The sequence below is a fragment of the Streptomyces sp. NPDC050164 genome, from assembly GCF_044459945.1.
GTDB classification, from domain to species: domain Bacteria; phylum Actinomycetota; class Actinomycetes; order Streptomycetales; family Streptomycetaceae; genus Streptomyces; species Streptomyces coeruleorubidus_A.
Map to the genome: position 1 here is coordinate 131,000 of NZ_JBITJK010000014.1, position 51,666 is coordinate 182,665.

At 71.2% G+C, this 51,666-nt stretch carries 40 protein-coding genes and 2 pseudogenes (1 of these 42 running past the window's edge); 21 read left to right on the top strand and 21 right to left on the bottom strand.

Features of this window, described 5'->3' with window-relative positions; all coding sequences use genetic code 11:
- On the bottom strand, positions 1-1,573 hold the 5' portion of the coding sequence (locus tag ACIBNA_RS20610; protein WP_399166599.1) for an MFS transporter. The gene continues 818 nt to the left of window position 1, outside the view; only the first 1,573 of its 2,391 coding nucleotides appear in the window; the start codon lies at positions 1,571-1,573; its stop codon lies off the left edge, out of view.
- A 157-nt stretch (positions 1,574-1,730) separates the two neighbouring features.
- A complete protein-coding gene (locus ACIBNA_RS20615; protein ID WP_388054221.1) occupies positions 1,731-2,174 on the bottom strand; it encodes an SRPBCC family protein in 444 nt (147 codons plus the stop codon).
- Between the two features lie 171 nt (positions 2,175-2,345).
- On the opposite strand from ACIBNA_RS20615, the gene ACIBNA_RS20620 reads away from it, so the two are divergent.
- From ACIBNA_RS20620 to ACIBNA_RS20635, 4 genes are all read left to right on the top strand, one after another.
- Entirely contained in the window at positions 2,346-3,386 is a 1,041-nt protein-coding gene (locus tag ACIBNA_RS20620) for an Rv2578c family radical SAM protein (RefSeq protein ID WP_399166600.1), read from the top strand.
- Between the two features lie 137 nt (positions 3,387-3,523).
- Entirely contained in the window at positions 3,524-5,098 is a 1,575-nt protein-coding gene (locus tag ACIBNA_RS20625; RefSeq protein WP_399166601.1) for an alpha/beta hydrolase, read from the top strand.
- Positions 5,099-5,159: 61 nt separating this feature from the next.
- Positions 5,160-5,558 carry a RidA family protein gene (locus ACIBNA_RS20630; protein ID WP_399166602.1) on the top strand — a complete coding sequence of 133 codons (399 nt, stop codon included), beginning with the start codon at positions 5,160-5,162 and terminating at the stop codon, positions 5,556-5,558.
- Complete coding sequence (locus ACIBNA_RS20635; RefSeq protein WP_399166603.1) at positions 5,555-6,082, top strand: GNAT family N-acetyltransferase; 528 nt, start codon at positions 5,555-5,557, stop codon at positions 6,080-6,082. Before ACIBNA_RS20630 ends, ACIBNA_RS20635 begins: the two co-directional genes overlap by 4 nt.
- Before the next feature lie 2 nt (positions 6,083-6,084).
- Here ACIBNA_RS20635 and ACIBNA_RS20640 read toward each other — a convergent pair whose 3' ends face one another.
- Entirely contained in the window at positions 6,085-6,660 is a 576-nt protein-coding gene (locus ACIBNA_RS20640) for an adenylosuccinate lyase (protein WP_399166604.1), read from the bottom strand.
- Between the two features lie 395 nt (positions 6,661-7,055).
- Here ACIBNA_RS20640 and ACIBNA_RS20645 point away from each other — a divergent pair, with 395 nt between their 5' ends.
- From ACIBNA_RS20645 to pssA, 9 genes are all read left to right on the top strand, one after another.
- A complete protein-coding gene (locus ACIBNA_RS20645) occupies positions 7,056-8,861 on the top strand; it encodes a 3-hydroxyacyl-CoA dehydrogenase family protein (protein ID WP_399166605.1) in 1,806 nt (601 codons plus the stop codon).
- A 136-nt stretch (positions 8,862-8,997) separates the two neighbouring features.
- Complete coding sequence (locus tag ACIBNA_RS20650) at positions 8,998-9,807, top strand: TetR family transcriptional regulator (RefSeq protein WP_399166606.1); 810 nt, start codon at positions 8,998-9,000, stop codon at positions 9,805-9,807.
- A 379-nt stretch (positions 9,808-10,186) separates the two neighbouring features.
- Entirely contained in the window at positions 10,187-11,530 is a 1,344-nt protein-coding gene (gene ccrA / locus ACIBNA_RS20655) for a crotonyl-CoA carboxylase/reductase (protein WP_399166607.1), read from the top strand.
- 10 nt (positions 11,531-11,540) lie between these two features.
- Positions 11,541-13,568, top strand: coding sequence for a protein meaA (locus ACIBNA_RS20660; RefSeq protein WP_399166608.1), 2,028 nt, complete (start codon positions 11,541-11,543; stop codon positions 13,566-13,568).
- Positions 13,565-14,539: a CoA ester lyase gene (locus ACIBNA_RS20665; protein WP_062930088.1), complete on the top strand. Its 975-nt coding sequence runs from the start codon at positions 13,565-13,567 to the stop codon at positions 14,537-14,539. The genes ACIBNA_RS20660 and ACIBNA_RS20665 overlap by 4 nt, the downstream gene beginning before the upstream one ends.
- 5 nt (positions 14,540-14,544) lie before the next feature.
- Positions 14,545-15,057 carry a MaoC family dehydratase gene (locus ACIBNA_RS20670; RefSeq protein ID WP_016431745.1) on the top strand — a complete coding sequence of 171 codons (513 nt, stop codon included), beginning with the start codon at positions 14,545-14,547 and terminating at the stop codon, positions 15,055-15,057.
- A gap of 2 nt (positions 15,058-15,059) precedes the next feature.
- Positions 15,060-16,265, top strand: coding sequence for an acyl-CoA dehydrogenase family protein (locus tag ACIBNA_RS20675; RefSeq protein WP_338784160.1), 1,206 nt, complete (start codon positions 15,060-15,062; stop codon positions 16,263-16,265).
- A gap of 170 nt (positions 16,266-16,435) precedes the next feature.
- Positions 16,436-17,092: a phosphatidylserine decarboxylase gene (locus ACIBNA_RS20680; RefSeq protein WP_010038789.1), complete on the top strand. Its 657-nt coding sequence runs from the start codon at positions 16,436-16,438 to the stop codon at positions 17,090-17,092.
- On the top strand, positions 17,079-17,939 hold the full coding sequence (gene pssA, locus ACIBNA_RS20685) for a CDP-diacylglycerol--serine O-phosphatidyltransferase (RefSeq protein ID WP_274820849.1): 861 nt from the start codon (positions 17,079-17,081) through the stop codon (positions 17,937-17,939). Before ACIBNA_RS20680 ends, pssA begins: the two co-directional genes overlap by 14 nt.
- 194 nt (positions 17,940-18,133) lie before the next feature.
- Here pssA and ACIBNA_RS20690 read toward each other — a convergent pair whose 3' ends face one another.
- Positions 18,134-19,297: a glycerate kinase gene (locus ACIBNA_RS20690; protein WP_399166609.1), complete on the bottom strand. Its 1,164-nt coding sequence runs from the start codon at positions 19,295-19,297 to the stop codon at positions 18,134-18,136.
- A gap of 158 nt (positions 19,298-19,455) precedes the next feature.
- On the opposite strand from ACIBNA_RS20690, the gene ACIBNA_RS20695 reads away from it, so the two are divergent.
- From ACIBNA_RS20695 to ACIBNA_RS20705, 3 genes are all read left to right on the top strand, one after another.
- The gene (locus tag ACIBNA_RS20695) at positions 19,456-20,529 is read left to right on the top strand and encodes an ADP-ribosylglycohydrolase family protein (RefSeq protein ID WP_399166610.1); all 1,074 of its coding nucleotides are present in this window, start codon (positions 19,456-19,458) and stop codon (positions 20,527-20,529) included.
- A 55-nt stretch (positions 20,530-20,584) separates the two neighbouring features.
- Positions 20,585-21,079: an NUDIX domain-containing protein gene (locus ACIBNA_RS20700; RefSeq protein ID WP_399166611.1), complete on the top strand. Its 495-nt coding sequence runs from the start codon at positions 20,585-20,587 to the stop codon at positions 21,077-21,079.
- Between the two features lie 74 nt (positions 21,080-21,153).
- Entirely contained in the window at positions 21,154-21,909 is a 756-nt protein-coding gene (locus ACIBNA_RS20705) for an SIR2 family NAD-dependent protein deacylase (protein ID WP_399166612.1), read from the top strand.
- On the opposite strand, the gene ACIBNA_RS20710 is transcribed toward ACIBNA_RS20705, so the two are convergent.
- Genes ACIBNA_RS20710 through ACIBNA_RS20720 form a run of 3 tightly spaced genes read right to left on the bottom strand, consistent with a single transcriptional unit; the run spans position 21,869 to position 24,591 of the window.
- Complete coding sequence (locus ACIBNA_RS20710; RefSeq protein ID WP_399166613.1) at positions 21,869-22,582, bottom strand: bleomycin resistance protein; 714 nt, start codon at positions 22,580-22,582, stop codon at positions 21,869-21,871. The genes ACIBNA_RS20705 and ACIBNA_RS20710 overlap by 41 nt on opposite strands.
- A gap of 35 nt (positions 22,583-22,617) precedes the next feature.
- The gene (locus tag ACIBNA_RS20715) at positions 22,618-23,100 is read right to left on the bottom strand and encodes a methylated-DNA--[protein]-cysteine S-methyltransferase (RefSeq protein ID WP_399166614.1); all 483 of its coding nucleotides are present in this window, start codon (positions 23,098-23,100) and stop codon (positions 22,618-22,620) included.
- A gap of 9 nt (positions 23,101-23,109) precedes the next feature.
- Positions 23,110-24,591, bottom strand: coding sequence for an AlkA N-terminal domain-containing protein (locus ACIBNA_RS20720; RefSeq protein WP_399166615.1), 1,482 nt, complete (start codon positions 24,589-24,591; stop codon positions 23,110-23,112).
- Between the two features lie 145 nt (positions 24,592-24,736).
- On the opposite strand from ACIBNA_RS20720, the gene ACIBNA_RS20725 reads away from it, so the two are divergent.
- Positions 24,737-25,099, top strand: a complete 363-nt coding sequence (locus tag ACIBNA_RS20725; RefSeq protein WP_399166616.1) for an ArsR/SmtB family transcription factor — start codon at positions 24,737-24,739, stop codon at positions 25,097-25,099.
- Positions 25,100-25,126: 27 nt separating this feature from the next.
- Here the strand turns inward: ACIBNA_RS20725 and ACIBNA_RS20730 are convergent, their stop codons facing one another.
- Together ACIBNA_RS20730 and ACIBNA_RS20735 are read right to left on the bottom strand one after the other, a co-directional pair.
- The gene (locus ACIBNA_RS20730; protein WP_399166617.1) at positions 25,127-29,017 is read right to left on the bottom strand and encodes a glycoside hydrolase family 2 TIM barrel-domain containing protein; all 3,891 of its coding nucleotides are present in this window, start codon (positions 29,015-29,017) and stop codon (positions 25,127-25,129) included.
- A 226-nt stretch (positions 29,018-29,243) separates the two neighbouring features.
- Positions 29,244-30,074, bottom strand: coding sequence for an alpha/beta fold hydrolase (locus ACIBNA_RS20735; protein WP_399166618.1), 831 nt, complete (start codon positions 30,072-30,074; stop codon positions 29,244-29,246).
- A gap of 152 nt (positions 30,075-30,226) precedes the next feature.
- On the opposite strand from ACIBNA_RS20735, the gene ACIBNA_RS20740 reads away from it, so the two are divergent.
- Positions 30,227-32,272 carry a SpoIIE family protein phosphatase gene (locus ACIBNA_RS20740; RefSeq protein ID WP_399166619.1) on the top strand — a complete coding sequence of 682 codons (2,046 nt, stop codon included), beginning with the start codon at positions 30,227-30,229 and terminating at the stop codon, positions 32,270-32,272.
- Positions 32,273-32,504: 232 nt separating this feature from the next.
- Positions 32,505-34,175 carry an ATP-binding cassette domain-containing protein gene (locus ACIBNA_RS20745; protein WP_399166620.1) on the top strand — a complete coding sequence of 557 codons (1,671 nt, stop codon included), beginning with the start codon at positions 32,505-32,507 and terminating at the stop codon, positions 34,173-34,175.
- A gap of 38 nt (positions 34,176-34,213) precedes the next feature.
- Here the strand turns inward: ACIBNA_RS20745 and ACIBNA_RS20750 are convergent.
- The 9 genes and pseudogenes from ACIBNA_RS20750 to ACIBNA_RS20790 form a co-directional block, all read right to left on the bottom strand.
- Positions 34,214-34,419, bottom strand: a pseudogene (locus ACIBNA_RS20750) (macro domain-containing protein); the annotation flags it as partial.
- A gap of 91 nt (positions 34,420-34,510) precedes the next feature.
- The gene (locus ACIBNA_RS20755) at positions 34,511-35,272 is read right to left on the bottom strand and encodes a DeoR/GlpR family DNA-binding transcription regulator (protein WP_399166621.1); all 762 of its coding nucleotides are present in this window, start codon (positions 35,270-35,272) and stop codon (positions 34,511-34,513) included.
- Between the two features lie 55 nt (positions 35,273-35,327).
- Complete coding sequence (locus ACIBNA_RS20760; protein ID WP_399166622.1) at positions 35,328-38,231, bottom strand: SpoIIE family protein phosphatase; 2,904 nt, start codon at positions 38,229-38,231, stop codon at positions 35,328-35,330.
- A gap of 220 nt (positions 38,232-38,451) precedes the next feature.
- Positions 38,452-40,475 (bottom strand): annotated as a pseudogene (locus ACIBNA_RS20765) (fructose-specific PTS transporter subunit EIIC).
- A gap of 4 nt (positions 40,476-40,479) precedes the next feature.
- The gene (locus ACIBNA_RS20770) at positions 40,480-41,430 is read right to left on the bottom strand and encodes a 1-phosphofructokinase family hexose kinase (protein ID WP_399166623.1); all 951 of its coding nucleotides are present in this window, start codon (positions 41,428-41,430) and stop codon (positions 40,480-40,482) included.
- Between the two features lie 349 nt (positions 41,431-41,779).
- Positions 41,780-42,289 (bottom strand): O-acetyl-ADP-ribose deacetylase, encoded by a 510-nt coding sequence (locus tag ACIBNA_RS20775; protein ID WP_399166624.1) that lies wholly within the window; start codon positions 42,287-42,289, stop codon positions 41,780-41,782.
- Positions 42,286-43,695, bottom strand: coding sequence for a phytoene desaturase family protein (locus ACIBNA_RS20780; protein WP_399166625.1), 1,410 nt, complete (start codon positions 43,693-43,695; stop codon positions 42,286-42,288). Before ACIBNA_RS20780 ends, ACIBNA_RS20775 begins: the two co-directional genes overlap by 4 nt.
- Positions 43,696-43,850: 155 nt before the next feature.
- Complete coding sequence (locus ACIBNA_RS20785) at positions 43,851-44,690, bottom strand: inositol monophosphatase family protein (RefSeq protein ID WP_399166626.1); 840 nt, start codon at positions 44,688-44,690, stop codon at positions 43,851-43,853.
- Between the two features lie 115 nt (positions 44,691-44,805).
- Positions 44,806-46,632 carry a gamma-glutamyltransferase family protein gene (locus tag ACIBNA_RS20790; RefSeq protein ID WP_399166627.1) on the bottom strand — a complete coding sequence of 609 codons (1,827 nt, stop codon included), beginning with the start codon at positions 46,630-46,632 and terminating at the stop codon, positions 44,806-44,808.
- 94 nt (positions 46,633-46,726) lie between these two features.
- Between ACIBNA_RS20790 and ACIBNA_RS20795 the strand changes: the two genes are divergently transcribed.
- Positions 46,727-47,428: a lysostaphin resistance A-like protein gene (locus ACIBNA_RS20795; RefSeq protein ID WP_399166628.1), complete on the top strand. Its 702-nt coding sequence runs from the start codon at positions 46,727-46,729 to the stop codon at positions 47,426-47,428.
- A gap of 19 nt (positions 47,429-47,447) precedes the next feature.
- Here the strand turns inward: ACIBNA_RS20795 and ACIBNA_RS20800 are convergent, their stop codons facing one another.
- Complete coding sequence (locus tag ACIBNA_RS20800) at positions 47,448-47,957, bottom strand: DinB family protein (protein WP_399166629.1); 510 nt, start codon at positions 47,955-47,957, stop codon at positions 47,448-47,450.
- Positions 47,958-48,181: 224 nt separating this feature from the next.
- Between ACIBNA_RS20800 and ACIBNA_RS20805 the strand changes: the two genes are divergently transcribed.
- Complete coding sequence (locus tag ACIBNA_RS20805) at positions 48,182-48,850, top strand: hypothetical protein (protein ID WP_399166630.1); 669 nt, start codon at positions 48,182-48,184, stop codon at positions 48,848-48,850.
- Between the two features lie 26 nt (positions 48,851-48,876).
- Here the strand turns inward: ACIBNA_RS20805 and ACIBNA_RS20810 are convergent, their stop codons facing one another.
- Positions 48,877-50,403 carry an NCS1 family nucleobase:cation symporter-1 gene (locus ACIBNA_RS20810; protein WP_399166631.1) on the bottom strand — a complete coding sequence of 509 codons (1,527 nt, stop codon included), beginning with the start codon at positions 50,401-50,403 and terminating at the stop codon, positions 48,877-48,879.
- 134 nt (positions 50,404-50,537) lie between these two features.
- Positions 50,538-51,560, bottom strand: a complete 1,023-nt coding sequence (locus ACIBNA_RS20815) for a TIGR03842 family LLM class F420-dependent oxidoreductase (RefSeq protein WP_399166632.1) — start codon at positions 51,558-51,560, stop codon at positions 50,538-50,540.
- Between the last annotated feature and the right edge of the window lie 106 nt (positions 51,561-51,666).

Here is a 51,666-nt window from a genome sequence, read left to right on the forward strand (position 1 = left end):
TGACGGAAACGTTGTGGGACACCAGGGGTTTCTCCTTGAGGAAGAGGGCGATGACCAGTCCGAGGACGAGCACCGGCACCAGGTAGAGGAAGATCCGCGGCATGGCGTCGGCGTACGCCCCGATGTAGCCGTCGCGCAGCGCCGGGGGCAGGTCGCGCACGAGCTGCGGGGTGATGGACTCGGGGTCGGGGAGCCGGTCGTCCGCGCGCGTGGGCAGGTGGTGGGCCAGGGCGTCGGCGAGCCGGTCGGCCAAGAGGGTGCCGAAGACGGCGGCGCCGACGCTGCCGCCGATCTGCCGGAAGTAGTTGTTGGCGCTGGTGGCGGTGCCGAGGTCGGCGGGGCGCACCGAGTTCTGCACGGCGAGGATCAGCACGGGCATCACCATGCCGATGCCGGCGCCGAGGACGGCCATCCAGATGCTGTAGTGCAGCCGGGGCGTGTCGGCGTCGAGGCGGGACAGCAGCCACATGCCGGCGGCGGAGAGGGCGCCGCCGAGGATCGGGTAGGCCTTGTAGCGGCCGGTGTGGCTGATGAGCTGTCCGGCGATGATCGAGGCGCCGACGATGCCGGCCATCATGGGCAGCATGAGCAGGCCCGACTCGGTGGCGGAGGCTCCGTCGACCATCTGGAGGTAGGTCGGCAGATAGCTGGCGGCGCCGAACAGCCCGGCTCCGATCACCAGGCCGATCAGGCCGGTGACGTTGAAGACGGAGTCCCTGAACAGCCGCAGCGGGATGAGGGGTTCGGCGGCGAAGTGCTCGGCGACGAGGAAGAGGACGGTCGCCACCGCCGCTCCGGCGCCGAGGCCGAGGATCATGCGCGAGTCCCAGGCGTACGTGGTGCCGCCCCAACTGGTCAGCAGGACCAGGCAGATGGAGGCTGCGATCAGCAGCAGCGCGCCGAGGATGTCCAGCCGTGCCTTGCCGGCCGGTTTCGGGAGCTTCAGCGCGACGGCGACGACGGCCAGCGTGACCAGGCCGAAGGGCACGTTGACGTAGAAGCACCAGCGCCAGGAGAGGTGGTCGGTGAAGTAGCCGCCGAGCAGGGGCCCGGCCACGGAGGCGAGTCCGAAGGCGGCGCCGATCAGGCCCATGTAGCGGCCGCGCCGCCGGGCGGGCACGATGTCCGCGATGATCGCCTGGACACCGATCATGAGGCCGCCCGCGCCGACGCCCTGGAGGGCGCGGAAGGCGATCAGCTGATCCATGGTCTGCGCCCGGCCCGCGAGCGCGGAGCCGGCGACGAAGACGACGATCGCGAACTGGAAGACGCCCTTGCGGCCGAGCAGATCGCCGAGTTTGCCGTAGATCGGCAGTCCGACGGTCGCGGTGAGCAGGTAGGCGGTGATCGCCCAGGACATCCGGTCCAGGCCGTGCAGCTCACCGACGATCTTCGGGAGCGCGGTGGCGACGATCATCTGCTCCAGGGCGGCGAGGAGCAGGGCCGGCATGAGTGCGACGAAGACCAACCGCACCCTGCGCGGGCTCAGTTCGGCTGTCGGGGCATGTGGTGGGGCGGGAGGTTCGGGAGGTGCCACCGCCGGTTCGTCCCGCGCCAGAGTGATCCCGCCCACCTACCGCTCCCCTCGTCGCGCTGCCGCACAATTCCCGCGTAAAAGCGACAACTACGAGCAAGCACGACGAGTTACGGCACAAGTCGGAGCCGAACGGAGATCACCCGAACCGGTGAGGGGGCACAACGGCCCCTGGAAATTCCCGGTTTGAGGGAGTCTACTTCTCGACCTCGGCGGCGAGCCGGGCGAGCAGCGCGTCGTAGATCCGGCCGAGGCCCTTGGGCGCGAAGGTCTTCTCGAAGAAGCCGCCGATGCCGCCGGCGCCGGCCCAGGTGGTGGTCACCACGACCCGGGACTTGCCGTCGCCGGCCGGGGTGACCCGCCAGGTGGTGACCATGGAGGAGTTGCGGTCCTTCTCGACCAGCTCGCCGTCGGTGGGCTCACTGACCTCCAGGAGGCAGTCGCGCACGCGCTTGCTGGTGGCCTGGAGCTTCCAGTGGACGAGCGTGCCCTCGCCGTCACCGCCCTCCCGGACCTCGTACTCACTGAACTGCTCGGGCAGCAGCTTCGCGCGCGTGCCGCTGTAGTCGGCGAGGGCGTCGAACACCGTCTCCGCGTCCGCCGCGACGATCCGCTCCGTAGTGGCCTCGACCTGCGCCATCGGGTTCCTCCAGGACATGGGTTCTCGGGGGGTCGGGGCAAGCCAACCACCCCGCTGCCCGGCCCCCCAAATCGGGGTCGCCCAACCCGGTCGAACACGTTCGGAAAACACCCTCGCACGATCAAGGGAACATGTGTTCTATTCTGTGGTCAGTGCTACCGAGGAGGCGTCATGCGCTGGGACAACCTCACAGAGGACTCCGAACACAGCCGGGCCGACACCGCGCTGTTCGGCGCGGACGCAGTTACATCGGTCCAGTTCGACACACCGGAGTTCCGCGGGATCACCTTCCACGAAGTCCGGGCCCGCTCGATCATCAACCGGGTGCCGGCGGTCTCCCGGATGTCGTTCCAGTGGACGGTCAATCCCTATCGCGGCTGCTCACACGCGTGTGTGTACTGCTTCGCGCGCAAGACGCACAGCTATCTGGACCTCGACACGGGCCTCGGCTTCGACTCCCAGATCGTGGTCAAGATCAACGCGCCGGAACTGCTGCGCCGGCAGCTCGGCTCGCGCCGCTGGCAGGGCGAGCACATCGCGATGGGCACGAACGTGGACTGCTACCAGCGCGCCGAGGGCCGCTACCGCCTGATGCCGGGCATCATCTCGGCCCTGCGCGACCACGCGAACCCCTTCTCGATCCTGACCAAGGGCACGCTCATCCTGCGCGACCTGGACCTGATCAAACAGGCGGCGGAGGTGACCGACGTCGGCATCTCCGTCTCGGTCGGCTTCACCGAACAGGAGCTGTGGCGCACCGTCGAACCGGGCACGCCCGCGCCCGAGCGGCGCCTGGAGGTCGTACGGACCTTCGGCGAGCACGGCATCGGCTGCGGTGTGCTGATGGCACCGGTGATCCCGTTCCTGAGCGACCACCCGGCCCAACTGCGGGCCACCGTGCGGGCGATCGCGGCCTCCGGCGCCACGTCCGTCACCCCGCTGGTGCTGCACCTGCGGCCCGGCGCCCGCGAGTGGTTCATGGCCTGGCTGGGGCAGCACCATCCGTACCTGGTGGCGCGCTACGAGCGGCTGTACGCGGAGGGTTCCTACGCCCCGAAGTGGTACCAGCGCCGGATCACCCGTCAGGTGCACGAACTGGCCGAGGAGTACGGCATCGGGCCCACGCGCGCAGACACGCCGCGCCGGATCCGGCCCCCTGAGCCTGCCGAGGAGCCCCCGGTGTCCGGGCCGACTCAACTCTCGCTCCTTTAGGAGCGTTCGAGCGCATCCAGAGATCCATCCGGGTCATGACAGTGACCGAATGAGTTCTTCCAAGACCTCCTTCCGGGACGATGCGGCGAGGACGGTGACCCTCGCGGTCCTCCATCCCGCCGTCCTGGGAGGACTCCATGAGAAAACGCGCAGCCGCGCTGTGCGGCGCCGCCGTCGTCATGGCCGCTACCTTCACGGCCGTTCCCGCCGAGGCGAGCGCACCGCGCACCGCGGAGCCCGTGCACGCCGCGAAACCCAGATGGAAGAACTGCGCCACCGAGAAGTACCCGACCCTCCAGTGCGCGTCCCTGAAGGTGCCGCTGGACCACCGCAGGCCACGCGGACAGCGGATCACCCTCGCCCTGTCCCGCGTCCCGCACACCGCCAAGACGTACCAGGGCCCGCTCCTGGTCAACCCCGGCGGCCCCGGCGGCAGCGGTCTGACGCTCGCCGGATTCGTCGCGTCCTCGCTGCCCGAGAAGGTCGCGGCCCAGTACGACGTCATCGGCTTCGACCCGCGCGGCGTGGGCGCGAGCAGGCCCGCGCTGGACTGCCGGCCCGGCCACTTCGACCCGGTCCGCCCGGACTCCCTGCCGACCACACCCGCGATCGAGAAGGCGAACCTGGCCCGCGCCAAGTCCTTCGCCGCCGCCTGCGCCGAGAAGTACGGCCATCTGCTGCCGTACCTCGACACGACCAGCGCGGTGCGCGACATGGACGCGATCCGGCAGGCCCTGGGCGCGAAGAGGATCAACTACCTCGGCTACTCGTACGGCACCTACCTGGGCGCGGTCTACGCCAAGCTCTTCCCGGAGCGCGTCCGGCGACTGGTCCTGGACTCGGTCGTCGACCCCACGGAGGTCTGGTACGACGCCAACCTCAACCAGGACATGGCCTTCAACGACCGCCACCGCGCGTTCATGGCCTGGGTCGCCAGGCATGACTCGACATACCGGCTCGGCACCGATCCGGAGCGGATCGAGGCCAAGTGGTACACGATGCGGGCGGCCCTCGCGAAGAAGCCGGCGGGCGGCACGGTGGGGCCCGCGGAGCTGGAGGACACCTTCGTCCCGGGCGGCTACTACAACGGCTACTGGCCCCATCTGGCCGAGGCGTTCGCGGCGTACGTGAACGACAGGAACCCCGAGCCGCTGGTCGAGGCCTACGACGACCTCGGTGCGGTCGACGCCTCCGGCGACAACGGCTACAGCGTCTACGCCTCGGTGCAGTGCCGGGACGCCGACTGGCCGGGCGACTGGCGCCAGTGGCGCGAGGACAACTGGGCGGTGTACGAGAAGGCGCCGTTCATGGCCTGGAACAACGCCTGGTACAACGCGCCGTGCACGTTCTGGCCGACACACTCACTGAAGCCGGTGAACATCGCCAACGGCAAGCTGCCGCCCGCCCTGCTGTTCCAGGCGACCGGCGACGCGGCCACCCCGTTCGAGGGCGCTGTCACCGTCCACCATCTGCTGGCGCGCTCCAGCCTGGTGGTCGAGGAAGGCGGCGGCAACCACGGCATCACGCTCAGCGGGAACGCCTGCCTGGACAAGCATCTGGCGGCGCATCTGTCCGACGGCACCGTGCCGCGCGGGTACGGCGAGGCGGACGCGGTGTGCGCGGCCCTGCCCGACCCGAAGCCGGCGGCGGCGAAGGCCTCGGCCTCATCGAAGGGCTCGACACTGCACGGCCTGCTCGGCTTCCGCGGCTGAGCAGTTGAGGGTCGATCCGTCGGGGGCGGGCGTTGTCGGTCCCATGGTCCACCATGGACCCATGAGTGAGCTGACGAGGATCCCCGCCCCCGACGGAGTCGCCGCCGCGGCCCAGTACAGCCACGTCGTCATGGGCACGGGCCGTTTCGTGGCGATCGCCGGTCAGCTCGCGCTCGACGAGCAGGGAAAGCTGGTCGGCGAGGGCGACCCGGCGGCACAGGCCCGCCAGGTCTTCGAGAACCTCCGGCGCTGTCTGGCCGCCGCGGGGGCGACCTTCGACGACGTCGTCAAACTCACCTACTTCGTCACGGACATGGCCCATATGCCCGCCATCCGGGCCGCCCGGGCCGAGCACATACCCGACGACCGGCTGCCGGCCGCGTCGGCGGTGCGGGTCGCCGGGCTGGTCGGCCCGGAGTTCCTGATGGAGGTCGAGGCGTTCGCGGTGGTGGCGGAATGAGCCGTCTCCGGATAAGGGAGATGACGCTCGCCGACTGCGACCGCGTCGCGGAGATCCGTACCCGCGGATGGCAGAGCGCCTACCAGGGCATGATGCCGCAGTCGTACCTGGACGGGCTCAGCGTCGCGGAGGACGCCGAGCGGCGCCGCTCGTACCTCGCGCGGGGCGACGGCAGCGTGGTGAACCTGGTCGCCGAGGACACCGGCGGCGAGGTCGTGGGCTGGGCCTGTCACGGGCCGTACCGGGACGGCGAAGCCGTCACCGGTGACGCCGAGTTGTACGCCGTCTACGTCCATCCGGAGCACCTGGGACAGGGCGCCGGGCAGGCCCTGCTCGAGGAGTCGGTCGCGCGCTGCTCCACCGCGGGCCACGCCCGTCTCCTGCTGTGGGTGCTCAAGGCGAACGAACGGGCCCGCCGCTTCTACGAACGGGCCGGTTTCCGGGCGGATGGCGCCGAGGAGCCCTTCGAGGTGGACGGGGTCGCGGTGCCCGAGGTGCGGTACGCCAAGGCGCTCCCCCGCTGATCTCACCTCTGCTCGGGAATCCGCCCCAGCGCCCGCACCGCCGCCTCCGCCAGCGCCGGATGCGCCAGGGCCTCGTTCAGTACGGGCCCGGCCCGGGCGTCGCCCAGCGTGCCGAGCCCGTCCACGCAGGCGAGGGCCACGCGGCGGTACGGGTCGTGCGGGCGCAGCCGTCGCCGGAGAGTGGTGATCAGGGCGGGCACGGCCTCCGGGGCGCGCAGTTCGACCAGGAGCCGGACCGGGTGCAGGGCGTAGGCGACACGCAGTTCGTTGGTGGCGAGGGCGGCGGCCGCGCGGGCGGTGCGCGGGTCGCCGAGGCGGGCGAGGGCGTGGGCGGAGCAGGCGCAGCGCGGCGGATCACGGTGGTTGAGCAGCAGCACGAGGGACTCGAAGGCCCGCCGGTCCCCGGCCAGTCCCAGCCGGAAGGCGGCCAGCTCCCTCGCCCACAACGGCTGACCGGGTTCGGTCAGCACCGCGGCCAGGGCGTCGAGGTCGTCGGTCGCCACGAGCCGCTCGAAGGCGGGCGACGCCCCTGACTCCTGCCGTAAGCGCTCCGTGAGTGATCGCAACTCTTCGTCCATGACTGAGAGATTAGAGGCGTCGTGAGCTGCTCGGGACGTACATCACAAACACGAGGGCTGGCGTGCTCGTTACCCGCGAGTTAAGCTCAGACGAGCGAGTTACCCACTCGCATCTCCTCGCGGCGGTCTGGTGACGCGGCCGTCGTGAGAGCAGTCGGTTCGGTACATCAGGTACCGCAGTACGGCTCGGCCCCGGGACAGGGCCGGTCGGAACCGCCGTTCACCGGGCGTGTGCACGCCCGGCCCGACGGCACCGGGCGTGTGCGCTCGCAGCCCGGCCAACACCCGCATTCCTCACGCACCCGGTGCGCGCCCGGGGTCCGGCTCTTCGCCGGTCCGTCTTCGGCGCACCCGGGCGCGTTCCCCGTCGTCACCCTCATTCCTGGAGTCCCGCGATGGCCACTCCCCTTTCCGACCCGTCCCTGTCCCCGCTGCGCACCATCGCAGTCGTCGGCCTCGGCACGATGGGCACCGGCATCGCCGAGGTCCTCGCCAAGGTCGGCCGCGAGGTCGTCGGCATCGACATCAGCGAGGCCCAGGCGGCGAAGTGCGTCGCCGCCCTGGAGTCCTCCACCGCCCGTGGCCTCGAGCGCGGGCGGCTGACCGAGCAGGACCGCGCGCAGATCCTGGACCGCGTCCGTACCTCCACCGACCTGCGGGCAGCGGCCGACGCCGACCTGGTCATCGAGGTGGTTCCGGAGTCGTACGAGATCAAGCAGCAGGTCTTCCGGGAACTGGACGGGATCGTGCGGCCCGAGACGATCCTGGCGACCGGCACCAACGCCCTGTCCGTCACCCGGCTCGCCGCCGACTCGGCCCGTCCGGAGCGGGTGCTGGGCCTGCACTTCTTCAACCCGGCCCCGGCGATGCGGCTGGTCGAGGTCGTCTCCTCGGTGCTGACCGCGCCGGCGGCCGTCACGGCGGTCACCGATCTCGCCCTCGACCTGGGCAAGGAGCCGGTCGCCGTCGGCGACCGCCCCGGGTTCGTCGCCGACGGCCTGCTGTTCGGCTACCTCAACCAGGCCGCCGCGATGTACGAGGCGAAGTACGCCTCCCGTGAGGACATCGACGCCGCGATGCGGCTGGGCTGCGGCCTGCCGATGGGCCCGCTGGCGCTGCTCGACCTGATCGGGGTCGACACCGCGCGCACGGTCCTGGAGGCGATGTACGCCGCGTCCCGCGACCGGCTGCACGCACCGGCGCCGATCCTCAAGCAGCTCAGCGAGGCGGGCCTGACCGGCCGCAAGGCGGGACGCGGGTTCTACACGTACGAGGCGCCGGACAGCGGCACCGTCGTGCGGGACGCGCTGACCCCGCTGGAGGGCGGCGACCTCGTCGCGGGCCGGGAGGTCCGTTCGGTCGGTGTCGCGGGCTCGGGCACCATGGCCTCCGGTATCGCCGAGGTCTTCGCCAAGGCCGGGTACGAGGTCGTCCTCGCGGCCCGCAGCGAGGAGAAGGCCCAGGCCGCGAAGGCCCGGATCGGCAAGTCCCTGTCCCGCTCGGTCGACAAGGGCCGGATGACCGCCGAGGCCGCCGCGCAGACCCTGGACCGCATCACGCCGACGGGCACCTACGACGACTTCGCCGACGTCGACCTGGCCGTGGAGGCCGTCGCCGAGGACCTGGAGGTCAAGCAGCAGCTGTTCGCCGCGCTGGACAAGGTCTGCAAGCCGGGCGCGGTCCTGGCCACCACCACCTCGTCCCTGCCGGTCGTCGCCTGCGCCCGGGCCACCTCGCGCCCGCAGGACGTGATCGGCATGCACTTCTTCAACCCGGCGCCGGCCATGAAGCTGGTCGAGGTCGTCCGTACGGTGCTGACCGCCGACGACGTCCACGCGACGATCCGTGAGGTCTGCGGCCGGATCAGGAAGCACCCGGTCGACTGCGGGGACCGTGCGGGCTTCATCGTGAACGCGCTGCTGTTCCCGTACCTCAACAACGCGATCAAGATGGTGCAGGAGCACTACGCCTCGCTCGACGACATCGACGCGGCGATGAAGCTGGGCGGCGGCTATCCGATGGGCCCGTTCGAGCTGCTGGACGTCGTCGGGCTCGATGTCTCGCTCGCCATCGAGAAGGTCCTGCACCGCGAGTTCCGCGACCCGGGGCTCGCCCCGGCACCGCTCCTGGAGCACCTGGTGGCCGCGGGCTGCCTCGGCCGCAAGACGGGCCGTGGCTTCCGCGAATATGCCAAGCGCTGAGGGGCCCGGTGACTGGTTCCGGTCCGGCGCCAGGTGGGGCGGCCTGCTCGGCCCGGACCGGTTCCCCCCGTCCTCGGGCGGCGGCGGAGAACCAGGTCATGCGCAGCGAGCTGCGCACATGCAGTACGTTCGGGGCATGTCCCAGCCCGCCAAGTCCTCACGTACACCAGCTACGACCGACGCGCCGGAAAGTGCCGCAGGCTCTCGCGCCGCCGCCCAGCGGCTCAAGATGCGCCGGGAACTGGCGGCAGCCGCGATGGAGCTGTTCGCGACCAAGGGGTACGAGGCGACCACCGTCGACGAGATCGCGGCCCAGGCCGGGGTCGCCCGGCGCACGTTCTTCCGCCACTTCCGCTCCAAGGAAGAGGCGATCTTCCCAGACCACGACGACACCCTGATCCGCGCCGAGGCGGTGCTCAACGCCGCGCCCGCGCACGAGCATCCGCTCGACACGGTGTGCCGCGGCATCAAGGAAGTCATGAAGATGTACGCGGCCCGGCCGGAGATCTCGGTGGCCCGCTACAAGCTGACGCGCGAGGTGCCCACGCTGCGCGAGGCGGAGATCGCGTCGGTGGCCCGCTACGAGCGCCTGTTCACCCGCTATCTCCTCGGCCACTTCGACGAGCGCGCGCACGCCGACGACGCCAACGACGACCCGCTGCTGGCGGAGGTCGCCGCGTCCGCCGTGGTCACCGCCCACAACCACGTCCTGCGGCGCTGGCTGCGGGCGGGCGGACAGGGAGACGTCGAGGCGCAGCTGGACCACGCCTTCGCGATCGTGCGCAGGACGTTCGGCACGGGCATCGGGGCCGGGCGCGCCACGGACTCGCAGCCGACCGCGGCGACGGCCTCTGCGCAGGGCGAGGTGCTGGTGACCGTCGCCCGCACCGACGCCCCGCTGGACGAGGTCATGCGGACGATCGAGCAGGCGCTCAAGGAGCGCTGAGCCCCCTTCGCCCGTGTGATGACGGCCACCCTTCGGGGTGGCCGTTTTGGCATGTCAGGGGCCGTTTTGCAGACCCGTGACGACCCCGTTCGATCGATCATCGCTCATTTGTTACGTAAAGATTTCATCTGAGAGCAAGTTCTGGCACTCAGTGCCTTGCGAGGTGACACGCGGTGTCATACGTTGAAGAGGTCCGGGCGATGTCCCAGCAAGCCCAGCGCCTGCCCGTCCGGACGCCTGCGTCACAGGCAACCTCCCGCGCCAACAGCGCTGCCGAACAGCACCACCGCCGAACCGACGGCACACCCTCGACCCTCAGCAGCACCGACGTAACCGTCAGCGCCCCTCCCTCAGGGCGCTCACCGCCGGAGGCAACACCGTGACCGTGAAGGACATCCTGGCCGCGATCCAGTCGCCCGACTCCACGTCGGAGGACTTCGCCGCCCTCCCGCTCCCCGAGTCGTACCGCGCGATCACCGTGCACAAGGACGAGACGGAGATGTTCGCCGGGCTCGCCACGCGCGACAAGGACCCCCGCAAGTCGATTCACCTGGACGAGGTGCCGCTGCCCGAGCTCGGCCCGGGCGAGGCCCTGGTGGCCGTCATGGCCTCCTCGGTCAACTACAACTCGGTGTGGACGTCGATCTTCGAGCCGCTGTCCACGTTCGGCTTCCTGGAGCGCTACGGCCGCACCAGCGAGCTGGCCAAGCGCCACGACCTGCCGTACCACATCATCGGCTCCGACCTCGCGGGCGTCGTCCTGCGCACCGGCCCGGGCGTCAACGCCTGGCGGCCCGGCGACGAGGTCGTCGCGCACTGCCTGTCCGTCGAGCTGGAGTCCAGCGACGGCCACAACGACACGATGCTCGACCCCGAGCAGCGCATCTGGGGCTTCGAGACCAACTTCGGCGGCCTCGCCGAGATCGCGCTGGTCAAGTCCAACCAGCTGATGCCCAAGCCGGACCACCTGAGCTGGGAGGAGGCCGCCGCCCCGGGCCTGGTCAACTCCACCGCCTACCGGCAGCTGGTCTCCCGCAACGGCGCCGGCATGAAGCAGGGCGACAACGTGCTCATCTGGGGCGCGAGCGGCGGACTCGGCTCGTACGCCACCCAGTTCGCGCTGGCCGGCGGCGCCAACCCGATCTGTGTCGTGTCCTCGCCGCAGAAGGCGGAGATCTGCCGCTCGATGGGCGCCGAGGCGATCATCGACCGCACCGCCGAGGGTTACAAGTTCTGGAAGGACGAGCACACCCAGGACCCGAAGGAGTGGAAGCGCTTCGGCAAGCGCATCCGCGAGCTCACCGGCGGGGAGGACATCGACATCGTCTTCGAGCACCCCGGCCGCGAGACCTTCGGCGCGAGCGTCTTCGTCACCCGCAAGGGCGGCACCATCACCACCTGCGCCTCGACCTCGGGCTACATGCACGAGTACGACAACCGCTACCTGTGGATGTCGCTGAAGCGGATCATCGGCTCGCACTTCGCCAACTACCGCGAGGCCTGGGAGGCCAACCGGCTCATCGCGAAGGGCAAGATCCACCCCACCCTGTCCAAGGTGTACTCCCTGGAGGACACCGGCCAGGCCGCCTACGACGTGCACCGCAACCTCCACCAGGGCAAGGTCGGCGTGCTCTGCATGGCCCCCGAGGAGGGCGCGGGCGTGCGCGACCACGCCAAGCGCGCCCAGCACATCGACGCCATCAACCGCTTCCGGAACATCTGAGGGCTGCTGGATGACAGAGCGTCAGAAGGACCGTCCGTGGCTCATGCGGACCTACGCCGGTCACTCCACGGCCGAGGCGTCCAACGAGCTGTACCGGCGCAACCTCGCCAAGGGCCAGACGGGTCTGTCGGTGGCGTTCGACCTGCCGACGCAGACCGGCTACGACTCCGACCACATCCTCGCCCGTGGCGAGGTCGGCCGGGTCGGCGTGCCGATCGGGCACGTCGGTGACATGCGCCGGCTGTTCCAGGACATCCCCCTGGAGCAGATGAACACCTCGATGACCATCAACGCCACGGCCATGTGGCTGCTGGCGCTCTACCAGGTCGTCGCCGAGGAGCAGGGCGCGGACATCACCAAGCTCCAGGGCACGACCCAGAACGACATCGTCAAGGAGTACCTGTCCCGCGGCACGCACGTCTTCCCGCCCGGGCCCTCGCTCCGGCTGACGACGGACATGATCGCGTACACGGTCTCCCACATCCCGAAGTGGAACCCGATCAACATCTGCAGCTACCACCTGCAGGAGGCGGGCGCCACGCCGGTCCAGGAGATCGCGTACGCGATGTCCACCGCGATCGCCGTTCTCGACGCCGTGCGCGATTCGGGGCAGGTTCCGCAGGAGCGCATGGGCGATGTCGTCGGCCGGATCTCCTTCTTCGTGAACGCGGGCGTCCGCTTCATCGAGGAGATGTGCAAGATGCGCGCCTTCGGCCGCATCTGGGACAGGATCACCCGCGAGCGGTACGGCATCGAGGACCCCAAGCACCGCCGCTTCCGCTACGGCGTCCAGGTCAACTCCCTGGGCCTGACGGAGGCGCAGCCGGAGAACAACGTCCAGCGGATCGTCCTGGAGATGCTGGCCGTGACCCTCTCCAAGGACGCACGCGCGCGTGCCGTGCAGCTCCCCGCCTGGAACGAGGCCCTCGGCCTGCCCCGCCCCTGGGACCAGCAGTGGTCGCTACGCATCCAGCAGGTGCTGGCGTACGAGAGCGATCTGCTGGAGTACGACGACATCTTCGAGGGCTCGAAAGTGATCGAGGCGAAGGTGGAGGAGCTGGTCGAGGCCGCGTTCGCGGAGATCGACCGCATCCAGGAGATGGGCGGCGCGATGGCGGCCGTCGAGTCCGGCTACCTCAAGTCGCAGCTGGTCGCCTCGCACGCGGAACGCCGGGGCCGGATCGAGTCCGGCCAGGAGAAGATCATCGGTGTCAACGCCTTCGAGGGCACCGAGCCGAACCCGCTGACCGCCGACCTGGACACCGCGATCCAGACGGTCGACCCGGAGGTCGAGGCCCGCGTCATCGCCTCGCTCCAGCAGTGGCGCGACAGCCGCTACCAGCCGCCCTTCAACCACCCGCGGCCCTGCAAGGCGCTGGAGCGGCTGAAGGAGGCCGCCCGGGGCACCGAGAACCTCATGGAGGCCACCCTGGAGTGCGCCCGCGCCGGGGTCACGACCGGCGAGTGGGCCGGGGCCCTGCGCGAGGTGTTCGGCGAGTTCCGGGCGCCCACGGGTGTCTCCTCGGCGCCGGTGGCCGTCCCCGTCGAGGAGGGCAGCACACTGCACCGGGTCCGCCGCAAGGTGGACCTGACGGCCAGGGAGCTGGGCGTGGGCAAGCTGCGCTTCCTGGTCGGCAAGCCGGGCCTGGACGGGCACTCCAACGGTGCCGAGCAGATCGCCGTACGCGCGCGTGACGCCGGCTTCGAGGTGGTCTACCAGGGCATCCGGCTGACGCCCGAGCAGATCGTGGACGCCGCCCTCGCCGAGGACGTGCACGCGGTCGGCCTGTCCATCCTGTCCGGCTCGCACGCCCAGCTGGTGCCGGACGTGCTCGAACGGCTCCGTGTGGCGGGTGCCACAGATATACCGGTGATCGCCGGTGGCATCATCCCGAACGGTGATGCCGAGCAGCTCAGGGCAGCCGGAGTGGCCGCGGTCTTCACCCCGAAGGACTTCGACATCACCGGAATCATCGGCCGCATCGTCGACGAGATCCGGAAAGCGAACAAGCTCGACCCCCTGGAGGTCCCCGCATGACCAGCCCTGCTCCGCAGGTCAACCGCCTTCGCCCCCGGCGTTCCTGCCTGGCGGTACCGGGCTCGAACCCGCGCTTCCTGGAGAAGGCCCAGGGCCTCCCGGCCGACCAGGTCTTCCTCGACCTGGAGGACGCGTGCGCCCCGCTCGCCAAGCCCGAGGCGCGGCACACCATCGTGAAGTTCCTCAACGAGGGCGACTGGACGGGCAAGACGCGGGTCGTGCGCGTCAACGACTGGACGACCGAGTGGACGTACCGCGATGTCGTCACGGTCGTCGAGGGCGCCGGCCAGAACCTCGACTGCATCATGCTGCCGAAGGTGCAGACGGCCGAGCAGATCGTCGCCCTCGACCTCCTCCTCACCCAGATCGAGAAGACGATGGGCTTCGAGGTCGGCAAGATCGGCATCGAGGCGCAGATCGAGAACGCCCAGGGCCTGAACAACGTCAACGAGATCGCGACGGCCTCCCAGCGCGTCGAGACGATCATCTTCGGCCCGGCCGACTTCATGGCGTCCATCAACATGAAGTCGCTGGTGGTGGGCGAGCAGCCGCCCGGCTACCCGGCGGACGCCTACCACTACATCCTGATGAAGATCCTGATGGCCGCCCGCGCCAACAACCTCCAGGCGATCGACGGCCCCTACCTGCAGATCCGCAACATCGACGGCTACCGCGAGGTCGCCCAGCGCGCCGCCGCGCTCGGCTTCGACGGCAAGTGGGTGCTGCACCCGGGCCAGGTCGAGGCGTCCAACGAGATCTTCTCGCCGTCCCAGGAGGACTACGACCACGCCGAGCTGATCCTGGACGCGTACGACTACTACACGTCCGAGGCGGGCGGCAAGAAGGGCTCGGCGATGCTCGGCGACGAGATGATCGACGAGGCCAGCCGCAAGATGGCCCTGGTCATCTCCGGCAAGGGCCGCGCGGCCGGCATGCAGCGCACCAGCAAGTTCGAGATCCCGGAGGGCTGAGCGCGATGCAGTTCGGACGCACCTACGAGGAGTTCGAGGTCGGGGCGACGTACAAGCACTGGCCGGGCAAGACGGTCACGGAGTACGACGACCACCTGTTCTGTCTCCTCACGATGAACCACCACCCCCTCCACATGGACACGAACTATGCGGAGAAGACGACGGACTTCGGCAAGAACGTCGTCGTGGGCAACTACATCTACTCGCTGCTGCTCGGCATGTCCGTACCGGACATCTCCGGCAAGGCGATCGCCAACCTGGAGATCGAGTCGCTCAAGCACGTGGCGCCGACCTTCCACGGCGACACCATCTACGGCCAGACGACCGTGCTCGACAAGTGGCCGTCGAAGTCGAAGAACGACCGCGGCATCGTGCACGTGGAGACCAAGGGCTACAAACAGGACGGCACGCTGGTCTGCGTGTTCCGCCGCAAGGTCATGGTGCCGACCGAGACGTACATCAAGGAGCGCGGCGGCGAGCAGCCGGGCCGCCCCGAGCTCAAGGAGCAGGAGAAGTAGCCATGGCGCGACTCGCCCAGACCGCCGGTCTGACGGACATCCAGCAGGAGATCCTGTCCACCGTCCGCGACTTCGTGGACAAGGAGATCATCCCGGTCGCGACCGAGCTGGAGCACCGCGACGAGTACCCCCAGCAGATCGTCGACGGGCTGAAGGAGTTGGGCCTGTTCGGCCTGATGATCCCCGAGGAGTACGGGGGTCTGGGCGAGTCGCTCCTGACGTACGCGCTGTGCGTGGAGGAGATCGCCCGCGGCTGGATGTCGGTGTCCGGCATCATCAACACGCACTTCATCGTGGCGTACATGCTCAAACAGCACGGCACGCAGGAGCAGAAGGACCACTTCCTGCCGAGGATGGCCGCCGGCGACATCCGGGGCGCCTTCTCGATGTCGGAGCCGGGCCTCGGCTCGGACGTGTCGGCCATCACCTCCAAGGCGGTGAAGGACGGTGACGAGTACGTCCTGAACGGCCAGAAGATGTGGCTGACCAACGGCGGTACGTCGTCATTGGTGGCCGTTCTGGTCCGAAGTGACGAAGGTCACCCCGAGGGCACCGCGCCCCACAAGTCGATGACGACCTTCCTGGTCGAGAAGGAGCCGGGTTTCGGCGAGGTCCGCCCCGGCCTCACCATCCCCGGCAAGATCGACAAGATGGGGTACAAGGGCGTCGACACCACCGAGCTCATCATGGATGGCCTGCGGATTCCTGCGGATCGTGTGCTCGGCGGCGTCACCGGCCGTGGTTTCTACCAGATGATGGACGGCGTCGAGGTCGGCCGCGTGAACGTGGCGGCGCGTGGCTGTGGCGTCGCTCAGCGTGCGTTCGAACTGGGCGTCCAGTACGCGCAGCAGCGGCACACCTTCGGGAAGCCGATCGCCCAGCACCAGGCGATCCAGTTCAAGCTGGCCGAGATGGCTACCAAGGTCGAGGCCGCGCATGCGATGATGGTGAACGCAGCTCGCAAAAAGGACTCCGGGGAGCGAAACGACCTCGAGGCTGGGATGGCGAAGTACCTCGCCTCCGAGTACTGCAAGGAGGTCGTGGAGGACTCCTTCCGGATCCACGGCGGCTACGGCTTCTCCAAGGAGTACGAGATCGAGCGCCTCTACCGTGAGGCACCGATGCTGCTGATCGGTGAAGGTACCGCCGAGATCCAGAAAATGATCATCGGCAGGCGGCTGCTCGAAGAGTATCGATTCCAGGGCTAGATGTCCGGATACGGGGTGTTTTCTTGGAGAAGAAGGTCACACCCCGTCAGCACTCCTCGGCCGCCGACTCGGCTGCCTGGCTTACCCAGTTAGGGCCCCGAGCCGCTACGATCGCCGGAAAGCCGCCGTCCCCCGTCAGAGTGCGGCATCATCCGCTACGAAGGTCATCCATGCCCCACAGCCAAACCTCTGCACCTCGCGACAGCCGGGCCGGCGTACGCCTCGCGCGCGGAGCATCGCCGTGGCTCCTTCCGACCGTCGCCACCGCTGCCCTCAGCCTGGCCCGTGCCCGTCGCTCCGGCGCCGCCAAGGCCGTCGCCGTTCCCGCCACCGCGCTCGCGGCGGGAATGCTGTGGTTCTTCCGCGACCCCGAGCGCGAGATCACCCAGGGCCGGGTCATCTCGCCCGCCGACGGTGTGGTGCAGAGCATCATGCCGTGGAAGGACGGCCGCACCCGCGTCGCGATCTTCATGAGCCCGCTCAACGTCCACGTCAACCGCGCGCCGCTGGCCGGCACGGTGACGTCGGTCGAGCACGTGCCCGGTGGCTTCGTTCCCGCCTTCAACAAGGAGAGCGAGAACAACGAGCGCGTCGTCTGGCACTTCGACACCGAGCTCGGTGACATCGAGATGATCCAGATCGCAGGCGCGGTCGCCCGCCGCATCGTTCCCTACGTGCCCCAGGGCACGAAGGTCGAGCAGGGCGAGCGGATCGGCCTGATCCGCTTCGGCTCGCGTGTCGACCTCTACCTGCCCGAGGGTGTGGAGGTCGCGGTCGAGGTGGGGCAGAAGACCGTGGCTGGGGTGACTCGCATTGACCGTGATTGATCCTGACACCAAGGCCGGCTGGGTCCCGGAGGCCGACGAGGTGGACGAAGAAGAGGAGATGCCCCTCTCTCTTCGCCTCTCGATAGCGGACACCCTGACGCTCGGCAACGCCACGTGCGGCTTCATGGCGGTGTACTTCACGACCACCGGCATCCTCATCCCGCACCTGTCCGGTGACGATCTGGGCATGGCCCGCAACAGCGCGGCCACGGCCGTGATACTGATGCTGTGCGCGGCTGTCTTCGACCTGTTCGACGGCCTCGTCGCCCGCAAGCTGCGGTCGTCGCCGATGGGTGCGGAGCTGGACAACCTCTCCGATCTGATCAGCTTCGGTCTGGCGCCCGCGTACTTCGTGCTCGTGTACGGCATGGTCGCGCGAGACGCGCATGAGCGGGTCGCGGCGGTGGGCGCGATCGTTGTGCTGTTGGCGGTGGTGCTGCGGCTTGCCCGCTTCTCGTGCGTCACCGTGAAGGACGGCACGTTCCAGGGCATGCCCTCGCCGTTCGGTGCACTCACGGTCGTCTCGATCGTGCTGCTCGAGCTGCCGTTCGAGGCGACACTGCTGGCGGTCGTCGGTACCGCGTGGCTGATGGTGAGCCGGGTCGAGTACCCGAAGCCGCGGGGCATCCTCGCGGTGGCGATGCTCGGCTGGATCGTGTCGGCCATGGGCATGCTGGCTGCCTGGGCGTTCGACGCGCCGGGCGGCCAGGTACTGCTGCAGACGGGCTGCGCGCTGCAGATCGTGATGGCGGCGACCATCCCGCTGTTCGCCACGGCGCGCCGGGTGAACACCTTCCGTGACAACCGGCGCGAGAGCCGCGAGGCGCGGGCGGCGCAGGTCCCGTAGCTCCGCTTACATTCCCGAGGGGCCCGGACCGAATCGTGATTCGGTCCGGGCCCCTCGGGTTTTCCGTCCCTTGATCCGCCACTGCGCCGGCATCGCGGTCCGTATGCGCTCCGGACTCCCGGATGCTCTTCGCATCCGGGCCTCACCCTCGAGTGGTGTGGGACAGCAGCCTCCGGGGCTGCGCCCGCCGACGGTCAGGTCAGGAAGTCCCGCGCGATCGACTCCGCCACGCGTTCCAGGAGAGGACCCGCCTGGGCCATGGACTTCGCCGGGTCCGGTTCGAGCGCCGACAAGGCGTACGCGCGACGGATGCCCGCGTGGCCCAGGGCCTCCGAGGGGAGGGCGAGGCGGCCGCAGACCGCGACGACGTCCTTGTCGGCCGCACGGGCCGCCGCGGCGACGCCCGCCGGGGCCTTGCCGTGGAGGGTCTGCTGGTCGAGGGAGCCCTCGCCGGTGATCACCAGGTCGGCGCGGTCCAGGGCGGGTGCGAAGCCCAGGACGTCGAGCATGACCTCGATGCCGGGGCGGAAGCGGGCGCCGAGGAGCAGGGCGCCGTAGCCGATGCCGCCCGCCGCGCCCGCGCCCGGTGAGGCGGCGTAGTGGGCGGCCTTCGGTCCGGCCGACTCCTCCAGCACCTTCGCGAAGTGCGCGAGGGCGGCGTCCAGGGTCGCCACGTCGTCCGGCGAGGCGCCCTTCTGCGGGCCGTAGACCGCGGGCGCGCCCTTCGGGCCGGTCAGCGGGTTGTCGACGTCGCTGGCGAGGACCAGTTCGATCTCGGTGAGGCGCGGGTCGAGGCCCGACAGGTCGGCCGTGGCCAGATCGGGGAGGCCGCCGCCGCCCGGGGACACCGGCTCGCCGTGCGGGTCCAGGAAGCGCGCGCCCAGCGCGGACAGCATCCCGGCACCGCCGTCCGTGGTGGCGCTGCCGCCGACGCCGAAGACGATCGTGCGGGCACCCGCGTCCAGCGCGGCCCGCAGCAGCTCGCCGGAGCCGTACGTGGACGCCGTGAGCGGTGCGAAGACGCCGGCGGGCAGCCGCTGGAGTCCGCTCGCCTCGGCCATCTCCACGACCGCGGTGCCCTCGCGCAGCGCGAACGCCGCCGTCACCTCGTCGCCGAGCGGACCGGCGACCCGTACCTCCCGGCGCTCGAACCCGGCCGCGACCGCCGCGGCCACTGTTCCGTCGCCGCCGTCGGCCACGGGCAGCGCCTCGACCTCGAGGTCCGGTACGACCCGGCGCAGCCCGGCCGTCACCCGCTCGGCGACCTCCACGGCCGTCAGCGACCCCTTGAACTTGTCCGCGGCGACGAGCACCCGCCGCTGGGTCTTACGGGTGTCGCTCACTGCAGCGTCCGCCACTTGCACTCCCCTTGCTCTCCGGGCCCTCACGCACGTCAAGGCCAGTCGCGCCGCTGCGACCTTAACCGGAGGACGTCCCCGTCGTCAGCCCGTGCCCATCTCGTGGACCCGGGGGTCATCTCCCTAAGGCACCCTTCCAAAACGGGTAGACCTCAACCATGACCCCCGCACGCACCGAGACAGACCTGGCAAACCGCGTCCTCGGCGGCTGGCAGGGCCGCATCGCGGGCAACATGCTCGGCAAACCGGTCGAGCAGGGCGAGGTCTGGACGCGCGACCGCATCGACCGCTACCTGCGGCAGGCCGCCGCACTGCCGCTGACCGACTACCTGCCCGAGCCGATCACCGAGAGTGACGGGTTCGAGCTGCGGCCCGAATGGCGACAGTGCGTCCGCGGACGCATCCACGGCAGCTGCCGTGACGACGACGTCGACTACGCGATCCTCGGCCTGGACCTGCTGGAGACCCACGGCTTCGGCTTCAGCACCGAGCAGGTCGGGGACCTGTGGCTGCTGCGGCTGCCGTACCTGCAGACGTTCACCGCCGAGCGGGCCGCGTACCGCAACCTGGCAAACGGGCTCAAGCCGCCGCTGACGGCGACGTACGACAATCCGTACCAGGAGTGGATCGGGGCGCTGATCAGGGCCGACATCTACGGCTGGACCTGTCCGGGCGTGCCGCGCCGGGCCGCCTCGCTGGCCCGGCGGGACGCGGTGCTGTCGCACACCGGCAACGGCGTGTACGGGGCGATGTGGGCGGCGGCGCTGATCGCCGCGGCGTTCACGGCACCCACGGTGCGGCACGCGGTCGACGAGGCCCTGGCCGTGATCCCGGCGAGCAGCCGCCTGGCCCGCACGGTGCGCCGGGTCGCCTCCCTGCACGACACCCGGATGTCCTGGGAGGACACGCTCACCACGGTCACCGAGGAGACCGCCGGGATGGGCTGGATCCACACCGTCCCGAACGCCGCCGTCCTCACCGCCGGCCTGCTCTACGGCGACGGCGACTTCACCCGCACCATCACCCTGACCGTCCGCGGCGGCCTGGACACCGACTCCAACGGCGCGACGGCGGGTTCGGTGGCGGGTGTGTTCGGCGGGGGCGCGGCCATCCCGGACCAGTGGACGGTGCCGCTGGAGGACACGGTCCGCAGCGCGGTGTTCGGCTTCGACGGGGTGCGGATCAGCGAGCTGGCGGAGCGGACACTGCGACTGGCGGAGCAGGAGGTCTGAGGCCGGTCACGTCTTCCCCTGCGGCTGAGCCGTATCGGGTGGTTACCCTGCCCCAATGACGACCTCTTCTGACTTCGCCGCCTACATCGCGTCCCTGCCCCGCATCCTGGCCGGCGCCGCCGCGCTGTTCCGGGACGGCGAGGGCCGGGTGCTGCTCGTCGAGCCCAACTACCGGGAGGGCTGGGCGCTGCCCGGCGGCACGATCGAGTCCGACGACGGCGAGACCCCGCGGCAGGGCGCCCGGCGCGAGACGGCCGAGGAGATCGGGCTGGACCGTGAGCTCGGCCGGCTGCTGGCGGTGGACTGGGTGCACGGCACGGACCGTCCCCCGCTGGTGGCGTATCTGTACGACGGCGGGGTGCTCGGCGAGGACGAGCTCAAGGCGATCCGCCTGCAGGAGGAGGAACTGCTGTCCTGGCGGCTGGTCCCGCGCGAGGAGCTGACCGAGTATCTGCCGGGCGCCCTCGGCCGCCGTGTCCTGGCCGCCCTGGACGCCCTGGCGGACGGCTCGGGCACGGCGGAGCTGGAGAACGGGCACCGGGTGAACTGACGGCCCCACCGGGCCCGGGCCGCTCCGCGATATCCGCTCGCCGCTGTCGTACGGCCCGGCCTACCCTCGGTGACATGGCCAAGCCCCTCGTCGCGCTCCTCACCGGTGCCGGTATCAGCACGGACTCCGGGATCCCGGACTACCGCGGGCCGAACGGACTCTGGCGGCGGGATCCGGAGGCCGAGAAGCTCGTCACGTACGAGTACTACATGGACGCCCCGGAGATCCGCCGCCGCTCCTGGCAGATGCGGCGCAAGAACCGGACACTTCAGGCGGAGCCCAACGCCGCGCACCGGGCGGTGGCCGAACTGGAGCGGTCCGGGGTGCCCGTCCGGGTGATCACGCAGAACGTGGACGGGCTGCACCAGCTCGCCGGGATGCCCGCTCGCAAGGTCCTCGAACTGCACGGCACGGCACGGAGTTTCGTGTGCACCGGCTGCCACGCCCGCGGCCCCATGGAGGACGCGCTCGCACGGGTCGAGGCCGGGGAGGACGACCCGCCATGCCTGGAGTGCGGCGGCGTGCTGAAGTCGGCGACGGTGATGTTCGGCGAGCGGCTCGACCCCGTCGTCCTGGGCGAGGCGGTCGCCGTCAGCAAGGCCTGCGAGGTGTTCGTCGCCGTCGGCACGAGCCTCCAGGTCCAGCCCGCCGCGGGGCTCGCCGGTGTCGCCGCCGACCACGGCGCCCGGCTGATCATCGTCAACGCCGAGCCGACTCCCTACGACGACCGTGCCGACGAGATCGTCCGCGAACCCATCGGCACGGCGCTGCCGGAGCTGTTGCGCGGTCTCACGGCCGAGGCGCGGCTCGCAGATCCTCCAGGCGCGTGAGCGCGTCACGGCCCAGGTCGCGCTCGGCGTCGGTGAGGCGGAGCGCGGCGGCCCGGGCGAGGGCGGTCGCCGCCGCGTCCTCGTCGCCGAGTCGTCCCGCGATGTCCGCGCGGAGGACGAGGAGCTGAAGCAGCTGCACGGGCGACGGTGTCTCGTCCGTCAGGCGCAGGACACGGTCGACGACCTTCGCGGCGCCCGCCGCGTCCCCCTTGGAGTCGGCCAGGAGGGACGCGTGGTGCAGGGCCCGCGCGAAGGTCTCCTGCGGTGCGGGCTCACGGTGTCCGGTCTCGCCCGTGCGCTGTCCGACGCGGACGCAGTTTCCGCCCGGATCGGTCATGAGGAACTGCCGCACGCCGTACGCCATGTCCTTGAGCGGCCCCACCCGCGGCAGCCCGCGGGTGGGGATCCTGCCGTACGCCGCCTTGAGCCCGGCGCGGAACGCCTCGTAGAGGCCGTCGACGTCGTCGGTCATGACGTAGCAGGTGCTGATCGAGCCGGTGGGCTCGTAGTGCTTCATCGCGAAGAACTGCAGCTCGATGCCGCCGCGTTCCACGACCGCGTACGGGTTGGGGCTGCGCTGTTCGTACGTCACCTCGAAGCCGAGGGCGGTGTAGAAGTCGAGAACGGGTGGGAGGGTCCGGCAGGGCAGGATCGGGATGGTCTTCTCCGGCATGGACCCACTCTAGTCAAATTTGACCAACCGCAGAGTCAGAAGAGCGCGGACCCCCGCTCGAAGTCCAGCAGACGCTGCTTGCGCTCCAGCCCGCCCCCGTATCCCGTGAGGCCGCCGTTCGCGCCGATCACACGGTGGCAGGGGACGATGATGCCGACGGGGTTGCGGCCGTTGGCGAGGCCGACCGCGCGCGAGGCGGTCGGGGTGCCGAGGGCCTCGGCGAGTTCGCCGTAGGTGCGGGTCTCGCCGTACGGGATGCGGCGCAGTCGGTCCCAGACGCTGCGCTGGAACGGCGTGCCGGTCAGGCGGAGTTCGACGGTGAACTCCTTGAGCTCGCCCGCGAAGTAGGCCTTCAGCTGTTCCTCCGTCTGTGCGAACAGGGTGTCGTCGCGGGGGCCGAAGGTCTCCTGCGGCGGGCGGTGGCGCTGGTCGGTCATGTAGAGGCCGCACAGGACGCCCTCGTCGGCGACGAGGGTGAGGGGGCCGTAGGGGCTGTCGGTCACGGTGTGGTGCTTCATGGAACGTCCCTATACCGGAAGGAAGTTGATCGGGTGGCTGTCGGTCGCCCAGAGGTACTGGACCGCGTAGGCCCGCCAGGGGCGCCAGGCCGCCGCGCGGGCGGTGAGCGCGGCGGGGGTGGAGGGCAGGCCGAGTTCCTGGGCGGCGCGGCGGATGCCGAGGTCGGTGGGGAGGAAGGCGTCGGGGTCGCCGAGGGCGCGCATGGCGATGACGTCGGCCGTCCAGGGGCCGAAGCCGGGCAGGGCGAGAAGCTGGGAACGGACCTGCGGCCAGTCGCTCTCCACGCCCAGGTGGAGATCGCCGTCGGCGAGGTGGCGGACCAGAGTGGTGAAGGTCGTGCGGCGGGTGCGGGGCATCGCGAGTGTCCCCGGGTCCAGCGCCGCGAGGGCCTCGGGGGCGGGGAAGAGGTACGTGAGTCCGCCCTCGGGGTCGTCGACCGGTTCGCCGTGCGCGGTGACCAGGCGGGCCGCGTGGGTGCGGGCGGCGGCGGTGGAGACCTGCTGGCCGAGCACGGCCCGGACGGCGAACTCCGCCTCGTCCACCGTGCGCGGGACACGCCGGCCGGGCGCCTTGTCGACCAGCGGTGCCAGGACCGGGTCCGTGCGCAGTTGCTCGTCGATCGCCACCGGGTCGGCGTCCAGGTCGAGCAGACGGCGGCAGCGGCTGATGGCGACGGTCAGATCACGCAGGTCGCTGAGGGTGAGGCGGCAGGCGATGTGGTCGGGGGTGGGAGTCAGGGCCACGATGCCGTGGCCGTACGGCAGCCGCAGCGTGCGCCGGTAGGAGCCGTCGCGCCACTCCTCCACGCCGGGTACGGCCGTGGCGGCGAGGTGGCCGAAGAGGTTGTCGGGGTTGAGCGGGGTGCGGAACGGCAGCCGCAGGGACAGCGCGCCGGGGCTGCTCGCGCCCTGCCGCTTCGGGGTGCGGGCGCGCAGGTCGCTCGGCGAGAGGGCGAAGACCTCGCGGACGGTGTCGTTGAAGGTGCGGATCGAGGCGAAGCCGGCGGCGAAGGCGATCTGCGCCATCGGCAGGGCCGTCGTCTCGATGAGCAGCCGGGCCGTCTGGGCGCGCTGGGCGCGGGCGAGCGCGAGCGGACCCGCGCCCAGTTCGGCGAGCAGCTGTCGCTCGACCTGCCGGGTGCTGTAGCCGAGCCGGGCGGCGAGACCGGGCACGCCCTCGCGGTCCACGACACCGTCGGCGATCAGCCGCATGGCGCGGGCCACGAGGTCGGCCCGCTGGTTCCACTCCGGGGAGCCGGGGCTGGTGTCGGGCCGGCAGCGTTTGCAGGCCCGGAACCCGGCCTGCTGGCAGGCCGCCGCGCTCGGGTGGAAGACCATGTTCTCCGGCTTGGGCGGCACGACCGGGCAACTGGGACGGCAGTAGATGCGGGTCGTCAGGACGGCCGTGAAGAACCATCCGTCGAACCGCGCGTCCTTGGACTGGACAGCGCGTACGCAGCGCTCGGTGTCGGTGTGCATCCCCATCTGCATGCGTCCAGCATCGGGCACCGGGCGTGACGGGTCTGGCGAGAATCCGACATCGACCTGTCCGTGCGGCGGCGCCGGACGGAGGCCGGTGAAGCCAGACAGATGAAGATTCATTCATGTGTTCGCGTGCGACCGGTACGATGACGTCATGGGTCATGGAGCCGTCATTCCCGCGCAGGACGCCACCGAGCGCGTACGCCTGGACGCGGACAACGTCACGAAGGTCGCCACCACGCTCCAGGCCCTGTCCACGCCCTCCCGTTTGCTGATCCTGGCGCGGCTGCGGGAAGGCCCGCTGCCGGCCACCGAGTTGGCCGCCGAGGTGGGCATGGAGCAGTCGGCCTGCTCGCACCAGCTGCGGCTGCTGCGCAATCTGGGCCTGGTGGTGGGCGAGCGGCGGGGCCGTTCGGTCGTCTACACGCTGCACGACCACCATGTCGCCGAGCTGCTCGACCAGGCCGTCTACCACGTGGAGCATCTGCGCCTGGGCATCAGCGACGCCGCCGACTGAGGCGGCGCCGCTGTCCCGCCGCCTCTTCTATTCGGTGGCCGTCGCCCGTCGCGAGGCCGCCATCGCCTCGCTCACGCGCGTCAGCGGACGCAGCCGGTAGGTGTAGGCGTAGTCGCGGTTGGCGAAGAGCTTGAACTCGTCGTGGGGGTGGGCGCCCCAGCTGTTGTCGCCGCCCACGCCCGTCTGGCGGTGGTTGACCCGGAGGACAACGGCGTCCCTGGGGTTGAGCTGGTAGTCGTGGCGGGCCCCGACCGACAGGTCCTCGGGGGTGAAGTGCGAGGCGTTGACCTCCAGCAGCGGCTCACCGCAGACGAGCAGTCCGCGTCCGCTGCCATCCGTCAGCGCGGCCCAGCGGACGTCGGTCTTGTTGCCGTTCTCCTGGGGACGCAGGTAGGAGGTCCACTGGCCGGAGACGGTGCCGGAGTACAGGCCGACGTCGGTGGCGTTGTTGCGGTCCCACATGTTCTCCTCCGGGCCCCGGCCGTAGTAGTGCAGCCGGTCCAGGCGGCGGGGCAGGAACAGCAGGGTGCCGACCTCGGGGATGTACGGCAGGTTCGACGCTCCCGGGTGCAGGGTGTTGTCGACCTTGATCTCGCCATTGCCGAAGACCGTGTACGTGGTGCTGTACGTGGACTGCGCGCTGGTGGGCAGCGTGCCGGTGACAGTGACCTCGACGGCCCGGTCGTCCAGCGGCCGGACCCGTACGTCCGCCACCTTCCGCTTCGCTCCGGCGTCGCGCCACGTCTGGTTGCGGGTGTGGTGGCCGTTGCCCCGGTCGTTGTCGGTGGGAGCCCGCCAGAAGTTCGGGACGGGGCCGGAGGTGATGAGCCGGGTGCCGCCCGCCTCGTACGACGTGATGGTGCCGGTGCTCTTGTCGACGGTGACCGAGAAGCCCTTGCCCCTGACCGTGACGTCCTCGTCCCGGTCGGTGTACCGCAGGGCGGGGACACTGCGCAGCGGCAGGGGCGTCACGGCTGGGCTGTCCGCGTCGAGGGCGAGCTGCTGCTTGGCCACCTCGAAGCCCGCCTTCGCCCACTTGGTGGGCTCCTTGGTGGTGAAGGAGAGCTGGAGGAAGTACTCCGTGCCCGGTTCGGGCTTCGCCGGCAGCCGCACCGGCACCTTGATGTCCTTGCTGGTCAGCGGCGCGAGATTCAGCTGGTCGCGGGTCAGCCGGCCGCGCTGGACGACCTTGCCGTCGGCGACGAGGGACCAACGGCCGTCGAACTCGCGGAGGTTGGTGAAGAGGTACTCGTTGGTGAGCGTGAGGGCGCCGGGGCCTCCGGAGGCCGGGGCGGCGTTGATGGCCTGGTAGATCTGCTTGACCTCGGCGGACTTGCCCGTGAGGCCGCGGTCGGCCGTGATGATGCCGTCGCCGGCGAAGGCGCCGTCGTTGGGGTTGTCGCCCCAGTCGCCGCCGTAGGCGTAGAACGTCTTGTCGCGCGGGCGCTGCTCGGTGAAGCCTACGGTCGCGGCGTCGAACCAGAACCGCACGCCCTCGTCGTCCGGGCCGCGGCTGTCCGAGGCCAGCTCCGCGGCGCTCAGCGCGCGGGCGTACACGCGGGCCCGCCGGATGGTGCCGCTGAACTCCCGGGTCGGGTTGTCGACGTCGGTGGCGAGCGTCAGGGACGCGGTGTTGGGGCTGGGGCGCCGGGTGGTGGTCCGGGTGCCGCGCGCCTGGCCGTCGACGTACAGGGTGAGCGTCCCGGCGTCCGCGTCGAAGACACCGGCGATGTGGTGCTCCTTGCCCGTCCAGCCGTCCGGCAGCGCCCAGCTCGCGGTGACCCACTGGCCGCCGCCGTGGATGAAGAACTCCAGGTTCCTCTCGGACTGTTTGAGGGCGTACTGGGTGTCGCCCTTGGCGAGGATGGGCTGATGGCCGCCGGTCATGTGCGGGGTGACCCAGGCCTCCAGCGTGAGGGAGCCGGTGAGGTCCAGGCGGGCGTCGCGGGGGAAGACGGTGCCGCCGGAGACGCCCTTCGCGCGGTCGAAGCCGGCGGCGGGTGCGATGACCTCGCCGCGCAGTGCGCCCGGGCCGGACTCGGTCAGCAGCTTGCGGGTCGGGACCGGCCAGCTCAGGGCCTGGTCGGCGAAGTCCCAGATCCAGCCGCCCTGGAGGACGTCGTAGCGGCGGACGATGTCCCAGTACTTCTTGAAGTTGCCGTTGGAGTTCCCCATGCCGTGCGAGTACTCGATCATCACGTACGGCCGGGTGTCACTGGTGTCCTTGGCGCGCTGCTCGACCCGCTGCGGGCTGTCGTACATCTCGGAGCGGATGTCGCTGATGCCCGGGCGGTCGTCGCCCTCGTACTGGATGACGCGGGTGGGGTCGTAGGAGCGGATCCAGTCGTACATGGCGTTGAACGTCGTGCCGCCGCCCGCCTCGTTGCCGAGGGACCAGATCACCACCGAGGCGTGGTTCTTGTCGCGGTGGACCATGTTCTGGGCGCGGACCACGCACGCCTCGGTCCACTCGGGGTGCCCGCTGCCGGGGAACTTGTCGCGGATGCCGTGGGTTTCGAGGTTGGTCTCGTCGACGAGGTACAGGCCGTACTCGTCGGCGAGTTCCAGCCACAGCGGGTTGTTGGGGTAGTGCGAGGTGCGGACGCTGTTGATGTTGAGCCGCTTGATGATCTCGATGTCCTCGATCATCTGCGCACGGGTGAGCGCCGAGCCGGTGACGGGGTGCATCTCGTGCCGGTTGGTGCCGCGGAAGGAGACCGGCTTGCCGTTGATGCGCATCAGGCCGTCCTTGAGCGCGAACTCGCGGAAGCCGACCCGGTGCGAGAGGGTCTCGACGACCTTGCCGGACGGGTCGCGCAGCCGCAGCACGGCGGTGTAGAGGTTCGGGTGCTCGGCCGACCAGAGCTTCGGCGCGGGGACGGCCCGGGACGCCTCGGCGGTGGCCTCGTCGCCGTCGGGGACGTCGACGGGCTGGTTCAGGGGCCGCGACCAGACGGCGTGGCCGCGCGCGTCGTACAGCTGGGTCTCGACGGTGTAGCGGCCCGCGCCCTTGCCGCCGTAGTCGCGGACGTGCGCGGTGACCTTGAGTTCGGCCGAGGTGTAGCCGTCGCCGAGCGGGGTGTCCAGTTTGAAGTCGCGCAGGTGCACGTTCGGCGTGGAGTACAGGTGGACCGAGCGGAAGATGCCGCTCAGCCGGATCATGTCCTGGTCCTCCAGCCAGTCCCCGTCGGAGTAGCGGTAGACCTCCACGGCGATCTGGTTGGTGCCCGGCTTGAGGTGGCGGGTGATGTCGTACTCGGCGGAGGTGTAGGAGTCCTCGTGGTAGCCCACCAGCTCGCCGTTGATCCACACGTAGTGGGCGGACTTGACGCCCTCGAAGTGCAGGAAGGTGCGCCGGCCCGACCAGTTCCGGGGGACGGTGAACGTACGGCGGTACTGGCCGACGGGGTTGTAGCGCGTCGGGGCGGCCGGCGGCTGGGCGTCCTCGCCGCCGCCGTTGGGGCCCCACCAGGGGTAGGTGATGTTGACGTAGATCGGGAAGTCGTAGCCGTGCAGCTGCCAGGCCGAGGGCACGGGGATGGTGTCCCAGCCGGAGTCGTCGACGTCGGTGCGGTAGAAGTCGGCATCCCGGTCGTCGGGGCGGTCGGCGTAGGCGAACTTCCACTTGCCGTCGAGGCTCAGCCGGTACGGCGAGCGCTCGCGGTCACCGGCCAGGGCCTGCCCGAGGTCCGCGTACGGCATGAGCGTGGTGTGCGGCGGCTCGGTGCCCACGCGGTACACGGCCAGGCCGTCGTTCCACTCCGGAGGGCCGTCCGCCGCCGGGCGCCGGCCCGCCGCGTGCGCGACGGCGGGCGACGCGGACAGGGCGAGCGCGCCGAGCACGGCGGCGCCGCCTTCGAGCAGACGGCGACGGCTGACGACGGGCCGGTCGGCGGGGGACGGGAGCGGGTGCGGCATGACCGTGGCCTTCCTCGGTTCGACAGGGTGCTGCACGGACTGAGGGCACGTCAGATGCGATCCCAACTGCCGTGATGGGCGGTTCTGTTGGGACTGGTGCAACTGACGGTGACGGAGCAACTGCTGAGCAGGCACACCCTAGGACTCGAACACAACCGAAGCAATGATCCCGTCGGACTTTGTGCGGTCCTGATGGTTCTCCCGCGTCCTTGGGCGTTCGACGCCTTCAGGCCCCGAGGAAGGTGAGCACCTCGCTCGTCAGCCGGGCGGGAGCGTCCAGGGGGACGAGGTGGCCGGACTCCGGGACGGGCACCAGCCGCGCGCCCGGGATCAGCGCGGCCAGCTCCTGCCCCTTGGCGAAGGGGATCCAGGTGTCCTCGGTGCCCCAGCAGACCGTCACCGGCAGGTCGATCGTGGGGTACAGCGGCTGGATCTCGTCGGTGTAGCGCTGGTCGGCCTGCGCGATCTGGCGGTAGAAGGCGACCTGGCCCCGCTCCCCCGTCCAGGGCCGCACGAGCGCGTCCAGCGCGGCGGGCCGCAGGCCGGTGTGGCTCGCGGACGTGACGTACTCGCGCACCAGGGCCTCGTGCAGGGCGGCCGGCAGCTGCTCGAAGACGTGGGCGTGCTCGCCGACCAGCCGGAAGAAGGGGGAGCCCCAGGGCTCCAGGGCCACCGGGTCGACCAGGGCGAGCCGCCGGTAGCGGGCCCCGTGCAGCAGATGGGCGCGCAGGGCCACGCACCCGCCGAAGTCGTGCGCGACGACGGACGGCTCCTCCAGGCCCCAGTGCGCCAGCAGCTCGGTGAAGATCCGGCCCTGGATCCCCAGTGAGACGTCCTGGTCCGGACGCATGTCCGAGGTGCCGTAGCCCGCCATGTCCCACAGGTGCACGTGGTGTCCGGCGGCGGCGAGCGCGGGAGCGATCTCGTGCCACACGTACGAGGAGAAGGGCGTCCCGTGCAGCAGCACGACCGGCTCGCCGTCGGGATCCCCCAGCCGGTCCCAGCGCACGGTCCCCGACGTGGTGGCCAGGCTCTCCCGCAACGTCCAGTCACCCAAGATTCCCACTCCCTCTCTCCGCGTACCGACCCACGATTATTTGTCATTTGGGCGCGACAGTGTCGCTCCTCCGACCGTAATGTGACCTCATCGGACAGCCTGCGCAACGGATCTTGGCCGGACCTTTTGCCGCGCCGGAAGGAGCGGCTCGCATGAACGGGTATGCGACCTCGCATCGCGACGCCGTCACGGCCGCGCCCGGCGGGCTGCTGGACCTGCTGAACGTCGCGGCCGTGGTCCTGGACGGCGGCGGGCACATCGCCCTGTGGAGCCCCGAGATCGAGCAGCTGCTCGGCTACACCCCCGAGGAGGCCCTGCGGCAGCGCGCCGACACACTCCTGGTCGCGCCCGAGAACCGCCCCCAGGGCAGGGAGCTGTTCGCCCAGGTCAGATCGGGGGACCGCTGGGCCGGTGTCTTCCCGCTGCGGCACCGCGACGGCACGGAACGCGCGGTGGAGTTCCGCACGATGCGGCTCCTCGACAACGAGGGGCAGCCCCACCTGCTGGGACTCGCCACGGACGCGACGACGGTACGGAAGGTGGAGCGGGACCTCGCCCTCTCGCACAGCCTGGTCAACCAGACCCCGCTCGGCATCGCCGTCTTCGGCAACGACCTGCGCTGGGTCGGGGTCAACCCCGCGCTGGAGCGGATAAACGGCGTGCCCGAGGAGGCCCTGATGGGCCGCCGGCTCGGCGAGGTGCTGCCGGGCCTGGACGTCGAGGCCATCGAGGCCCGGATGCGGCACGTCCTCAAGACCGGCAGGCCCCTGCTCGACCAGCAGACCATCGGCAGGACCGCGGCGGACGAACACGACCGCGCCTACTCGGAATCGTACCACCGCATCGAGGACACCGACGGCCGGGTGCTCGGACTCGCGATGGCCGTGCTGGACGTCACCGAGCGCCAGCAGGCCGCGGCCGAGGTCGCGCAGGCACGCCAGCACCTGTCGGTGATCGCCGACGCCGGGGTGCGGATCGGCACCACGCTGGACCTTCAGCAGACCGCCCGGGAGCTGGCCGACGTGGTGGTGTCGCACCTCGCGGACCTGGCCGCCGTGGACGTCCTGGAGTCCGTCGTGGCCCACGGCACGATCGCGCCGGTGTCGGGCGGCGCGCCCGCCGAGTTCCGGGCGCTGGCCGTCGCGGCGGGCTACCCGACCGACGCCATCCACGCCGCGGACCCGGTCGGCGAACTGGCCACCTACGCCTCGTCGCGGATCATCACGCAGTGCGTCCGGCGGGCCCGCCCGGTCCTGGTCGAGCGCGTGGACCCGAAGATGATGCGGCGCATCGCCCGGGACGCACGGGCCGCCCAGACCCTGCAGGAGGCCGGCGCACACTCCTATATGGCGGTGCCGCTGATGGCCCGGGGCAAAGTGCTCGGCACGCTCACCCTGTACCGCACGGTCGACGAACGCTCCTTCGACGACCGGGACCGGATGCTCGCCTCGGAGCTCGCCGCGCGCGCCGCGATCTGCATCGACAACGCCCGCCTCTACGGCCGGGAACGCGGCACCGCCCTGACGCTCCAGCGCAGCCTGCTCCCGGCCACGCCCGCCGAGCGGGAGGGACTCGACATCGCCGCCCGCTACCGCCCGGCCGTCAGCGAGGTCGGCGGCGACTGGTACGACGTACTGCCGCTGGGCCCGGGACGCACCGGGCTCGTGGTGGGGGACGTCATGGGCAAGGGCGTCCAGGCCGCGGCGATCATGGGGCAGCTGAGCACGGCGACGCGGGCGCTGGCCCGGCTGGACCTGCCGCCCGCCGAGCTGCTGCGGCACCTCGACGACATCGCCGGCTCGCTCGGCGACGCGATCGCCACGTGCGTGTACGCGGTGTGCGACCTGCGGACCGGCATCTGCTCGCTGTCCAGCGCCGGTCATCTGCCGCCCGTGCTCGCCGGGGCGGACGGCGGCGCGAAGCTCCTCGACGTGCCCGGCGGGGTGCCGCTGGGGGTGGGCGGCGTGGAGTTCGGCACCGTGGAACTGGAGCTCGCGCCGGGCTCCCTGCTCGCCCTGTACACCGACGGGCTGGTCGAGAAACGCGGGGAGCCGATCGACACCGGCCTCACCACGCTGACCCGCCTCCTGGTGAGCGCGGGACCCAGCCTGCAACGGACCAGTGACACGCTCCTCAGCGCGCTGAGCCCGGAGCCCGACGACGACGTCGCGCTCCTGCTGGTCCGCACCCGCTCCTGAGCAAGCGGCGGCAACTGTTAGCATTTTTGCGTGAGTTACGTTCTCTACCTCTGATCCGGGCCACTGGCCCCGCCCCTCGCATGCCCTGACGACCACGGGCCGAGGCGCCGGGAGCCGCGACGTCGCCCACGGCCCGCCCTGTTCCGGGCCGGCCGTCCGTCGGATCCGAAGGCCCGCTCGCATCCCCGCCCGAACCGGGGGTGAAGTGTGCCTCCTCACGGAGGAAGAGAACGTGACCACCTTCAACCTGCCTGCCCGCGACCGGGCCCAGCTGACCTGCGCCCGCATCCGCGTCGACCGCGGTGGCCGCACCGTGCTGCACGACGTCGAGATGAAGGTCTCCCCCGGATCCCGCTGGGGCGTCGTCGGCGAGAACGGACGCGGCAAGTCGACCCTGTTGCACGTCCTGGCCGGCCTGCTGACCCCGGACGAGGGAACCGTGCACCGCGTGGGCACCCTCGCCCTGGCCGAGCAGGAGATGCCGGCCGAGGACGAGCGCACGGTCGGCGACTTCATCGACGAGCACCTGGCCGACGCCCGCGCCGCCCTGCGGGATCTCGACGCCGCCGCGCAGGCCCTGGCAGCGGAACGTCCCGGTGCCGAACAGGCCTATGCCGACGCCCTGGAGGCGGCGCGGGTGCTGGACGCCTGGGACGCCGACCGCCGGGTGGACGTGGCCCTGGACGGACTGGGTGCGGTCAGCGACCGTGCTCGTCCCCTGGCCACGCTGTCGGTCGGCCAGCGCTACCGGATCCGGCTGGCCTGCCTGCTGGGCGCCGAGTACGACTTCCTGCTCCTGGACGAGCCCACCAACCACCTGGACCTGGCCGGGCTGGAGTACCTCACCGCCAGGCTGCGCGCCCACGCCGGCGGTGTCGTGGTGGTCAGCCACGACCGGGCGCTGCTCGCGGACGTGGCCACCACGATCCTCGACCTCGACCCGACCCGCGACGGCCGCCCGGGCGTGTACGGCGGCGGCTACGCCGGCTACCGGGAGGGCCGCGAGGCCGAACTGGCGCGCTGGGAGGAGGAGTACGAGCAGCAGCAGACCGAGCACGTCCGTCTCGAGCAGGCCCTGTCGGAGGCGCAGAACCGGCTGAGCACCGGCTGGCGCCCGGACAAGGGCACGGGCAAGCACCAGCGCGCCACCCGCGCCGGTGCCCTGGTGCGCTCCGTCCACCGGCGCCAGGACGGCCTGGACCGGCACAAGGTCACCGCGCCGGTGCCGCCGCAGCGTTTCTCGATGCCCCACCTGCCCGCCCGGCCGGGCGTCGTCCTGCTGCGCGCGGAGGAGGTGACGGTCGGCGGACGGCTGCACCACTCGACGAGACTGTCGGTGACGTCCGGCGACCGGATGGCCGTCACCGGCCCGAACGGCGCGGGCAAGCCCACGCTCCTGTCCATCCTGGCCGGGCGACTCGCCCCGGACACGGGCCGGGTGCACCGGGCCCGCACGGTGCGGCTGCACCTGCTCGGGCAGGAGTCGCCGCGGGCGGCGCACCGGCGGGCCCGTGACCGGTACGAGGCGCACACCGCGCGCCTGGTCACGGCGGGCGTGCTGAAGGAGGGCGAGGTGGTGGGGCTCGGCTCGCTGGGTCTGCTGACCTCGCGGGACGCCGGCAAGCCGGTGGCCGAGCTGTCGATGGGTCAGCAGCGGCGGCTGGACCTGGCCTTGGCGCTGGCCGCCCGCCCGCACGTGCTGCTGCTGCTGCTGGACGAGCCCACCAACCACCTGTCCATCGCGCTGGTCGACGAGCTCACCGAAGCGCTGCACAGTACGGAAGCGGCCGTCGTCGTGGCGACCCACGACCGCCAGATGCGACGCGACATCGCGGACTGGCCGCACCTCGCGCTGGCGCGGCGCCGGTCGGCGGACCAGGGGGTGGGTACGACGGCACGGTGACGAGGCGTCCCTCCCGGATGGCCCGTCGGCTGTCGGCGTCAGCGCAGTCGTCGGGCGAACGCCTCGTACGCCCGCTCCTCGAAGAGGACGAACCCTCCTCGACGTCGGTCTTCGCCGCGCGCACCGTGTCCACCGCGATGGGCGCGGCGTCCTCCATCGGATAGCGGTACACGCCGGTGGAGATCGCCGGGAAGGCGACCGTGCGGGCGCCCTCGGTTTGGCTGAACACGGGCCCGACGGTATGAGGGGTTTACCCATGCTCGTGCGGCGGCGCGTCCCTGCCGCCTGCGCTCGGCCACCGGCCCGGCGCCGACGAGGCGAGGGGGATGGGAACGTCACACGCGGATGACGCGCAGGCCCAGCTCGGCGAAATCCACGGCGGCCTCCGCCTCCATGCCGGTGTCGGTGACCATGACGTCGAAGTCGCGCAGTTCGGCGAACCGGCAGAAGGTGTCGTTCCCGATCTTGCTGCTGTCGGCGAGCAGTACCCGCCGCCTCGCGCGCTGGCACATCGCCCGTTTGACCTCCGCTTCGGCCAGGTCCGGTGTGGTCAGGCCGTGTTCGACCGAGACACCGTTGGTCGCCAGGAAGGACACGTCGATGAGGAACGTCCCCAGGGTGCGGATGGCGACCACGTCGACTTCCGCGAGCGTGCGAGCCCGTACGCGGCCACCCAGGGTGAGGACCGTGAGCTCGGCGTGCTGCGCGAGCAGCTGGGCGATCGGCAGGCTGTTGGTGATCACCGTCAGTTCACGGCCGCCGGGCAGCAGCTCGGCCAGGCGGAAGGTGGTCGACCCGGCGTCCAGCAGGATCACTCCCTCGTCGGGCACCTCGTCCAGCGCCGCTGCGGCGATCCTCTTCTTCTCCTCCTCCATCACCTCGCCACGCGTGGGCAGGTCCGGCTCGAAGCCGAGCCGCCGCAGGGGGATCGCTCCGCCGTGCACCCGCCGCAGCTGACCTTGGCGTTCCAGCAGGGCCAGGTCCTGCCAGATCGTCTCCGGGCTCTCCGAGAGGGCAACGGCCAGCCGCTCCACGCTCGCGTGTCCTTCCTCGCGCGCAAGAGCCACGATCTGCCGCTGACGTTCCTTGGCCTGCATGATGTGCTTCACCTCTTGCTGTGGCAGCCCGTCGGACGCGGCCTGGGGCAAGGCATCACCAGGACGACCGTTCGACAGGTGCCGACGTGGGAGACAGGGACTGCTCCGCCCAGATGACTTTGCCCCGCGGGGTGTAGCGGGTTCCCCAGCGCTGGGCGAGTTGGGCGACGAGGAACAGGCCGCGCCCGCCCTCGTCGGTCGCTGCGGCCTGGCGAAGGTGGGGGGAGGTGCTGCTGCCGTCGGAGACTTCGCAGATGAGCACCCGGTCGCGGAGCAGACGCACCTGAACGGGCCCGGCGGCGTGCCGGATGGCGTTCGTGGCCAGTTCGCTGAGCAGGAGTTCCGTGGTGAAGGCGCAGTCCTCCAGGCCCCATTCGGTCAACTGCCGGACGGCGGCCTCGCGGATGGCGGAAATCGCCGCCGGGTCGGTGGGCACGTCCCAGCACGCGGTGTGTTCGGCGCCGAGGGCGCGGGTACGGGCGACGAGCAGGGTCACGTCATCGAAGGAGTGGGGGCCGGGCAGGACGCGCAGCACCGCCTCACAGGTCTGTTCGGGCGCCCGGTCGGCGTGCGACAGGGCGGCCCGCAGCCGTTCCAGGGCCACGTCGATGTCCCAGCCGCGGTCTTCGATGAGTCCGTCGGTGTAGAGGACCAGCTGGCTGCCCGCCGGCAGATGCAGTTCGGCGGTCTCGAAGGGAAGGCCGCCCAGGCCGAGGGGAGGACCGGCCGGCAGGTCCGGGAAGTGGACGGCGCCGTCGAGGTCGACCACCGCGGGCGGGGGGTGGCCTGCTCGGGCCAGCGTGCAGCGCTGGGAGACCGGGTCGTACACGGCGTACAGACAGGTGGCACCGATGATGTCGTCGCCGCCGGAGCGGGACGTCCCCTCCTGTCCCAGAGAGATGACCAGGTCGTCGACGCGTCCGAGGAGCTCGTCGGGGGCCAGGTCCAGGGTGGCGAAGTTGTGCACCGCGGTGCGCAGCCGGCCCATGGTGACGGCAGCGTGCAGACCGTGTCCGACGACGTCACCGACGACCAGGGCGACGCGCGCCCCGGACAGCGGAATGATGTCGAACCAGTCGCCGCCCACCCCGCCCGTGGCGATCTGGGCGGGCAGGTAGCGATGGGCGGCCTCCACCGCGGTCTGTTTCGGAAGGACGCCCGGCAGCAGGCTGCGCTGCAGGGTGAGAGCGACGGTCTGCTCGCGGGTGAAGCGGCGGGCGTTGTCGACACAGATGGCGACGCGGGCGATGAGTTCCTCCGCCAGGTGCAGGTCGTCCTCCTCGAAGGGCCTGGACTCCCGGCGGCGGTAGAAGGTGGCGAGCCCCAGCGACGCCCCGCGGGTGCGCAGCGGGACGGCGATGAGGGACTGAATGCCGTACTCCACGATCTCCTGGACGCGGCCGGGGTCCTGGGCCAGCCACTCGGGGACGGCGCGCACATCCGGTTCGAGGACCGCCTGTCCCTCGGCGAAGCACCGGGCCTGCGGCGCGGACGAGGCGAAGCTGACCCGCTTGCCGACCGGGAAGAACGGCGATTCGGCCTGGTGGGCGCCGAGCGCCGCCCGCTGCAGGGGCGCATGCGGTAGGAGCGCTTCGTCTCCGCGCAGCACGGGTTCCAGCAGATCGACCGTGACGACGTCGGCGAACCACGGGACGACCACCTCGGCCAGCTCCTCCGCGGTGCGCGTCACGTCCAGCGTGGTGCCGATGCGGATACTCGCGTCGTACAGCAGTTCCAAGCGTTCCCGCGCGGCCATCGCGAGCCGCCCCAGCTCCGGATGGCCGACGGCCAGCAGCCACTCGGTGGGGGCATCGGTCACCACGGCCTCGGCGGGCCCCGCCTCTCCCGGCGCCTCGTCCACCGGCGCCTGCTCCGCCGGTGCGTCCGGTACGCCTTGACCTGGTGGCTCATCCGACAGGGCTGCCGCCCCTGACCGCTCTGCCGAGGGAGCCGGGCGCACCGCCGTCGGTGTGCTGTCCGCCGGTGTGCCAACCGTCGACGCGTCGCCGCTCCCGTTCGGCATCGTCGCCTTGCGATGCCCTGGTGCGTCGCCGACGAAGCTCAGTTTGACCACTACGCCCTCCTCACCCGTGGTTCCCGCCATGGGACGGCACACGAGCGCGGCCGTACGGCCTCCGGACAGCGGCACCTGCGCCGCGGTGCGGCCGGTCGCGGAGATCAGCTCGGTGGCCTTCTCTCGTAGGACATTCCGGTCGCTGTCGGTGAGGGAGGAGAGGGAGGCGTCGTGCGAGCCGGGCTGGCTCCGTGCCATGTCCGCCGTCGCCTCCTGCACGCGGCGCTCGTCCTGCAGAGCCTCCTGGAGCAGGGCATGCTCCCGCTCCGTACGCTCCTCCAGCAGCCGCAGCGCGATGGCCTCGGCCGCCTTGCGGGCCCGGGCCGCCATGGCCGTATCCGCGTCGGCGCACAAGGAGGTGAGACCGACCACGCCCTCGAGGCTTCCGCTGAGCGGGTCACGGACGACGGCGCCCACCGACACGAAGGGTTGCAGGCCGCCGACGAAGTGTTCGGCGCCGAAGGCCTGGAAGTCCCGTCGTTCCTCCAGGGCCGTGGCGATGCCGTGGGTGCCGACGTACTCCTCGGTGTAGGTGAATCCCGGTGCGAGCCGAACCGCCTCCAAGTGCTTGTAGAGCGCCTTCTCACCGGCCTGGCAGCGCAGGATCACGCCGTGCCGGTCGGCGAGGATCACGCCCACGCGCGCGCCCGCCAGCTCGGATTCCAGCCGCTCGAGCACCGGCGCCGCCGCCCGGACGAGCCGGTCCTCCATGTCCAGGTCCGCCTGGTAGGGAGGTGCGATCCTCTCCGGCGACACCCCCATGGAGGCACAGCGCCGCCATGAGTTCAGGATCGGGGCCCGCAGCCTGGCCACGGCCGGCTCGCTCCCCAGGAACCGCTCCCGGTCACGGGCCAGGGCGTCGCCGGTCCCCCAGAAGTCCGTCACAGAGACCTCCTCTCCCGGAGGGAGAACCCCGAACGGCTCGGCTCGATCGGGGGCCGGGGCGTGGCCGCTGCCCTGGGCCTCCGGCCGGCCGGGTATCGGGCCAAGGTGCTCCGACCTGCGGGGGCACGTCCGTTTTTACGATACTCCGTCCGCCCGTCTTGGGACCCGAGCAGCCGGACGCACCACGAGGTCCCACGAGCGGGCCCGCAGCTCGGCGGGTTCACCGGCCCGTGGTCGCGGAGAGTGCCGGTGCCCCTTGGGCCACGGGGCGTCCGAAGTGCTTGGCGACGAGCACACAGGCGGCGCCCACCAGTACGCCCGCCGCGATGGCTGCCAGGTACAGGACGGGGCTGCCGATCAGACCGATGACCCACAGGCCACCGTGCGGAGCGCGCGAGGTGGCGTCCACAGCCATGGACAGTGCGCCGGTGACCGCGCTCCCGGTCATGATCGACGGGATGACCCGCAGCGGGTCGGCCGCCGCGAACGGGATGGCACCCTCCGTGATGAACGAGGCACCCAGCAGCCAGGCGGCCTCTCCGGCCTTGCGCTCGCTGTCGGTGAAGAGCGCCCGCCGCACGACCGTGGCCAGGGCGAGGGCGAGCGGAGGCACCATGCCCGCGGCCATGACGGCGGCCATCACCTCCAGATCGCCGCTGGCCAGGCCGGCGACGCCGAAGGTGTAGGCGACCTTGTTGACCGGACCGCCCATGTCGAAGGCCATCATCAGGCCGAGCAGCGCGCCCAGCAGGATCGCGTTGGTCCCGCTCAGGCCGTCCAGCCAGTCGGTGAGGCCGCGCTGCGCGGCGGCGATCGGCTCCCCGATGACGATGATCATCAAAAGGCCCATCACCAACGTGGACACGAGCGGAATCCCGACCACGGTCATGACCCCCGCGGCCGCCCGCGGCAGGCGGATCCTCCGCAGAGCCGTCACCACCGCACCGGCGAGCAGGCCGCCGGCCAGACCGCCGAGGAAGCCCGCGCCGGTCGCGACGGCCAGCAGCCCGGAGACCACGCCGGGTACCAGGCCCGGCCGGTCGGCGATGGCGTAGGCGATGAAGCCGGCGAGGATCGGCACGAGCATCGAGAACGCCGTCGTGCCGATCTTGAACAGCACGCCCGCGTAACCGGCCCGTTCGACCAGCTCGGACAGGTCGGTGACCTCGGGGTAGGTCTGCCCCTGCCAGGTGCCGCCGTCGACTTTCACGGCGACCTCGGCGCCGCCGATCATGAAGGCGAGCGCGATCAGGATGCCGCCCGCGGCGACGAACGGGATCATGTAGCTGACTCCGGTCATCAACCACTGGCGCAACCGGGTGGCCGGGTGGACCTTGGCACCCTCCGAGGGCGCGCCGTGCGCGGGGCCGCCGACCGCGGCTGCACCGGCCCCCGCGGTCCCGTCGCCCCCGGCGTCCGCGGTGACGTGCTCGGCGGCATCGCCCGGACCAGTGCCCTCCGCCGTGGCCGTCGAGGCCGCCCGGCCTGCCGCCTTCGCGGCCTCCTCGGCCCGCGAGATGAGTTCGCGCGGGTGGTTGATGGCCCGTTGCACAGGGGCGATCACCACGGGTCTGGCAGCGAACCGCTCACGGTCCTGGATCTCGGTGTCGGCCGCGAAGATCACCGCGTCGGCCTCCGCCACCTGCGCGGCCGTCAGCCTGACCGCACCGGCGGCGCCCTGTGTCTCCACCACGATGTGGTGCCCGGCGTCGGCGGCGGCCTGCTCCAGGGCCTCGGCGGCCATGTAGGTGTGGGCGATGCCGGTCGGGCAGGCGGTGACAGCGACGATCCTCATCTTCCGCCCACCTCCTTGTTGATCAGGTCGACGACCGCCTGCGCGTCCACGGCCTGGCGCAGGGCCTGCCTGAAGGAGACGTGCACCAGGCGGCGGGCGAGCGACGCCAGGATGTCCAGGTGCTCGGCATGGCCGCCGGCCGGCGCGGCGATCAGGAAGACCAGGTCTGCCGGGCCGTCCGCGGCGCCGAAGTCGACGCCGTCGGCGCTGCGCCCGAAGGCGAGTGTGGGCAGCGCGACATGGACGGAGCGGGCGTGCGGGATTCCGATGCCCCCTTCGATACCGGTGGGCATCTGCTCCTCCCGGTCCCGCGCGTCGGCGAGAAACCCGTCGAGGTCCGTGACGCGGCCGTCGGCGGCGAGCCGGGCAGCGAGGGCACGGACCGCCTCGTGACGGTCTGCGGCCCGCAGGTCCAGATCCACGAAATCCGCGGTGATGAGATCGGGCATCGTGTCAGTTCCGTTCGGAGATCGGGCGATCGGATTCGATGCGGTGTCGCACGACGACAGCGGACCGGTCCAGTGCCCACTGTCCAGGCATTCCGCTGCCGGGCTGCGACACCGCGGCAGAACCCCAGGCCAAGGCCTCGGCAAGGGCGGCAGGTCCCTCGGTGGGGGCCGCCAGGTACCCCGCGAGGAGAGCATCCCCGGCGCCGACGGAGCTGCGCGGTGTGGCGACGCGCTGCTCTCCGTGCAATACCGCAAAGTCGCCGACCAGCAGGGCACCGTCGCGGCCGAGACTGGCCAGCACCGTCCGGGCGCCGCGCTCACGCAGCACGTTCGCCGCGGTCAGGGCCTCGCCGAGCGTGGTCACCGCCATCCCGGCGGCCTCGGCGAGTTCGCCCCGGTTGGGCTTGACCAGATCCGGGCCGGCGGGCAGGGCGGCGGCGAACGGGGCGCCACTGGAGTCGACGACGATACGCGGCGCCCCGCCGCCGCGCAGGCGCGACACCAGGTGCGCGTAGAGGTCGACGGGGGCGCCGGGGGGCAGGTGACCGGCGAGAGCCACCCACCGGGCGCCCTTGGCCGTAGCGGCACAGGTGGCTGCGGCCAGCGCGTCGATCTCGGTGGCGGAAAGTCGCGGGCCGGCCGCGTTCAGTTTGGTGACGGTGCCGTCGGGCTCCACGACGCTGATGTTGACCCGGATACTGTCGGCAATCGGGACGGTGACCACCTCGACGCCCTCGGAGGCGAGCAGCTCGGCGAGCTGTTCGCCCTCGGAGCCGCCGCAGGGCATGACGGCCACCGTCCGGTGACCGTTGGCGGCCAGCGCCCGAGAGATGTTGACGCCCTTGCCCCCCGGATCGAGACGGCTGTCGGTGGCACGGATGACGGAGCCGGGCCGCAGGTCCGGAACCTCCAGGGTGCGGTCCAGGCTCGGATTGGGTGTGAGGGTGACGATCACACGAGCACCACACTGGAACCGGCGGCAGCGGGGTGCCGGTCTGCCCGCCATCGGGCGGAAGCCCGATGGCTCTATGGCGATGAGCCACCACGGTCGCGCTGCCGAAGCGGGCGAAGCGGTCGAGGGGACACTTCTTGCGACTGGCAGAACAACACTACCTCTGGCTGGTGAGAACGCATCCGGAGCGAGAGAACGTGGCAGGGCGGGCCTGATCGGTCCCCCGGCCGCACGTCGGTGGCGCGGGGATCCCGCGGCCCTCCCCGGCTCCACGGACGTGCCGCCGGTGATGCGGTGCGTCTGCGCTGTACGGCACTGCGCTGCACCACGACACCGGTCGGCCGTGGTGCCTTCAGCGGAGTTGCCCGGCGAACGCCTCGTAAGCCCGCTCGTCGAAGAGAACGAACCTGACCTCTTCGACCGCCGTCTCCATCGCCCGCACCGTCTCCACGGCGATCCGGGCGGCGTCCTCGATGGGCCAGCCGTAGATGCCGGCGGAGACGGCCGGGAACGCGACCGTGCGGGCGCCGAGATCATCGGCGATCCGCAGCGACTCCCGGTAGCAGGAGGCCAGCAGTTGCGAACGGTCCTCGTCTTGGCTGAAACGCGGCCCGACGGTGTGGATCACCCATCGGGCATCCAGGTCGCCCGCGGTGGTGGCGACCGCCTGGCCCGTGGGCAGGCCCTTGCCGTACCGGGAGGCGCGCAGCTTGCGGCAGTCCTCCAGGATCGCGGGGCCGCCGCGCCGGTGGATCGCGCCGTCGACCCCTCCCCCGCCCAGCAGTGAGGAGTTGGCCGCGTTGACGATGGCGTCGACGCTCTGGCGGGTGATGTCGCCCTGGACCAGTTCGATCGTGGTCATGTCTGCCTCAGTCGCTTCCAGACGGCCTTCGCCGCGTTGTGCCCCGACATGCCGTGCACGCCGGGGCCCGGCGGGGTCGCCGACGAGCAGATGAAGACGGCCGGGTGGGGGGTGTGGTACGGGAACAGGGTCGGTTTGGGGCGCAGCAGGATCTGCAGGCCGGAGACCGCACCGGAGGCGATGTCGCCGCCGACGTAGTTGGCGTTGCGGGCGGCGAGTTCGGGCGGGCCCGCGGTGGCGCGGGCCAGGACGCGGTCGCGGAACCCTGGGGCGAAACGCTCCAGTTGGCGCTCGACGGCGTCGGTGAGGTCGCCGGTCCAGCCGTGCGGGACGTGGCCGTAGGCCCAGAAGACGTGCTTGCCCGCCGGGGCCCGGGTGGGGTCGACGACGCTCGGCTGGACCGTGATCAGGAACGGCTTGTCGGGGGCCCGGCCCTCCCGGGACGCCGCGCGCAGGGCCCTGCCGATCTCCGCGCGGTTCGCGCCGATCTGCACCGTGCCGGCGACGCGGGCCTCCTTCGCGGTCCACGGCACGGGGCCGTCCAGCGCGTAGTCGATCTTGAAGACGCCCGGTCCGTAGCGGTAGTCCGCGTAGTGGTTGCCGAAGCCGGCGATGCGGGCCAGGGCGGTTGGTGAGGTGTCGAAGACGTACGCGCGGGCCGGCGGCAGGTCGTCGAGACGCTTGACCTCGTAGTCGGTGTGGACGCTGCCGCCGAGGTCGCGCAGGTAGGCGGCGAGGGCGTCGGAGATGGACTGGGAGCCGCCGCGGGCGACGGGCCAGCCGCGCGCGTGTGCCGCGAGGGCGAAGACCAGGCCGATGGCGCTGGTGGCGAAGCCGCCGAGCGGTGCCATGACATGCGCGACGAGCCCGGCGAACAGTGCCCTGGCCGGTTCGTCGCGGAAGCGGCGCATCAGCAGGGTCGACGGGGGCAGGCCGACCAGGCCGAAGCGGGCGAGGGTGACCGGGTCGCGGGGCAGCGCGGTGAGCGGCAGGGACATGAAGTCGCGGGCCAGCACGTCCCACTTGGGCAGGAAGGGCTCGACGAGCCTGCGGTACGCCCCCGCGTCACGCGGCCCGAAGGAGGCGGCCGTCTCGCCCACCGACCGGGCCAGCACGGCCGCCGAGCCGTCCGGGAAGGGGTGGGCCATGGGGAGCTCCGCGTGCAGCCATTCCAGGCCGTAGCGCTCCAGCGGCAGGGCGCGGAACGCCGGTGAGTTGATGGCGAGCGGGTGCGCCGCGGAGCACGGGTCGTGCCGGAAGCCCGGCAGGGTGAGCTCCTCGGTGCGGGCGCCGCCGCCCACGGTGCCCCGGGCCTCGAAGACCGCGACGGAGAAGCCGCGACGGGCCAGCTCCACGGCCGCGGTCAGTCCGTTCGGCCCCGCACCCACTACGACGGCATCGAGCATCGACGGCACCTTCGGACCCCTTCGTCAGCCGACGGCCACTGAGGATCAGGATAGGCCCGGGGACTGACAGTCACCGGCCGCGGGTGGATTCGCCCGGCAGTGACGCCTGGAATGCCACTGGGCGACAGGATGTGTACGGTCCGTGAGGATCAGGCTCAGCCTGCCAGCAGTGCCGCCACCCGGCGGGCCGTGGCCGCGTCGCGGGCGGCGGTGAAGGGCAGGGCGTTGCCGCCCGTGATGCGGAAGGGCTCGCCCTCGAGGGTCAGGTGGGCGCCGCCCGCCTCCTCGACCAGGAGCAGTCCGGCAGCGTGATCCCATGCGGCTTCCCACGAGAAGGCCGTGGCGTCGGACTCGCCCTGGGCGATGGCGAGATACTCCAGTCCGGCCGAGCCGCACGAGCGCGGTGCCACACCGTCGGTGCGCAGGGCGAGCAGGGCGTGCTTCTGCTCGTCCGTCGTGTAGTCCGGGTGGGAGGTGGCCACGCGGAGGTCCCGGCCGGGCTCGGGCACGCCGGCGAACAGCCGCTCTCCGTCGAGGTAGGCGCCCCTGCCCCGCTGGGCGGTGGCGAGCCGGTCACTGACGGGGGCGTAGGTCCAGGACGCGAGCAGGGTGCCGCCGTGGGCCAGGGCGACCAGGGTGCAGAAGCCCGGCTCGCCGTGCACGAACTGTCGTGTCCCGTCGACCGGGTCGATGATCCAGACCGGGGCGTCGCCGCGCAGGGCCTCGTAGGACGCCGGGTTGGCGTGGACCGCCTCCTCGCCGACCACGACCGAGCCGGGCAGCAGGGCGGCCAGTACCTCGGTCAGGTACAGCTCGGCCTTGCGGTCGGCGTCCGTGACCAGGTCGTGCGGGCCGGCCTTCTGATCCACCTCGTGTGCGGCGAGCCGGCGCCAGCGCGGCATGATCTCGGCGGCGGCCGCCCTGCGGATCTCCTCCTCGATGTCGGAGGCGTGCCGTGCGAGAAACTCTTCGATGGTTTCGGTGCGGTCGATCACCCCTCCATCACAACACGCGGCACTGACAATCCCCACCCGTCCGGTGCACTCCGGGTGGCAGCGCGATGAACAGCGACGGGTCCGCGCGGGATGTGCGGCCAGGGGCTCGGCGGGGTCACCGCCCGACGGCGTAGCCCTGCATGCCGCGCGGGTTGGCCGCCGCCGACAGGACGCCCGTCTCCGGGTCCCGCGCGACCGCGCAGAGCCGGCCTTCCGACCAGGGGCCTCCGACGGTCACCCGGTGGCCGCGCCGCCGCAGCTCCCCGACGACGGCCGGGTCCGTGCGGGACTCCACGGTGACGCTGGCCGGGCGCATGCCGCGGGGGTAGAAGGAGCCGGGGAAGCTGTCGTTGTGCCAGTTCGGGGCGTCGATCGCGCCCTGGAGGTCCAGGCCGCCGCGCACCTGGGGGCGCAGCGCGACCGCCAGGAGGAAGTGCAGCTGCCACTGGTCCTGCTGGTCCCCGCCCGGGGTGCCGAACGCCATGACGGGCACGCCCTCGCGCAGGGCGATCGAGGGCGTCAGCGTGGTGCGGGGGCGGCGGCCGGGGGTGAGGGAGTTGGGCAGGCCCTCCTCCAGCCAGGCCATCTGGAGCCGGGTGCCGAGCGGGAAGCCGAGTCCGGGCACGACGGGGCTGGACTGGAGCCAGCCGCCGCTGGGCGTGGCCGAGACCATGTTGCCCCAGCGGTCGACCACGTCGAGGTGGCAGGTGTCGCCGCGGGTGGTCCCGTCGTCGCCGACCTCCGGTTCGCCGGGCACGGGGGACGCCGGGCTCTTCGCGACGGTCGGTTCGCCGACGCCCGGGGCGGCGGCGCCCCGCTGTGCGGCGGCCGCCACGCGCGCGTGCGCGCACAGCCGCGGGGTGCGTCCGCCGGGGCTGCCGGGCCGCAGGTCGTGGGAGGCCTGCTCGCCGACGAGAGCGCGGCGGGCCGTGTTGTACGCGTCGGACAGCAGATCGTCGAGCGGCACGTCGGCGGCGTCCCCGTACCAGGCCTCCCGGTCGGCCATGGCGAGTTTGCAGTTCTCGACCAGCAGGTGGACGTAGTCGGCCGAGCCGTGGCGGGGCAGGTCGGGCGGGAGCAGGGCGAGCTGCTGGAGGAGGACCGGGCCCTGGCTCCAGGGGCCCGGCTTGCACACGGTCCAGCCGTTCCAGTCGTACGTCGCCGGCGTCTCGTAGGTCGCGGACCAGGCGGCGAGGTCGGCGGCCGTGAGGGTGCCGGTGTGGTGTGCGCCGCTGGTGTCCATGGTGGGGCGCCCGGCCTGTCGTACGAGGGCGTCGGCGATGAATCCGGTGCGCCACACCTGCCGGGCGGCCTCGATCCGCGCGTCCCGGTCCCCGGCCCCGGCGGTCTCGGCGAGCAGGCGCTTCCAGGTGGCGGCGAGCGCGGGGTTGCGCAGCAGCTCGCCGGGGCGCGGAGCCTTCCCGCCTGGCAGGTAGATCTCCGCCGACGAGGTCCATTCCGTCTCGAACAGCTCGCGTACGGTCTCGACGGTCTCGCCCACGCGCTCCACGGGCGGGTGCCCGTGCTCGGCGTATCCGATGGCGTACTTCAGGACGTCGGCGAGGGGCTTGGTGCCGTGGTCGCGCAGCAGCAGCATCCAGGCGTCGAACGCGCCCGGCACGGCGGCGGCGAGCGGCCCGGTGCCGGGGACGAGGTCCAGGCCGAGGCCCCGGTAGTGGGCGACCGTCGCCCCGGCCGGTGCGACGCCCTGCCCGCACAGCACCCGTACCTCGCCGCCGGCCGGGGCGAGCAGGATCGGCACCTCGCCGGCCGGGCCGTTGAGGTGCGGCTCGACGACATGCAGCACGAACGCGCCCGCCACGGCCGCGTCGTAGGCGTTGCCGCCGTCCTCCAGGACGGCCATCGCCGACTGCGAGGCGAGCCAGTGGGTGGAGGACACCATGCCGAAGGTGCCCTGGAGGGTGGGGCGGGTGGTGAACATATGGCCTCACAGGTCGAATCACGTCACCTTTTTGCCGGTGGTCTCCCTTCCCTACCCGGACTGACGGAGCGGATAGCGGGATGCTGGTGACACCATGCGGATGTTCTGTGTCCTCGCCGTCCTGGTGGGCGCGAACCTGCTCAACAACTGGCTCGCGCCCGGCGCCTACGTACCCACCTGCGTGGCCGCGGCCGCCGCGTTGCTGCTGATCGCCCGGTGGGACGGTCTCACCCGCGCCGATCTCGGACTCGACACGGTTGCCGTGTACCGGGGGCTGCGGTGGTCAGCGGTCCTGGTGGGCGCGGTTCTCGCCGTTTTCCTGGTGGGGCTTGCCCTGCCGGCCACCAGGGAGGCGTTCGAGGACGAACGCGCCGCCGGCCTGACCATGGGGGAGCTGCTGTGGCGGGTGCTGGTCCGGGTGCCGGTCGGCACCGTGCTGCTGGAGGAGATCGCCTTCCGCGGCGTCCTGTGGGCCATGGTGCGGCGTCGGCGCGGTACTGCCTGGGCCACCGCGGTGTCGTCAGTGCTGTTCGGGCTCTGGCACGTGCTTCCCTCGCGCGGGCTGAGCCGGGCCAACGCGGCCGCGGCGGTCCTCGGCACCGGACCGGCAGGCACCGCGCTGTCGGTCGCGGCCGCCGTGGTCGCCACGACGGCCGCCGGGGTCGTCCTGTGCGAGCTGCGGCGCCGGTCCGGAAGCCTGCTGGCGCCCGCGTCGCTGCACTGGGCCCTCAACGGCTTCGGCTACGTGCTGGCCTGGGCCGTACCTCGATGGAGGAGCGCGGGGGGCGTGCTGTGAACGTCGGACAGTCCCCGCTTCAGCCGTGGGATGTCGTGCCGCCGAGGACCTGCTCGCGGAGGATGTCGGCGTAGCCGCAGTGCTGGGCCAGTTCGCGCAGTGTGTGGAGGTAGACCCAGCGCAGCGGCAGCGGGCCTCGGCGGTTGCCCAGTACGAGGTCGTCCAGCGTCAGCTCTGCCGTGGCGCGACGGGATGCCGCGCACGCCTGCTGGTAGGCGTGCTGGACCGAGGCGATCGTGTCGTCGTCGTGGAGGTCGAACGACTCGTCGGGCGTGTCGGGAATGCCGATCTCGGCACGGGACCGGCAGGTTATCCCCTCGTCGAACCAGACCTTCTCGACGAACGTGGCGTGCTTGACCAGGCCGAGCAGCGTGGTCTTGGACGTGACCAGTGACCGGCGTGCCTGCTCTTCGGTCAGCCCGTTCAGACTGCCGTGAAGCGCGGAGCGGTGCTCATCGAGGAATGTCTCGAACTGGTCGCGGAGCGTGGCGTGGAAGACGGCGGGTTCCGTCGACGGCTGGAAGACCATGTCCGCAACGATAGGCTGCCCAGCTCCTGTCCGACCCGTGCGATGACAAACCGCCCAGTGACCGCCGAACCGACCGAAACCACGACCGTCGACAGTGAGTCACCGTCACCACGCAGCCACGGAGCGAGTTCACACTTTCGCACCACAGAGAGTCATGTGAAACTGTCGTCCCGTCCGCCGTGCGGACCTGATCCGCACCGTCCGTCCCCCATGAGAAGGGCGCCGTGCGTTCCCTACCTCTGCCCCTGGCCCTGACCGCACGCCTGTCCCCGGTGGCCGTGCTCGCCGCGGCGGGCTGGGCACTGTCGTCCGGTCCGCTCGCCGCGCCGCAGGCCGCCGAGCACAAGCCTGCCGACGAGAAGACCGGGACCCAGTCCGCGTCCGCCCCGTCGACGTCGACGGTGTCGAAGACCTACTCGGCCGCGCCGGCGCCGTGCGAGAGCGTCGCCAAGAAGACGGTCGAGTCGCTGGTGCCGGGTGCCAAGACGGCCGGGAAGGAGATCCCGTCCACGAACTCGGAGTTGCGCCGCACCTGCTCCTGGAACGCGCTCAAGGGGTACAACTACCGCTGGCTCGACGTGTCCTTCGAGGTGATGCAGTCGGACGAGGCGGCGGAGAAGGCCTACAAGGGGCGCACCGAGGAGAAGAGCGGCGGAGGTGCCGTCCCCGGTCTGGGCGACACCGCGTACTCCATCGTCAACCTGACCACCGAGGACAAGCAGGAGACCCGCGAGGGCCAGGTGTTCGTCCGCGCCTCCAACGCGCTGGTGGTCATCACGTACAACGGCAGCGACTTCGAGTCGAAGAAGGCGCCGAGCACGGACACGATCAACAAGGGCGCCATCAAGGCCGCGAAGGAAGCGGTGGCCGCGCTGGAGGGCGGCAAGGGCTGACCGTCCTCCAGCGTCCGCGCCCGCGGTCAGACGACGGTCCGGTCCCGGCCCCGTGCCGCCATCAGCACCAGGTACAGCAGCATCGACGTGCCCAGCCCCACCGCCCAGCCGTAGTCGGCCAGGCCGGCCAGTGCCGGGACGGGGCGGCCGTCGATCAGCGGCTTGAAGCTGGCGCCGCCGACTGCGAGAACGCCTCCGACGACGAAAGCGACGACGGCCCGCCAGTTCCAGCCGCCCGCGTACCAGTAGCGTCCGCCCGTGCGGTACAGGTCGGCCAGGTCGAGCTTGGCACGGCGCAGGATCCAGTAGTCGGCGATGAGGATGCCCGCGACCGTGCCCAGCAGGCCGCCGACGAGGCCGAGCCAGGTGAAGATGTAGCCCTGCGGGTCGGAGTACAGCTTCCACGGGAAGATCAGCACGCCGAGGACGCAGGTGGCGAGCGCGCCGGCCCGGAAACTGATCTTCCGGGGCGCGATGTTGGAGAAGTCGAAGGCCGGCGAGACCAGGTTGGCCGCGACGTTGACGGACAGCGTCGCCACCAGGACGGTGACGAGGGCGAACAGCAGGCCCACCGTGTTGTCGGTCTTGGCCGCGAGCTTCACCGGGTCCCAGATCGCCTCGCCGTAGACCGCCTGCGAGCCGGAGGTGACCATCACGGACAGGAACGCGAACAGCGTCATCGTCGTCGGCAGACCGAGGGCCTGGCCCCACGTCTGCGCCTTCTGGCTCCTGCCGTAGCGGGTGAAGTCGGGGATGTTCAGCGACAGCGTGGACCAGAAACCGATCATGCCCATGAGCGCGGGCGCGAACAGCGTCCAGAAGTCGGCGCCCCAGCCGAGCTTGGACGGCTGGTCGAGCAGCGGGCCGAAGCCGCCCGCCTTGTCGCTCATCCACCACAGCATCACGAACGCGCCGACGAGCACGAAGGGCGCCGCCCAGTTCTCGAAGCGGCGGATGGTCTCCATGCCGCGGTAGATGATGACGACCTGGAGCGCCCAGAAGATCGCGAACGACAGCCACATGGTCCAGGCGTAGCCGCCGACCTTCGCCGCGTCCGTCCAGCCGCTGCCGACGAGCTTGCCGGCCAGGAAGTAGATGGCCTCGCCGCCGATCCAGGTCTGGATGCCGAACCAGCCGCACGCCACCAGCGCCCGTACGACGGCGGGCAGGTTGGCTCCGCGGATGCCGAAGGAGGCCCGGGCGAAGACCGGGAAGGGTATGCCGTACTTGGGTCCCGCGTGCCCGGTGAGCAGCATCGGTATCAGCACGATCACGTTGGCCAGGGCGATGGTGAACACCGCCTGCTTCCAGTCCATGCCGACGGCGATGAGACCGGAGGCCAGGGTCCAGGAGGCCGTGTTGTGGGCCATGCCGACCCACAGCGCGGAGAAGTTGTACGTGGTCCAGGTGCGTTTCTCGACGGGGACCGGCAGCAGGTCCTCGTTGGCGTAGGGACCGGTCGGCGCGGGGGCGCCCTGGGCGATCTCCACCCGGCCGTCGGCGAGGGTGACTTGGGTGGTCGGCGGTGGGGCCGTGGGAGCGGTATCGGTCATGGGCCAGGCCAATCAGGGGAGGTGGGACGGGAAAGGCCATGCGGGTGATGCCGATGGGGGGTGCGCTCGGGAGCGTCCTGGCCCCCTTCCCTGGCCGAGGTGAAGGGGGAGATCGAAGGGGTGCCTCGAAGGGGTCAGACGTTGACGGCCGGGATCACCCGTGATCCGTACGCGTCGATCACGGCTTCCTGCGCGTCGTGCATGTCGTAGACGGCGAACTGGTCCACGCCGAGCGCGCGCAGCGCGTTCAGCTTCTCGACGTGCCTCTCGACCGGGCCGATCAGGCAGAACCGGTCGACGATCTCGTCGGGCACGAACTGGGTGTCGGGGTTGCCGGCGCGGCCGTGGTGGGAGTAGTCGTATCCCTCCCGCGCCTTGATGTAGTCGGTGAGTTCGTCGGGGACGGCGGCCGAGTGCTCGCCGTACTTGGACACCAGGTCGGCCACGTGGTTGCCGACCATCCCGCCGAACCACCGGCACTGCTCGCGCGCGTGGGCGAGCGCCTCGGGCGAGTCGTCCTCGGTGACGTAGGCGGGGGCGGCCACGCAGACGGTCACCTCGGACGGGTCACGGCCGGCGGCGACGGCCGCGTCCTTCACGGCCTTGACCATGTACTCGGTCAGATACAGATCGGCCAGCTGGAGGATGAACCCGTCGGCCTCCTCACCGGTCGTCTTCAGGGCCTTGGGGCCGTACGCGGCCATCCACACGGGGAGTTCGGCGCCCGGTTTGATCCACGGGAACCGGACGACCGTGCCGCCGCCGAGGTCGGCCTCCTGGCCGCTGCCGAGGGCCCGGATGACCTTCATGGCCTCGCTGATCCGGGCCAGCGTGTTGGGCTTGCGCCCGGCCACGCGCATCGCTGAGTCGCCGCGGCCGATGCCGCAGACCGTGCGGTTGCCGTACATGTCGTTGAGGGTGGCGAAGGTGGAGGCGGTGACCTCCCAGGTGCGGGTGCCCGGGTTGGTCACCATCGGCCCGACCTTCAGTTTCGTGGTGTTGGCCAGGATCTGGCTGTAGATCACGAACGGCTCCTGCCACAGCACGGCGGAGTCGAAGGTCCAGCCGTAGGAGAATCCGTTCCGTTCCGCGCGTTTCATCAGGCTGATCACCCGCGAGGCCGGCGGGTCGGTCTGCAGGACGAGTCCGAAGTCCATCCGCACCACTCCTAGGCCGTGTTTTGGAACGTGCGGGCGGCCAGCCATTTGGTGAGGTCGCCCGCGATCCGGCCGGTGTCGATCTCGTTGGTCACGTGATGTTCGC

What these genes read in the sequence shown, in the direction of transcription:
- ACIBNA_RS20615 (WP_388054221.1), bottom strand. Translation starts at nt 2,174, where the DNA reads ATGGCGCAGGTCGAGGCCACTACGGAGCGGATCGTCGCGGCGGACGCG.
- ACIBNA_RS20620 (WP_399166600.1), top strand. Translation starts at nt 2,346, where the DNA reads ATGCGCTGGGACAACCTCACAGAGGACTCCGAACACAGCCGGGCCGAC.
- ACIBNA_RS20625 (WP_399166601.1), top strand. Translation starts at nt 3,524, where the DNA reads ATGAGAAAACGCGCAGCCGCGCTGTGCGGCGCCGCCGTCGTCATGGCC.
- ACIBNA_RS20630 (WP_399166602.1), top strand. Translation starts at nt 5,160, where the DNA reads ATGAGTGAGCTGACGAGGATCCCCGCCCCCGACGGAGTCGCCGCCGCG.
- ACIBNA_RS20635 (WP_399166603.1), top strand. Translation starts at nt 5,555, where the DNA reads ATGAGCCGTCTCCGGATAAGGGAGATGACGCTCGCCGACTGCGACCGC.
- ACIBNA_RS20640 (WP_399166604.1), bottom strand. Translation starts at nt 6,660, where the DNA reads ATGGACGAAGAGTTGCGATCACTCACGGAGCGCTTACGGCAGGAGTCA.
- ACIBNA_RS20645 (WP_399166605.1), top strand. Translation starts at nt 7,056, where the DNA reads ATGGCCACTCCCCTTTCCGACCCGTCCCTGTCCCCGCTGCGCACCATC.
- ACIBNA_RS20650 (WP_399166606.1), top strand. Translation starts at nt 8,998, where the DNA reads ATGTCCCAGCCCGCCAAGTCCTCACGTACACCAGCTACGACCGACGCG.
- ACIBNA_RS20660 (WP_399166608.1), top strand. Translation starts at nt 11,541, where the DNA reads ATGACAGAGCGTCAGAAGGACCGTCCGTGGCTCATGCGGACCTACGCC.
- ACIBNA_RS20665 (WP_062930088.1), top strand. Translation starts at nt 13,565, where the DNA reads ATGACCAGCCCTGCTCCGCAGGTCAACCGCCTTCGCCCCCGGCGTTCC.
- ACIBNA_RS20670 (WP_016431745.1), top strand. Translation starts at nt 14,545, where the DNA reads ATGCAGTTCGGACGCACCTACGAGGAGTTCGAGGTCGGGGCGACGTAC.
- ACIBNA_RS20675 (WP_338784160.1), top strand. Translation starts at nt 15,060, where the DNA reads ATGGCGCGACTCGCCCAGACCGCCGGTCTGACGGACATCCAGCAGGAG.
- ACIBNA_RS20680 (WP_010038789.1), top strand. Translation starts at nt 16,436, where the DNA reads ATGCCCCACAGCCAAACCTCTGCACCTCGCGACAGCCGGGCCGGCGTA.
- ACIBNA_RS20695 (WP_399166610.1), top strand. Translation starts at nt 19,456, where the DNA reads ATGACCCCCGCACGCACCGAGACAGACCTGGCAAACCGCGTCCTCGGC.
- ACIBNA_RS20700 (WP_399166611.1), top strand. Translation starts at nt 20,585, where the DNA reads ATGACGACCTCTTCTGACTTCGCCGCCTACATCGCGTCCCTGCCCCGC.
- ACIBNA_RS20705 (WP_399166612.1), top strand. Translation starts at nt 21,154, where the DNA reads ATGGCCAAGCCCCTCGTCGCGCTCCTCACCGGTGCCGGTATCAGCACG.
- ACIBNA_RS20710 (WP_399166613.1), bottom strand. Translation starts at nt 22,582, where the DNA reads ATGCCGGAGAAGACCATCCCGATCCTGCCCTGCCGGACCCTCCCACCC.
- ACIBNA_RS20715 (WP_399166614.1), bottom strand. Translation starts at nt 23,100, where the DNA reads ATGAAGCACCACACCGTGACCGACAGCCCCTACGGCCCCCTCACCCTC.
- ACIBNA_RS20720 (WP_399166615.1), bottom strand. Translation starts at nt 24,591, where the DNA reads ATGCAGATGGGGATGCACACCGACACCGAGCGCTGCGTACGCGCTGTC.
- ACIBNA_RS20725 (WP_399166616.1), top strand. Translation starts at nt 24,737, where the DNA reads ATGGGTCATGGAGCCGTCATTCCCGCGCAGGACGCCACCGAGCGCGTA.
- ACIBNA_RS20730 (WP_399166617.1), bottom strand. Translation starts at nt 29,017, where the DNA reads ATGCCGCACCCGCTCCCGTCCCCCGCCGACCGGCCCGTCGTCAGCCGT.
- ACIBNA_RS20740 (WP_399166619.1), top strand. Translation starts at nt 30,227, where the DNA reads ATGAACGGGTATGCGACCTCGCATCGCGACGCCGTCACGGCCGCGCCC.
- ACIBNA_RS20755 (WP_399166621.1), bottom strand. Translation starts at nt 35,272, where the DNA reads ATGCAGGCCAAGGAACGTCAGCGGCAGATCGTGGCTCTTGCGCGCGAG.
- ACIBNA_RS20775 (WP_399166624.1), bottom strand. Translation starts at nt 42,289, where the DNA reads ATGACCACGATCGAACTGGTCCAGGGCGACATCACCCGCCAGAGCGTC.
- ACIBNA_RS20780 (WP_399166625.1), bottom strand. Translation starts at nt 43,695, where the DNA reads ATGCTCGATGCCGTCGTAGTGGGTGCGGGGCCGAACGGACTGACCGCG.
- ACIBNA_RS20790 (WP_399166627.1), bottom strand. Translation starts at nt 46,632, where the DNA reads ATGTTCACCACCCGCCCCACCCTCCAGGGCACCTTCGGCATGGTGTCC.
- ACIBNA_RS20795 (WP_399166628.1), top strand. Translation starts at nt 46,727, where the DNA reads ATGCGGATGTTCTGTGTCCTCGCCGTCCTGGTGGGCGCGAACCTGCTC.
- ACIBNA_RS20800 (WP_399166629.1), bottom strand. Translation starts at nt 47,957, where the DNA reads ATGGTCTTCCAGCCGTCGACGGAACCCGCCGTCTTCCACGCCACGCTC.
- ACIBNA_RS20810 (WP_399166631.1), bottom strand. Translation starts at nt 50,403, where the DNA reads ATGACCGATACCGCTCCCACGGCCCCACCGCCGACCACCCAAGTCACC.
- ACIBNA_RS20815 (WP_399166632.1), bottom strand. Translation starts at nt 51,560, where the DNA reads ATGGACTTCGGACTCGTCCTGCAGACCGACCCGCCGGCCTCGCGGGTG.